This is a genomic window from Streptomyces sp. NPDC034049 (assembly GCF_055575575.1).
This window is the reverse complement of record NZ_JBVISJ010000006.1, coordinates 401,988-458,117: the sequence shown is the minus strand read 5'-3', so window position 1 is coordinate 458,117 and position 56,130 is coordinate 401,988. Positions and strand designations below refer to the sequence as shown.

The 56,130-nt window shown below is 72.5% G+C and carries 51 protein-coding genes (2 of these 51 running past the window's edge); 26 read left to right on the top strand and 25 right to left on the bottom strand.

Going from position 1 to position 56,130, the window contains the following annotated elements; translation table 11 throughout:
• Positions 1-2,481, top strand: the 3' portion of a protein-coding gene (locus tag ACZ52C_RS20800; protein ID WP_469076100.1) for a DNA polymerase III subunit alpha. 1,125 nt of this gene lie to the left of the window's left edge; 2,481 of the gene's 3,606 nt are visible here — the last part of the coding sequence; its start codon lies off the left edge, out of view; its stop codon occupies positions 2,479-2,481.
• Positions 2,478-3,446 (top strand): DNA polymerase Y family protein, encoded by a 969-nt coding sequence (locus ACZ52C_RS20795; protein WP_469076099.1) that lies wholly within the window; start codon positions 2,478-2,480, stop codon positions 3,444-3,446. Before ACZ52C_RS20800 ends, ACZ52C_RS20795 begins: the two co-directional genes overlap by 4 nt.
• A gap of 15 nt (positions 3,447-3,461) precedes the next feature.
• Here ACZ52C_RS20795 and ACZ52C_RS20790 read toward each other — a convergent pair whose 3' ends face one another.
• Positions 3,462-3,836: a cupin domain-containing protein gene (locus ACZ52C_RS20790; protein ID WP_469076098.1), complete on the bottom strand. Its 375-nt coding sequence runs from the start codon at positions 3,834-3,836 to the stop codon at positions 3,462-3,464.
• 167 nt (positions 3,837-4,003) lie between these two features.
• On the opposite strand from ACZ52C_RS20790, the gene ACZ52C_RS20785 reads away from it, so the two are divergent.
• Positions 4,004-4,450 carry a MarR family winged helix-turn-helix transcriptional regulator gene (locus tag ACZ52C_RS20785; RefSeq protein WP_469076097.1) on the top strand — a complete coding sequence of 149 codons (447 nt, stop codon included), beginning with the start codon at positions 4,004-4,006 and terminating at the stop codon, positions 4,448-4,450.
• A gap of 173 nt (positions 4,451-4,623) precedes the next feature.
• Complete coding sequence (locus ACZ52C_RS20780) at positions 4,624-5,502, top strand: esterase/lipase family protein (RefSeq protein ID WP_469076096.1); 879 nt, start codon at positions 4,624-4,626, stop codon at positions 5,500-5,502.
• Between the two features lie 64 nt (positions 5,503-5,566).
• Here the strand turns inward: ACZ52C_RS20780 and ACZ52C_RS20775 are convergent, their stop codons facing one another.
• Positions 5,567-5,764 carry a hypothetical protein gene (locus tag ACZ52C_RS20775; protein ID WP_469076095.1) on the bottom strand — a complete coding sequence of 66 codons (198 nt, stop codon included), beginning with the start codon at positions 5,762-5,764 and terminating at the stop codon, positions 5,567-5,569.
• A gap of 268 nt (positions 5,765-6,032) precedes the next feature.
• Here ACZ52C_RS20775 and ACZ52C_RS20770 point away from each other — a divergent pair, with 268 nt between their 5' ends.
• Positions 6,033-6,800 (top strand): dienelactone hydrolase family protein, encoded by a 768-nt coding sequence (locus ACZ52C_RS20770; protein WP_469076094.1) that lies wholly within the window; start codon positions 6,033-6,035, stop codon positions 6,798-6,800.
• 133 nt (positions 6,801-6,933) lie between these two features.
• On the opposite strand, the gene ACZ52C_RS20765 is transcribed toward ACZ52C_RS20770, so the two are convergent.
• A complete protein-coding gene (locus ACZ52C_RS20765; protein WP_086785113.1) occupies positions 6,934-7,068 on the bottom strand; it encodes a hypothetical protein in 135 nt (44 codons plus the stop codon).
• A gap of 137 nt (positions 7,069-7,205) precedes the next feature.
• On the opposite strand from ACZ52C_RS20765, the gene ACZ52C_RS20760 reads away from it, so the two are divergent.
• Entirely contained in the window at positions 7,206-7,865 is a 660-nt protein-coding gene (locus tag ACZ52C_RS20760; protein WP_469076093.1) for a class I SAM-dependent methyltransferase, read from the top strand.
• Between the two features lie 19 nt (positions 7,866-7,884).
• Here ACZ52C_RS20760 and ACZ52C_RS20755 read toward each other — a convergent pair whose 3' ends face one another.
• Both ACZ52C_RS20755 and ACZ52C_RS20750 read right to left on the bottom strand, forming a co-directional pair.
• On the bottom strand, positions 7,885-8,397 hold the full coding sequence (locus ACZ52C_RS20755) for a ribonuclease FAU-1 family protein (RefSeq protein ID WP_469076092.1): 513 nt from the start codon (positions 8,395-8,397) through the stop codon (positions 7,885-7,887).
• Positions 8,378-9,307 (bottom strand): GNAT family N-acetyltransferase, encoded by a 930-nt coding sequence (locus tag ACZ52C_RS20750; protein ID WP_469076091.1) that lies wholly within the window; start codon positions 9,305-9,307, stop codon positions 8,378-8,380. The genes ACZ52C_RS20755 and ACZ52C_RS20750 overlap by 20 nt, the downstream gene beginning before the upstream one ends.
• A 71-nt stretch (positions 9,308-9,378) precedes the next feature.
• On the opposite strand from ACZ52C_RS20750, the gene ACZ52C_RS20745 reads away from it, so the two are divergent.
• Entirely contained in the window at positions 9,379-9,747 is a 369-nt protein-coding gene (locus ACZ52C_RS20745; protein ID WP_469076090.1) for a GntR family transcriptional regulator, read from the top strand.
• 29 nt (positions 9,748-9,776) lie between these two features.
• On the opposite strand, the gene ACZ52C_RS20740 is transcribed toward ACZ52C_RS20745, so the two are convergent.
• Both ACZ52C_RS20740 and ACZ52C_RS20735 read right to left on the bottom strand, forming a co-directional pair.
• Positions 9,777-10,553, bottom strand: a complete 777-nt coding sequence (locus tag ACZ52C_RS20740) for a DUF72 domain-containing protein (RefSeq protein WP_469076089.1) — start codon at positions 10,551-10,553, stop codon at positions 9,777-9,779.
• Positions 10,554-10,583: 30 nt separating this feature from the next.
• Positions 10,584-11,678: a DUF5925 domain-containing protein gene (locus ACZ52C_RS20735; RefSeq protein ID WP_184895950.1), complete on the bottom strand. Its 1,095-nt coding sequence runs from the start codon at positions 11,676-11,678 to the stop codon at positions 10,584-10,586.
• Positions 11,679-11,823: 145 nt separating this feature from the next.
• On the opposite strand from ACZ52C_RS20735, the gene ACZ52C_RS20730 reads away from it, so the two are divergent.
• Positions 11,824-13,239, top strand: a complete 1,416-nt coding sequence (locus ACZ52C_RS20730) for a GH39 family glycosyl hydrolase (protein ID WP_469076162.1) — start codon at positions 11,824-11,826, stop codon at positions 13,237-13,239.
• Positions 13,240-13,300: 61 nt separating this feature from the next.
• Here ACZ52C_RS20730 and ACZ52C_RS20725 read toward each other — a convergent pair whose 3' ends face one another.
• The 7 genes from ACZ52C_RS20725 to ACZ52C_RS20695 form a co-directional block, all read right to left on the bottom strand.
• Positions 13,301-17,110, bottom strand: coding sequence for a lipopolysaccharide biosynthesis protein (locus ACZ52C_RS20725; protein WP_469076088.1), 3,810 nt, complete (start codon positions 17,108-17,110; stop codon positions 13,301-13,303).
• The gene (locus ACZ52C_RS20720) at positions 17,103-17,918 is read right to left on the bottom strand and encodes a polysaccharide deacetylase family protein (protein WP_469076087.1); all 816 of its coding nucleotides are present in this window, start codon (positions 17,916-17,918) and stop codon (positions 17,103-17,105) included. Before ACZ52C_RS20720 ends, ACZ52C_RS20725 begins: the two co-directional genes overlap by 8 nt.
• Positions 17,915-18,928, bottom strand: coding sequence for a glycosyltransferase family 2 protein (locus ACZ52C_RS20715; protein ID WP_469076086.1), 1,014 nt, complete (start codon positions 18,926-18,928; stop codon positions 17,915-17,917). Before ACZ52C_RS20715 ends, ACZ52C_RS20720 begins: the two co-directional genes overlap by 4 nt.
• Complete coding sequence (locus ACZ52C_RS20710) at positions 18,925-19,728, bottom strand: glycosyltransferase family 2 protein (protein ID WP_469076085.1); 804 nt, start codon at positions 19,726-19,728, stop codon at positions 18,925-18,927. The genes ACZ52C_RS20715 and ACZ52C_RS20710 overlap by 4 nt, the downstream gene beginning before the upstream one ends.
• 349 nt (positions 19,729-20,077) lie before the next feature.
• Complete coding sequence (locus tag ACZ52C_RS20705) at positions 20,078-21,199, bottom strand: GNAT family N-acetyltransferase (protein WP_469076084.1); 1,122 nt, start codon at positions 21,197-21,199, stop codon at positions 20,078-20,080.
• Positions 21,200-21,202: 3 nt separating this feature from the next.
• Positions 21,203-21,592 carry a hypothetical protein gene (locus ACZ52C_RS20700; protein WP_469076083.1) on the bottom strand — a complete coding sequence of 130 codons (390 nt, stop codon included), beginning with the start codon at positions 21,590-21,592 and terminating at the stop codon, positions 21,203-21,205.
• 206 nt (positions 21,593-21,798) lie between these two features.
• Positions 21,799-23,004, bottom strand: a complete 1,206-nt coding sequence (locus ACZ52C_RS20695; RefSeq protein ID WP_469076082.1) for a S8 family peptidase — start codon at positions 23,002-23,004, stop codon at positions 21,799-21,801.
• A 316-nt stretch (positions 23,005-23,320) separates the two neighbouring features.
• Between ACZ52C_RS20695 and ACZ52C_RS20690 the strand changes: the two genes are divergently transcribed.
• The gene (locus ACZ52C_RS20690; protein WP_469076081.1) at positions 23,321-24,127 is read left to right on the top strand and encodes an SGNH/GDSL hydrolase family protein; all 807 of its coding nucleotides are present in this window, start codon (positions 23,321-23,323) and stop codon (positions 24,125-24,127) included.
• Here ACZ52C_RS20690 and ACZ52C_RS20685 read toward each other — a convergent pair.
• From ACZ52C_RS20685 to ACZ52C_RS20670, 4 genes are all read right to left on the bottom strand, one after another.
• On the bottom strand, positions 24,111-25,871 hold the full coding sequence (locus ACZ52C_RS20685; RefSeq protein ID WP_469076080.1) for a serine/threonine-protein kinase: 1,761 nt from the start codon (positions 25,869-25,871) through the stop codon (positions 24,111-24,113). The two genes, ACZ52C_RS20690 and ACZ52C_RS20685, sit on opposite strands and share 17 nt — an antisense overlap.
• A 72-nt stretch (positions 25,872-25,943) precedes the next feature.
• Complete coding sequence (locus ACZ52C_RS20680) at positions 25,944-27,770, bottom strand: nickel transporter (protein WP_469076079.1); 1,827 nt, start codon at positions 27,768-27,770, stop codon at positions 25,944-25,946.
• Positions 27,767-29,272: a tetratricopeptide repeat protein gene (locus tag ACZ52C_RS20675; protein WP_469076078.1), complete on the bottom strand. Its 1,506-nt coding sequence runs from the start codon at positions 29,270-29,272 to the stop codon at positions 27,767-27,769. The genes ACZ52C_RS20680 and ACZ52C_RS20675 overlap by 4 nt, the downstream gene beginning before the upstream one ends.
• A 138-nt stretch (positions 29,273-29,410) precedes the next feature.
• On the bottom strand, positions 29,411-30,934 hold the full coding sequence (locus ACZ52C_RS20670; protein ID WP_469076077.1) for a DUF4331 domain-containing protein: 1,524 nt from the start codon (positions 30,932-30,934) through the stop codon (positions 29,411-29,413).
• 233 nt (positions 30,935-31,167) lie between these two features.
• On the opposite strand from ACZ52C_RS20670, the gene ACZ52C_RS20665 reads away from it, so the two are divergent.
• The 3 genes from ACZ52C_RS20665 to ACZ52C_RS20655 all read left to right on the top strand — a co-directional run bounded on the left by ACZ52C_RS20665 (position 31,168) and on the right by ACZ52C_RS20655 (position 32,939).
• Positions 31,168-31,710 (top strand): sigma-70 family RNA polymerase sigma factor, encoded by a 543-nt coding sequence (locus ACZ52C_RS20665; RefSeq protein ID WP_469076076.1) that lies wholly within the window; start codon positions 31,168-31,170, stop codon positions 31,708-31,710.
• Between the two features lie 34 nt (positions 31,711-31,744).
• Positions 31,745-32,557: an anti-sigma factor gene (locus ACZ52C_RS20660; RefSeq protein ID WP_469076075.1), complete on the top strand. Its 813-nt coding sequence runs from the start codon at positions 31,745-31,747 to the stop codon at positions 32,555-32,557.
• 115 nt (positions 32,558-32,672) lie between these two features.
• Entirely contained in the window at positions 32,673-32,939 is a 267-nt protein-coding gene (locus tag ACZ52C_RS20655; protein WP_033531581.1) for a hypothetical protein, read from the top strand.
• A 39-nt stretch (positions 32,940-32,978) separates the two neighbouring features.
• Here ACZ52C_RS20655 and ACZ52C_RS20650 read toward each other — a convergent pair whose 3' ends face one another.
• The 3 genes from ACZ52C_RS20650 to ACZ52C_RS20640 all read right to left on the bottom strand — a co-directional run bounded on the left by ACZ52C_RS20650 (position 32,979) and on the right by ACZ52C_RS20640 (position 36,066).
• The gene (locus tag ACZ52C_RS20650) at positions 32,979-34,202 is read right to left on the bottom strand and encodes a CaiB/BaiF CoA transferase family protein (RefSeq protein ID WP_469076074.1); all 1,224 of its coding nucleotides are present in this window, start codon (positions 34,200-34,202) and stop codon (positions 32,979-32,981) included.
• 107 nt (positions 34,203-34,309) lie between these two features.
• Positions 34,310-35,092, bottom strand: coding sequence for an ABC transporter permease (locus ACZ52C_RS20645; protein WP_469076073.1), 783 nt, complete (start codon positions 35,090-35,092; stop codon positions 34,310-34,312).
• Positions 35,089-36,066, bottom strand: a complete 978-nt coding sequence (locus ACZ52C_RS20640) for an ATP-binding cassette domain-containing protein (protein ID WP_469076072.1) — start codon at positions 36,064-36,066, stop codon at positions 35,089-35,091. Before ACZ52C_RS20640 ends, ACZ52C_RS20645 begins: the two co-directional genes overlap by 4 nt.
• Positions 36,067-36,129: 63 nt before the next feature.
• On the opposite strand from ACZ52C_RS20640, the gene ACZ52C_RS20635 reads away from it, so the two are divergent.
• A complete protein-coding gene (locus ACZ52C_RS20635) occupies positions 36,130-36,837 on the top strand; it encodes a TetR/AcrR family transcriptional regulator (RefSeq protein ID WP_469076071.1) in 708 nt (235 codons plus the stop codon).
• A gap of 6 nt (positions 36,838-36,843) precedes the next feature.
• On the opposite strand, the gene ACZ52C_RS20630 is transcribed toward ACZ52C_RS20635, so the two are convergent.
• Genes ACZ52C_RS20630 through hmgA form a run of 3 tightly spaced genes read right to left on the bottom strand, consistent with a single transcriptional unit; the run spans position 36,844 to position 40,153 of the window.
• Complete coding sequence (locus ACZ52C_RS20630; protein ID WP_469076070.1) at positions 36,844-38,037, bottom strand: type ISP restriction/modification enzyme; 1,194 nt, start codon at positions 38,035-38,037, stop codon at positions 36,844-36,846.
• A gap of 12 nt (positions 38,038-38,049) precedes the next feature.
• The gene (locus ACZ52C_RS20625; protein WP_469076069.1) at positions 38,050-38,799 is read right to left on the bottom strand and encodes a GntR family transcriptional regulator; all 750 of its coding nucleotides are present in this window, start codon (positions 38,797-38,799) and stop codon (positions 38,050-38,052) included.
• Positions 38,800-38,827: 28 nt separating this feature from the next.
• Positions 38,828-40,153 carry a homogentisate 1,2-dioxygenase gene (gene hmgA / locus ACZ52C_RS20620; RefSeq protein ID WP_469076068.1) on the bottom strand — a complete coding sequence of 442 codons (1,326 nt, stop codon included), beginning with the start codon at positions 40,151-40,153 and terminating at the stop codon, positions 38,828-38,830.
• 316 nt (positions 40,154-40,469) lie between these two features.
• On the opposite strand from hmgA, the gene ACZ52C_RS20615 reads away from it, so the two are divergent.
• The 10 genes from ACZ52C_RS20615 (at position 40,470) to ACZ52C_RS20570 (ending at position 53,464) form a co-directional block, all read left to right on the top strand.
• Positions 40,470-41,087, top strand: a complete 618-nt coding sequence (locus ACZ52C_RS20615; protein ID WP_469076067.1) for a TetR/AcrR family transcriptional regulator — start codon at positions 40,470-40,472, stop codon at positions 41,085-41,087.
• Between the two features lie 569 nt (positions 41,088-41,656).
• Entirely contained in the window at positions 41,657-43,912 is a 2,256-nt protein-coding gene (locus ACZ52C_RS20610) for a molybdopterin oxidoreductase family protein (RefSeq protein WP_469076066.1), read from the top strand.
• Between the two features lie 121 nt (positions 43,913-44,033).
• On the top strand, positions 44,034-45,512 hold the full coding sequence (locus ACZ52C_RS20605; RefSeq protein WP_469076065.1) for a CitMHS family transporter: 1,479 nt from the start codon (positions 44,034-44,036) through the stop codon (positions 45,510-45,512).
• A 90-nt stretch (positions 45,513-45,602) separates the two neighbouring features.
• Positions 45,603-46,862: an MFS transporter gene (locus ACZ52C_RS20600; protein WP_469076064.1), complete on the top strand. Its 1,260-nt coding sequence runs from the start codon at positions 45,603-45,605 to the stop codon at positions 46,860-46,862.
• Positions 46,863-46,962: 100 nt separating this feature from the next.
• A complete protein-coding gene (locus tag ACZ52C_RS20595) occupies positions 46,963-47,589 on the top strand; it encodes a hypothetical protein (RefSeq protein WP_469076063.1) in 627 nt (208 codons plus the stop codon).
• Positions 47,590-47,647: 58 nt separating this feature from the next.
• On the top strand, positions 47,648-48,568 hold the full coding sequence (locus ACZ52C_RS20590; RefSeq protein WP_469076062.1) for a class F sortase: 921 nt from the start codon (positions 47,648-47,650) through the stop codon (positions 48,566-48,568).
• 122 nt (positions 48,569-48,690) lie between these two features.
• Positions 48,691-49,179 (top strand): DUF3574 domain-containing protein, encoded by a 489-nt coding sequence (locus ACZ52C_RS20585; protein ID WP_469076061.1) that lies wholly within the window; start codon positions 48,691-48,693, stop codon positions 49,177-49,179.
• Between the two features lie 198 nt (positions 49,180-49,377).
• Entirely contained in the window at positions 49,378-50,766 is a 1,389-nt protein-coding gene (locus ACZ52C_RS20580; protein WP_469076060.1) for an aldehyde dehydrogenase family protein, read from the top strand.
• 36 nt (positions 50,767-50,802) lie between these two features.
• Positions 50,803-51,888, top strand: a complete 1,086-nt coding sequence (locus ACZ52C_RS20575) for a Zn-dependent alcohol dehydrogenase (RefSeq protein WP_469076059.1) — start codon at positions 50,803-50,805, stop codon at positions 51,886-51,888.
• Between the two features lie 250 nt (positions 51,889-52,138).
• Positions 52,139-53,464, top strand: a complete 1,326-nt coding sequence (locus ACZ52C_RS20570) for an MFS transporter (protein ID WP_469076058.1) — start codon at positions 52,139-52,141, stop codon at positions 53,462-53,464.
• Positions 53,465-53,597: 133 nt separating this feature from the next.
• On the opposite strand, the gene ACZ52C_RS20565 is transcribed toward ACZ52C_RS20570, so the two are convergent.
• Complete coding sequence (locus ACZ52C_RS20565) at positions 53,598-54,236, bottom strand: TetR/AcrR family transcriptional regulator (RefSeq protein WP_086801478.1); 639 nt, start codon at positions 54,234-54,236, stop codon at positions 53,598-53,600.
• A gap of 73 nt (positions 54,237-54,309) precedes the next feature.
• On the opposite strand from ACZ52C_RS20565, the gene ACZ52C_RS20560 reads away from it, so the two are divergent.
• The 3 genes from ACZ52C_RS20560 to ACZ52C_RS20550 form a co-directional block, all read left to right on the top strand.
• A complete protein-coding gene (locus ACZ52C_RS20560; RefSeq protein ID WP_469076057.1) occupies positions 54,310-55,461 on the top strand; it encodes an acyl-CoA dehydrogenase family protein in 1,152 nt (383 codons plus the stop codon).
• 100 nt (positions 55,462-55,561) lie between these two features.
• Positions 55,562-55,849, top strand: coding sequence for a YiaA/YiaB family inner membrane protein (locus ACZ52C_RS20555; RefSeq protein ID WP_045557025.1), 288 nt, complete (start codon positions 55,562-55,564; stop codon positions 55,847-55,849).
• A gap of 126 nt (positions 55,850-55,975) precedes the next feature.
• On the top strand, positions 55,976-56,130 hold the beginning of the coding sequence (locus ACZ52C_RS20550; RefSeq protein WP_045557026.1) for a TetR/AcrR family transcriptional regulator. It continues 472 nt past the right edge of the window; only the first 155 of its 627 coding nucleotides appear in the window; the start codon lies at positions 55,976-55,978; its stop codon lies beyond the right edge, outside the window.

The following is a 56,130-nucleotide window of genomic DNA, read 5'->3' as shown; positions in this document are numbered from 1 at the left end:
GTCGACGACGTACGGAAGATGGGGATCCGGGTCGCCGCGCGCGGTTCCGGCGCCGGTTCCCTGGTGAACCACCTCCTGGACATCGCGCACGCCGATCCCGTCGAACACGGGCTGCTGATGGAGCGGTTCCTGTCCAGGCGGCGGGTCGCGCTGCCCGACATCGACATCGACGTGGAGTCCGCGCGCCGGCTGGAGGTCTACCGCGCGATCATCGGACGCTTCGGCACCGAGCGGGTCGCGACCGTCGCGATGCCCGAGACCTACCGCGTCCGCCACGCCGTCCGGGACGTGGGCGCGGCCCTCTCCCTGGACCCCGCCGACATCGACCGGATCGCCAAGTCCTTCCCGCACATCCGGGCCCGCGACGCGCGCGCGGCGCTCGAAGAACTGCCCGAACTCAGGAAACTGGCGGGGGAGAAGGAAAAGTACGGCCGACTGTGGGAGCTGGTCGAGGCGCTGGACGCGCTCCCGCGCGGGGTCGCCATGCACCCGTGCGGGGTGCTCCTGTCCGACGCGTCCCTGCTGAGCCGTACGCCGGTGATGCCGACCAGCGGCGAGGGGCTGCCCATGTCCCAGTTCGACAAGGACGACGTCGAGGACCTCGGGCTGCTGAAGCTCGATGTACTGGGCGTGCGGATGCAGTCGGCGATGGCGCACGCGGTGGCGGAGGTGGCGCGGGCGACGGGGGAGCGGGTCGACCTGGACGCGCTCGACTTCGAACGGGGCGCGGGCGATCCGGCGACGTACGAACTCATCCGTTCCACCGAGACGCTGGGCTGCTTCCAGATCGAGTCGCCGGGCCAGCGGGACCTGGTGGGGCGGCTCCAGCCGGCCACCTTCCACGACCTCGTGGTGGACATCTCGCTGTTCCGGCCGGGGCCCGTCGCCGCCGACATGGTGCGGCCGTTCATCGAGGCCCGGCACGGGCGGGCGCCGGTCCGCTACCCGCACGAGGATCTGGCGGAGCCGCTGCGGGAGACGTACGGCGTGGTCGTCTTCCACGAGCAGGTCATCGACATCGTGCACCTCATGACCGGCTGCGGCCGGGACGAGGCCGACCGGGTGCGGCGCGGGCTGTCCGACCCCGAGTCGCAGGGGCGCATCCGGGTCTGGTTCGCGCAGCACGCGGCCGCGAAGGGGTACGACGCCGAGACGATCCGGCGGACCTGGGAGATCGTCGAGGCCTTCGGGTCGTACGGCTTCTGCAAGGCGCACGCGGTGGCCTTCGCGGTGCCGACGTACCAGTCGGCGTGGCTGAAGGCGCATCATCCGGCGGCCTTCTACGCCGGGCTGCTCACGCACGATCCCGGGATGTACCCCAAGCGGCTGCTGTTGGCGGACGCGCGGCGGCGTGGGGTGCCGATCCTGCCGGTGGACGTGAACCGGTCCGCGGTCGCCCACCGTATCGAACTGGTGTCTGAATCAAAGGGGTCGGGGAAGGCGAGGAAGGCAAGGGGACCGAGGGGGTCGGGGGAGGAGAAGGCATGGGGGATCCGGCTCGCGCTCTCCGATGTGCACGGCATCAGCGAGGCCGAGGCGGCGCGGATCGCGGACGGGCAGCCGTACGCCTCGCTGCTGGACTTCTGGGAGCGGGCGCGGCCGAGCCGGCCGCTGGCGCAGAGGCTCGCCCAGGTCGGCGCGTTGGACGCGTTCGGCGCCAACCGGCGTGATCTGCAACTGCACCTGACCGAGCTGCACCGGGCCGGCCGGGGCGCGGGCGGCGGTCAGCTCCCGTTGTCCGGCGGGCGGCGGACCGCCTCGGCGGGGCTGCCGGACCTGTCCTCCGCCGAACGGCTCAGCGCCGAGCTGGGCGTGCTGTCGATGGACGTCTCGCGCAATCTGATGGACGACCACCGGGCCTTCCTCGACGAGCTGGGCGTGGTGTCGGCCCGGCGGCTGCGCGAGGCGCGGCACGGGGAGACGGTGCTGGTCGCGGGGGCCAAGGCGGCGACCCAGACCCCGCCCATCCGCTCCGGCAAGCGGGTCGTCTTCACCACCCTCGACGACGGCACCGGCCTGGTCGACCTCGCCTTCTTCGACGACTCCCACGACACCTGCGCCCACACCGTCTTCCACTCCTGGCTGCTGCTGGTGCGCGGAGTGGTGCAGCGGCGGGGGCCCCGCAGCCTCAGCGTCGTGGGCGCCGCCGCCTGGAACCTCGCCGAGCTGGTGGAGCTGCGGCGCGAGGGCGGCCTCGACGCGGTGGCACCCCGGCTGGCGGAGGCGGTGGACACCGGCGGGGGCGGGGGCGTAAGGGGCGCCGGGGGCGAGTCGGACGGCGGGCGCGGCGACGGCGCGACAGGGGACGGCGCGACAGGCGACGGCGGAGGGCGGCGCGGTGACACCGGGCGGCGGATCCGGATGCCCACCGGATACGAGATGCATCCATGGGCCGATCTCAGGCCCGCGGGCGAAGAGCCCTCACAAGGTCCTTCTCAGATGCGGAAGTTGTGGCACCAGAGCCCAGGGAGTGCGGGATGACCATCCTCTGCGTACGTTTCCAGCTGCCGTCGGGGTACGAGGCCGCCCTGCCCGGTCTCCTCGGCCTGGTCGAGGACTTCACCCCGGTCGTGGAGGCGCTGCCGCCGGACGGCGCGCTGGCCGATCTGCGGGGCGCCGAACGGTACTTCGGCCGGGACGCCGAGGAACTGGCCCGGCTGATCCGGGTCCGCGCCCTCGCGCTCTACGGCGTCGACTGTGTGATCGGCGCCGGGCCCGGACCGCTGACGGCGCGGCTGGCGCTGGGGGCGGCGGCACCCGGCTCGCCCTGCGCGGTGCCCGAGGACCTCGTCGTGGACTTCCTCGCCGAACTGCCCGTCGGCGCGCTGCCCGGCGTCGGCACCGCGACCGCCCGCACCCTGCGCGAGTACGGCCTCGAAACCCTCGGCGGGGTCGCTTGCGCGCCCCTGTCCACACTCCAGCGCCTGGTCGGCGCGCGGACCGGTCGCGACCTGCACGAGAAGGCCAACGGCGTCGACCGGGGCCGGGTCGTACCGAACGCCGTCGCGCGCTCGCTCGCCACCGAACAGACCTTCTCCCGCGACGAGTTGAACCCCGACCGGCACCGCCGCGCGCTGCTCGCCGGCGCCGAGGAGCTGGGCTCCCGACTGCGCGCCCTGGAGAAGGTCTGCCGCACCCTGACCCTCACCGTCCGCTACGCCGACCGCTCTTCGACGACCCGCACCCGCACGCTCGCGGAGCCGACCGCCCACTCCCCGGCGCTGACCGCGACCGCCTACGCCCTGTACGACGCCCTCGGCCTCCAGCGCGCCCGGGTCCGCGCGATCGCCCTGCGCGCGGAGGGCCTCACCCCCGCCGACCAGTCCTCGCACCAGCTCGCCTTCGACCCCGTCGACGAGAAGCTCCGCCGTATCGAGGAGGTCGCCGACCGGGCCCGCGCCAAGTTCGGCCCGCACGCGGTGATCCCGGGGACGCTGGCCGCGTGACACCCCGGCGGGCGATCAGTTGGCCCACGGCGGCACGATCCGCGTGCCGTCGGCCAGCTCCGCCTCCAGGCCGACGGAGGTGGTGACCCAGGAGGTGGCGACCTCGGTCGTCGGGTTCTCCACGGTGACGGTCGTGCCGGCGTTGATGATCACCGTGTCGCCCGCCGTGACGCGGTGGGTGTGGGCGTCGAGGGTGATCAGCAGTTCCCCGCCGAGGAGGTGGAAGATCTCCTCCCGGTTGACGGTGTGCGCGGGTGCCTTGGTCCCGGCGGGTATCTCGCCCCGCCAGGCGGCCAGTTCCCTGCTGCCGGTGAGCGGGGTGGCGTACGAGACGAAACGGGCACCGTGGATCTCGTGGACGACGGCTTCGGACGAACGGACGACGGGCATGGGGGCCTCCTGGGGTCTTCGAAAAGTCTTCGGGACCTCTTCGGGACGTTTTCGGGACGTCTTCGGGGTGCCTCGGGGTGTCTTCGGACGGAATAGTCAAGCAGCTTGACCACTTGCCCTATGGTCAAGCTGCTTGACCGATCCGTCAAGGGTGTTTCAATGCAGGCGTGCAGAACTCCGAGGCCCTGGCCCTGTCCGCCGCCCTGCTCGCCGCCGCCGGTGAGCTGACGCGCCGTATCGACGAGGGGGTCGCCGCCCGCGGCTTCGAGGGGCGGCCCTCGTACGGGTTCGCGTTCGCCCGGCTCGCTCCGGACGGTGCCACGGTCACGGATCTCGCCGCCCATCTCGGGGTGACCAAGCAGGCGGCCAGTCAGCTGGCCGACGAACTCGTGCGCAAGGGGTACGTGGAGCGCCGGCCGCATCCGCGGGACGCCCGCGCCCGGCTGATCGTGCTGACCGAACGCGGCTGGGCCTGCACGCGGGCGGCGGAGGAGGCGGCGGCTGAGGTGGTCGCGGCGTGGGCCGAGGTGCTCGGCGGAGAGGGTGAGGTGCGGGCGTTGCGCGACCGATTGCTGCGTATCGCGCCCTACGGTCCCATCAAGCCCGCCTGGTGACGGTTCGACGTCACGTGTCAGTGGTCCCGATCATCACTTGAAGTTTTTACTGACGCGTAACTTCCCACCTTTCCTACTCGCCCGTAACTTGGCGAAGAAGAACAGCATCCTCGTGATCCGGATCACAGGGCGAACGTCGCCGCACGTCCCTTGAGCCGCAAGGAGATCACCCGATGCTGCCCTGGAAGCGCCTGATCAGACCGCTGACCGCCCTGAGTCTCGCCGCCGCGGCGACCCTCGTGCCCGGCACCGCCGCCCACGCCGCCCACGCCGCCGACGCGGCCGCCGCGCCGAGCCGTGGCTGGAACGACTACTCCTGCGAACCCTCCAGCGCCCACCCCCGCCCCGTCGTCCTCGTCCACGGCACGTTCGCGAACTCCGTCGACAACTGGCTGGGCCTCGCGCCGTACCTCGTGAACCGCGGCTACTGCGTCTACTCCCTCGACTACGGCCAACTCCCCGGCGTGGCCTTCTTCAACGGGCTCGGCCCCATCGACAAGTCGGCCCAGCAGCTCGACGCCTTCGTCGACCGGGTGCTCGCCGCGACCGGCGCCGCCGAGGCCGACCTCGTCGGCCACTCGCAGGGCGGCATGATGCCCCGCTACTACCTCAAGTTCCTCGGCGGAGCCGCCGAGGTGAACGCGCTCGTCGGCATCGCGCCCTCCAACCACGGCACCACCCTGAACGGCCTCACCCGGCTCCTCGACACCTTCCCCGGCGCCGGCGACCTGCTCTCCACCGCCACCCCGGCCCTCGCCGACCAGGTCGTCGGATCCCCCTTCCTCACCAAGCTCAACGCGGGCGGCGACACCGTCCCCGGCGTGACCTACACCGTCCTCGCCACCCGGTACGACGAGGTCGTCACGCCGTACCGGTCCCAGTTCCTCGACGGGCCGAACGTGCGCAACATCGTCATCCAGGACCTGTGCGCGCTCGACCTCTCCGAGCACGCGGCGATCGGACTCCTCGACCGGATCGCGTTCCACGAGGTCGTCAACGCCCTCGACCCGGCCCACGCCACCCCGACGACCTGTCTCTCGGTCACCGACTGACACGTGCCGGTACGTGCCGCCGGGGCCTGTCCGGCCTGAGCCGCCCGACAGGCCCCGGAAGTCGTCAGCGGCCGGGCCGCCCACCGGCCGTCGCACGGCGGCGGGCCGCCGCGAAGAGGGGGGAGGGACCGAGCGCCAGGACGGCCGCGCCGCCGAGGGTCAGATACGGGGTCGTCGTCGACGGGACGGCCCCGGCCGCACCCGTCGCACCGACGACCAGGGCGGCGGCGGGCACGGTGGTCTCGCGGCGGGCAGCGGGCATGGCGGGGCACTCCTCGAAACGGTCCTGAACGGTTACCGGGTGGGGCCGGGACGCCGGGGGCGATCAGCGAGCTAGCCCCAGAGAACCGCAAAATCGCCTGCTGAGGGCGGGTGCGGAGGATCCTTATGGTGGCGTTAAGGAGGGGCTAACCGAGGGCTCAGGAAAACCTTTCGAGGAGCGCTCGGAGCCTCCCGAAGATCCGGTTCTTACCTCGGTGCGTGACACTGGGCCCGTTCGCAACCGCCGTACGAGAGAAGGGAACCCGCGCATGACCGCCGTACGCGGAACATCCGTGGACATCGCCACCGAGGACGGCACCGTCGACGCCTACTTCGTCCACCCCGACGACGACGCCGCGCATCCGGCGGTCCTGTTCTACATGGACGCGTTCGGGCTCCGGCCGCACCTGCGGGCGATGGCCGACCGGCTGGCCGGTGCCGGGTACACGGTCCTCGTGCCCAACGTCTTCCACCGGTCGGGGCGGACACCGGTGTTCGACCTGCCCGAGTTCATCGATCCGGCCGCGCGCCCGGAGATATGGGAGCAGATCCTGCCGGCCATGACGGCACTGACGCCGGAACTCGCGCTGCGGGACGCGGCGGCGTATCTGGGATGGCTCGCCGACAGCCCGCGGGCCGCCCAGGGGCCCGTCGGGATCACCGGGTACTGCATGGGCGCCCGGCTGGCCCTGCACACCGCCGGTGCCTTCCCCGAACGCGTCGCCGCCGCGGCCGGCTTCCACGGGGGACGGCTGGCGACCGACGCCCCGGACAGCCCGCATCTGGCGGTGCCCCGGATCACCGGCGAGGTCTACCTCGGCCACGCAGACGAGGACCCGTCCCTGCCCCCGGAGCAGATCGACCTGCTCGACAAGACGCTCACCGAGGCCGGGGTCCGCCACCGCACCGAGGTCTACGAGGGCGCCCCGCACGGCTACACCCAGGCCGACACCGCCGCATACGACGCCGAGGCGACGGAACGCCACTGGACGGCCCTGCTGGACCTGCTCGCCCGCACCCTGCGGTCGGGGGTCTGACCGGGCCCGTCCGGGCCCACGGGCCGGTACGCCCCGACGCCCGCGGTCGGGGCGTCGGGGCGGCTGTCCGGAGATCGGTGGGGTTGCTGGAGTCGGTGGACGCGCGTACGCGCTCGCGGCAGGGCGCGGTGGCTCAGCCGTCCGGCCACCAGGTGCGCGCGATGTCCTTTCGCACTTCCCGGCGCTCGACGGGGCGTTCGTCGGCCTCGTCCCGCACCCGGCGGGACGAGGACTTCCTCAGGGGCTTCTGCACGGTCGTACGGCGCATGGCTGCCTCCTTGCGTCCACCGGGTTCCGCGTTTTCACGGAGGTAGACCTTTTCCGGGAGCGTTACTCATCGTTCGTGCTCTGTCAGTGGCGGCTGTCACCATCTGGACTGTCAGTGGCAGGTGTCACTCTGGCGGCATGACCAACATCGACGACGACGAAACCTCTCCGGCCCTGCGAACACCGGGGAACCCGGCGGCAGATGACTCCCCGGGAGCCGTCGACTGGGACGCGGAAGCCCCCTCCTTCGACGACGAACCCGATCACGGCCTGCGGGAACCCGCCGTCCGGGAGGCCTGGGCGGCCCGGCTGCGGGACTGGCTGCCGACCCGCCCCTCGGACGTGCTCGACCTCGGCTGCGGCACCGGCAGCCTGTCACTCCTCGCGACCGAGCAGGGGCACCGGGTGACCGGCGTGGACTCCTCCCGGGCCATGGTCGCCCTCGCCCGCGCCAAGCTCGCCGGGCGCCCCGCCGTGTTCCTCGTCGGCGACGCGGCGGCCCCGCCCGTGGGGGAGGAGCGGTTCGACGTGCTCCTCGTCCGCCATGTGCTGTGGACCCTGCCCGACCCGGCCCGTGTGCTGCGCCACTGGTGCGCACTGCTGCGGCCCGGCGGCCGACTGGTGCTGGTCGAGGGGGTGTGGGGCACGGTCAGCCCGGTCGGCATACCCGCCGAGCGGCTCTGCGGACTGGTCGCGCCCCTCGTGTCCGACACACGGCTGGTGCGGCTGGCGGACGACCCGCTGCTGTGGGGCAGGGAGGTCGAGGACGAGCGCTACGCGGTCGTGGCCCGCCTCTGACCCCCCGCACCGGCCCCGGCTAAACCAGCAGCGACTCCAGGCCCCCCTCGGTGGTGGCGAGTGCCTCCAGCGCGTCGAGGGCGGCGACGGCCGCCGCCGCGGCCTCCGGGTCGCTCCGCGCGAGCCCGCTCTCCTCGAACTCGTCCTCGTCCAGCCGCAGTACGGTCCCGCCGTCGGCGGACCGCCACAGATCCAGATCGAGGTCCTCGACGACGACCTCCCCACCGGAGAGGACTGCGGGCCTGGTGATGTCGCAGTACCAGCCCTTCAGCCCGCCTTGGGCGTCCCGGACCTCCTTCACCGCGTACCACCGGTCGCGCCAGTAGTACTCGGTGAACACGTCACCGGGCCCGAAGCGTACGAAGCCGAAGTCCCGCACGCCCTCGGTCGCCCAGTCGGCGTGGACCACGATCCGGGTGCCGTCGTCGCTCAACAGCCGCGCGGGGTAACGGATCTTCGTACGGCCCGCCTTGAGCAGGACGACGTCCACCGCGCGCCCCTCCTGCCGGGAGTCAGCCGAGTTCACGGACATACCGCACCTCCGTCGCGCACACTTCGTATCCGAACCACCTGTTGACCGCGAGCATCGGGCCGTTGCCGGCGTCGTTGCCCGTGAACGCCTCCGCGTACCCCGCGGCCCGGGCCCGGTGCAGGGAGTCGTTCTTGGCGAGCTTGGCCAGACCCCGGCCGCGGAAGGCGCGGGCGGTGCCCGTCATCGCGGTGAAGTAGCGGTCCCGGCCGTCCGTGCGGACCGCGGTGAAGGCGGCGGGGGTGCCGTCCACCACGACCACCGTGCTCAGGGCCCGGTCCAGCAGGGGGTGGCCGTAGGTCTGCGCGAGCCACTGCCCGTAGTCGCCCAACTCGGCCTCGACGTCGCCCGGTTCGTCGGCCGTGGTCTCCGCGTCCAGGTCGAACAGCGGACGCGGGTCGTCCGCGAAGTCGGCGGCCGTCCGCAGCTCCACGCCCTCGGGCGGGGAGCCGAGCGGGGGGAGCGTGCCATGGGCCAGGTCCAGGCGGAGGAAGTGCGCGGAGCGGCTCGGCGCGTAGCCGCGGCGCTCGGCGAACACGCGGTTCTCCGGGGTGTCCAGCACCCAGGACAGCAGCCGCCGCGCGCCCACCGCCGTCAGCCGCTCCTCGGCGGTGCGCGCCAGCAGGGCGCCCGCGCCCCGGCGCAGCCGCTCGGGATGGACGTACACGTTGACGTCGCCCTGGCCCGGTACGGGGCTGTCGTGGGCGAGGGACAGCTGCGCGGTGCCGATCACCTCGCCGTCCGCCTCGGCGACCAGCAGCCGGTGGTGCGCCTCGGCGGGCGCGAGCGTCACGTCGTGGAGCACGGACTCGGCTGTGCCGACCAGGAAGGGCAGAGCACGCCGTCGTACGTCGGCGAAGGCCTCGGCGTCCGCCGGGTCGGCGGCGCGCAGGTCGCGCACGATCAGTGTCATGTGGGGGCACGCTACGGGGGCGGCGCCGGCAGTCGCCTCCGATTTTCCGGTGGGTACGGGACAATCGCCGCGTGACCTTGAAGATTCGCATCGTGGAGGGGAGCGCGCCCTATGAGCAGGTGCGCGCCCAGATCTCGGAACAGGCCCGCTCCGGAGCGCTGCCCGTGGGGTACCGGCTGCCGACCGTACGGGGGCTCGCCGAGCAGCTCGGGCTCGCGGCCAACACCGTCGCCAAGGCGTACCGCGCGCTGGAGACCGACGGGGTGATCGAGACGCGGGGGCGCAACGGGACGTTCGTGGCCGCCGCCGGGTCGGCCGCGGAGCGCGAGGCGGCGGTGGCCGCGGGGGCGTACGCGGAGAGGGCGCGCCGACTCGGGCTGAGCGAGGCCGAGGCACTGGCGGCGGCCCGGGACGCGCTGCGGGCCGCGTACGCGCAGTAGCACCCCCGGGGCCGGGCACGCGCGACGGCTCAGGTCCGCGCCGGCCGTCGCGGCTGCGGCGTGCGGGTCGGCCGCAGGCCCGCGCTCCGGGCCGCGCCCGCGAACGTCGTCGCGTCCCTCACCGCCGCCGCGTGGGGGTCGTTGTTGAAGTAGACGTAGGCGTCGGCGGTGGCGGGCCAGGTGTCGGCGATGCGGTGGGCCCAGGTCGTCAGGGCCTGGCGGCCGTAGTGGGGCCACGGGCGGGCCCGGCCCTGGTGCAGCCGGAGGTAGGACCAGTCGGTGGTGCGCCACAGCGGAGTGGCCGGGCGGGAACGGCTGTCGGCCCAGCACAGGGCCGCGCCGCGGGACTCCAGGACCTCGCGGACCTCGGGGGTCCACCACGAGTCGTGGCGGGGCTCGACCGCGATCCGGGTGCCGGCGGGGAAGCAGGCCAGGCAGGTGTCCAGGAGACCGGCGTCGGCCCTCAGCGTCGGGGGCAGCTGGAGCAGGATGGGGCCCAGCCGGTCGCCCAGGCCCGCCGCGTGGCTCATCAGACGGTGCACCGGCTCCTCGGGGTCCCGCAGCCGCTTGATGTGGGTCAGATACCGGCTCGCCTTGACCGCGACCACGAAGTCCGCCGGCAGTCTCTCCCGCCACGCCTCGAAGTTCTCCTTCGTCGGCAGCCGGTAGAACGCGTTGTTGAGCTCGACCGTCGCGAACCGCGCCGCGTACTCCTCCAGCCACAGCCGGGTGGGGCAGCCCGCCGGGTAGAGGGCGCCCCGCCAGTCCTTGTACTGCCATCCCGACGTGCCGACGAACACGGTCATACATCCATGAAAGCACCGAAGCGGGAGCGCCTACAGGTACAGGCCCGCGTCCGCCCCGCCCCGCGGCTCCGGCAGCGACGTCGGTGACGTGCCGCGACGCAGCGCGTACAGCTCGGCCAGGGTCGCCCCCTCGCGGCCGACCCCCTCGTCCGTGCCGAGCCAGCCCACCGCTTCCGCGCGGGTCAGCGCGCCCACCTCGATCCGGGCGAGACAGCGGCCGGGGCGGACCACGGCCGGGTGGAGGCGCTCCAGGTCCTCGTTGGTGGTGACGCCCACCAGGACGTTGCGGCCCTGCCCGAGCAGGCCGTCCGTCAGGTTCAGCAGCCGGGAGAGCGCCTGGCCCGCCGTGTGCTTGGCCTCGCCCCGGATCAGTTCGTCGCAGTCCTCCAGCAGGAGCAGCCGCCAGCGGCCCTTGCCCGCCGCGTCCTCCTCGCCGATCGCGATGTCCATCAGATAGCCGACGTCGGAGAAGAGCCGCTCGGGGTCCAGCACGCAGTCGACCTGGCACCAGTCCCGCCAGGAACGCGCCAGCGTGCGCAGCGCGGAGGTCTTGCCGGTGCCGGGCGGCCCGTGCAGCAGCAGGAGACGGCCCGCGATGTCCTCCGGGGTCGTCTTCATCAGGCGGTCCATCGCGTCCGCCACCGGGGCCGTGTAGTTCGGCCGGACCTCTTCCCAGGTGCCCGCCGAGATCTGCCGGGTCGTGCGGTGCGGGCCCCGGCGCGGCGAGACGTACCAGAAGCCCATCGTCACGTTCTCCGGCTGCGGCTCGGGCTCGTCGGCCGCGCCGTCGGTGGCCTGGCCGAGCACCTTCTCCGCCAGCTCGGCGGTGGTCGCGGTCACGGTGACGTCGGCGCCGCGGTTCCAGCGGGAGATCAGCACCGTCCAGCCGTCGCCCTCGGCGAGGGTCGCGCTGCGGTCGTCGTCCCGCGCGGAACGCAGCACCCGGGCGCCCGGCGGCAGCAGGGTGGCCCCGGACCGCACCCGGTCGATGTTCGCCGCGTGCGCGTACGGCTGCTCGCCCGTCGCGAAACGGCCGAGGAACAGCGCGTCGACGACATCGGACGGGGAGTCGCTGTCGTCGACGTTGAGCCGGATCGGCAGTGCGTCGTGTGGGTTGGCAGACATGTCGCCATGATCCGTCACCAAGGGCTCCCCGTGCATCCGCTTTCCGCGGTGCGCCGGTGTGTCCTCCCGTGAGCCGTCCGATTGCCCGGGAGTTCACCGACGGAACCTCCCCGGGCGGGGGTCCGCGCGGTTACTGTTGCCCATGATGGGACGTCATGGGTGGATTGCGGGGGACCGGCGGTGGCGGCTCACCGCGCTTCTGGGCGTGGGGGTGGCCGCGCTGGCCCTCGTCGTGACCTTGCTCAACACACTTCCCGGGGACGGCAGCACCACCGGCACCACACGGGACGGCGACAAGGTGCACGGCACGCCCGCGACCCCGCCGGGCGCCACCGCACCCAGTGTGGGCTGGGGTTTCACCCACACCCAGTTCAGCGCGGACGAGGGCAGCGGCACGGCGGTCGAGCGCGTCGAGGAGCGGCTCGCCGAGCGGCCCCTGCCGCAGATCCAGCACATCATGGGCTGGGGCGCGGGCAACCCCGAGCCCGTCGAGGGGCGCTACGACTTCGAGGAGATGGACCGGCGCATCGACTTCGTCCGCGCCACCGGCGGCACCCCCGTCGTGACCCTGTGCTGCGCGCCCGACTGGATGAAGGGCGGCAGACCGGGCGCCGACCGGACCGACTGGAGCCAGGCCGCGCTGGAGACCGCGCCCGAGCCCGAGCACTTCGCGGACTACGCCGCCCTCGCCGCCACCGTCGCCAAGCGCTACCCGGACGTACGGCACTTCATCGTCTGGAACGAGTTCAAGGGCTTCTGGAACGACGCGGAGGCCCGCTGGGACTACGAGGGGTACACCGAGCTGTACAACCTCGTCTACAAGGCCCTGAAGAAGGTCGACGAGGACATCATGGTCGGCGGGCCCTACCTGGTCATGGACAGCGTCGACCCCCGCCAGAAGCAGGACGCGTCGACGTCGCTCAAGGGGCCGTGGGGCGCCATGGACCAGCGGATCCTCGACGCCTTCGACTACTGGAACAAGAACAGGGCCGGCGCCGACTTCGTGGTGGTCGACGGATCCAGCTACACCCGGGACGACGAGCTGGTCCCCGACGAGTTCGCGGCGACCGACAAGTTCACGGCCGTGAGCCGGTGGGTGCGGGAGCGGTCCGGCGGTCTGCCGCTGTGGTGGGCCGAGTACTACGTCGAGCCGGCCGACAAGGACGACAACCGGCACGGCTGGTCCGAGAACCGCCGGGTCGCCGTCCAGGCCTCCGGTCTTATGGCCATGGCCGAGGGCGGTGCCACCTCCGGGTTCTACTGGAACCCGGAGGAGAAGACCGGCGAGTGCCCCGGCTGCCTGTGGACGCCGACCGACAAGCGTGACGGCGGCCGCGAACTGCCCATGTACGGGTTGCTGTCCCGGTTCGGCGAGGAGTTCCCGCCGGGGACGACGTACGAGACGGTGTCCGTCGCGGCGGACGACAAGCCGAACGTGCGCGTGCTGGCCGACGACAAGGCCGTGCTCGTCGTCAACACCCTCGACCGCAGGATCAGTGCGGAGATCGACGGGAAGAGGTTCGACATGGGGGCGTACGAAACGAAGTGGCTCGACAGGTAGTCGGGTGACCGCGCGCCGGTGGTGGCCGGTCGCGCAGTCCCCCGCGCCCCTTTCAGGGGCGCTACGGCGCGCCCATCGTCAGGAACCTCTGCACCAGAGACGCCAGCAGCAGGGCCAGTAGCGGCAGGCTGAACCAGAAGCTGCCCTGCAGCCAGCGGAGTTGGCGGACGCCGGGGCGGACCGCCACGCGGACCGTCTCGCGGACGCTCAGCAGCACGATCAGGGCGATCGCGGCCAGGCCGCCCACCACCGACCAGGGCGTCCAGGTGACCTGGGGGCCGATCGGGCCGGGATCGGGCTCCGGCGCCTTCCCGGTCCGGTCGCGCAGGGCGAAGATCGTGGCGTCGTCGTTGGCGAGCACCCGCTCCAGGTCGGCGCGCCTGCCGAGGTTCTCGACGAGCCGGGAATCCCAGTCCGCGGGATAACCGGCGTCCATCTGGAGGTTGGTGACCTGGCTGCGGTTGACGATCAGGAAGGAATGGGCGCCCGCGTCCTTCAGCGCCTTGACCACACCGGAGACCAGGACCGGATCGCTCGGCGCGAGCGTCGGCACGTACTCGACCTTCTCCATGTCCCGGGCGCCCCACGGCATCGCGGGCGTCACGTTGTTCACCGGGTCGTCGCTGAGCCAGAGCAGCCGTACCGTCGGGTCGTCGTGGGCGTAGACGTACTCCATGGCGGCGACCTCGCCCGGCCGGACGCGCTCGAAGGGCTCGTTGCCCCAGCGGGCGACCAGGAAGCCGCCGATGAGGACGAGACCGGCCATGAGCGCGGCCAGTGGGGCGAGGCTCCTTCGGTCCTTGTCGCGTTCCCCGGCGGTGACGCCGGTGCGCGGGAAGAGGGCGAGCGCGCCCAGCAGCGCGGCACCCGGCAGCGCGAACATGAAGACCCGCAGGGCCATCTCACCGCCGTACGACTGCATGCCGAAGCCCAGGAACGGCACGAACGTCAGCACGAGCAGGGAGCGTTCGCGGTACTTGTTCGCGCGGCGGCGCCAGAAGCCGTAGCAGGCGAGGAGCATGACCGAGCCGGCCAGCGCCACGCGCGCGTACAGCACGAGCTTGTGGGTCGAACTGCCCTCGCCGATCCGGCCGGAGACCGAGGAGGTGACGTTCCCGCCGACCCCGCCGACCCCGCCGAAGAGTTCGTCGAAGTGGCCCGACCAGTACGGCTCGGCGAGGAAGCCCACCCAGACGGCGACCAGCACGGCGAACAGGATGGGCAGGCCGCGCAGTTCGGAGCGCCCGACCAGGACGAGGGCCGCGAGGACACCCAGCATCACGAACGGGGTGAGCTGGTGGGCGGGGACCGTCGCCGCGTACAGCGCGATCAGGACCGCCAGGAGGACCGCGCGCTGTCGGCGGTCCGTGGGCTCGACCTCCGCCTCGCCGGGGCGCACCGTGCCCCACAGCATGTGCGGGGCGCGGAACCAGACCAGGAGGATCGCGACGAAGACCAGGTAGAGGAGGTAGGTGAAGCCCTGGGGGGAGAAGTAGTCCTGGCCCACCCAGCCGCTCAGGACGAAGATCCAGACTCCCGTCCACCGGGCGCGCCAGCTCGCCCGCATATGGCGGGCGAGGAGGAACATCGGGGCCAGGTACAGGAGTTGGACGGCCGTCGGCCACCAGCGGATGATCTCGGTGAAGTCGGTGACCCCGCAGGCCTGCGCCACGAACGCCGCCGCCGCGAAGAACCCCGGCCAGCTCCACCGGGCGTCCAGGTCGGGTACGGCCGTGCCGGTGCGGTCGATGTAGTCGATGAAGCCCAGGTGCTGCCAGGCCGTGGCGAAGCGGGGCTCGGTCTCGATCACGGCGGGCAGCGCGTGCAGCGAGAAGACGGTGGCCAGCAGCGTGATCAGCAACAGCGCGCGGTGCTCCCGGGCCGGCCGAAGCAGCGCGGCGAACACGACCGCCAGCAGGGCAGCCCCGGCCAGGGTCGGCGTCGGCAGCACGGAGATCAGACCGAGGCCGCCCATGCGGTCCAGGTCGGAGTCGTCCAGCGCCAGCGCGGGCACCCAGTAGAGCAGCAGCGCGGAGAGCAGCAGGAAGCCGAGGACCAGCCCCGTGACGGTGGGGTGCGGAAGTCGCTCGCGGAGGGGCACCCGAGGCGTGTCCTCGGCGGACGGCTCCTCCTCGGCCGGGGGTGTCACCGGTTCCCGTACGGACTCCTCCGCGTTCTCGGCCTCTCGTACGGCGTCCGGTTCCCCCGTGGCCTCCTCGGACGGGGCGTCCGCCTCCGGGGCCGGCGGCCCGAGCGGACGGGTCGGCCGGTCCTGGGCCCAGGCCGGGCGGTGGTCCCTGCGCGGCATCGCGGTTCCGGTGGGCGGGGTGCCGGGGCCGGGCCGTACGTCCGGGCGGCGTTCCAGATGGTCGAAGTCGACGTGGACGCCGAGGGCGAGGGTGTCGGAGTCCGGGCGCCGGGACCAGGCCCCGTTCTGCTTCCTCGCGGCGGCGGCCACCCGGCCCAGGTCGGCCAGATCGCCGTCGGGTGCCGCGTCCGCGGGCGCCTCGGCGGGCCCGGCGGTGCGCAGGATCCGGTACAGCCGCGGCGCGGCGATCAGCACGATCACCGCGAGGCTGGAGATCTCGGCGACGCCCGCGCCGGTCAGGCCCATCCGGGGGAGCAGGAGCAGGGTCAGGCCGAGGACCAGCGCGCACAACAGGCCCTGCAACCAGGCGAGCCCGGCGGTACGGCTCTGGGCGCGCAGCACCGCGAAGTACGTCTCCATGACGACCCGCAGGACCGCGCCGACGGCGAACCAGCGCAGCAGCGGGGTCGCCGCGTCCGCGTACGCCTGCCCGAAGACCGCCAGGATCCAGGGCGCCCCGAAGAACAGCACCGCGCACACCGGCAGCATGATCCGGGCCATCCGCTTCAGCGCGGCCCGGGTGTTGGCGGCCAGGCGTGCCGGGTCGTGCGCGCCCTCGACGGTCAGCGAGGCGCCCATGTTGATGGCGAGCAGGTTGACGGTGCCGCCGATGGTGGTGGTGATGTAGAAGTACGCGTTGTCGGCGGAGCCGACCTGGGCGGCGACGATCACCGGGACCAGATAGACCACCGCGAGCGAGAACAGGGAGCCCGTGTAGTCACCGGCGAGGAAGCGGCCGATCTCCCTCAGCGACGGCGGGTGCGCGTGCTCCTCGGTGGCCCGCACATGGGTCGGGATCAGCCGTCGGAACACCAGCCAGCCCAGCGGCAGCACCGACATCGCGATCGCCGCGACCCAGGACACGAAGACGCCCATGGTCGGGACCGCGGCGGCGAACACCACGAGGAGCACCAGCTTCACCGCCGAGAACACGGTGTTGCCGACCGGCACCCACACCGCGCTGCGCAGCCCGGTGAGCACCCCGTCCTGGAGCGTCAGCGTCGACCAGGCGACCACCGCGAGCACGAAGAACACGGCGTAGAGCGGATCGTGCAGAAAGCTGTACGACGATCCCCACAGGCCCAGCGTCAGCAGGAACACGCCCGCCGCCAGCGCCACGATCACCGCACTGCCCGCGTAGGTGCGGAAGATCAGCCGTCCGGTGTCGCGCCCCGCGACCGGGATGAACCGGGCCAGGGCACCCGTCAGCGTCAGCGCGGTGAGCCCGGCCAGGAGCTTCATCGCGGCGATCGCGGCGGAGCCCTGACCGACCGAGGCCTCGGTGTAGTAGCGGGCGGCGGCCAGCCAGTAGCCGAGGCCGAGCACGGCCGAGATCCCGGTGTTCAGCATCAGGGCGTAGGCGTTGCGGAACAGCTGGTCGCCCCCCGCCCCCCGGCCCAGCCCGGGCAGGCGCAGCCGGCGTCCGGGGCCGGGCGCCGGCTCGGTCTCCCCGGTCGTGGCGCTCTCGGCCTCGTGAGCCGTGGTGGTCGTCGTGTCAGACACGGGAACGGATGGCCTTCCGGAGCTGTCGTGCTCTTCGGACCATGGCGTACCCCTTGGTGAGGGCACGGTCCCGGGCGAAGGTGCGGGCGATCGCGCGGCCCTCGACGAGCCGCTCGAACTCCGCGATGCCCGTGGAGCGGCGCACGGTCACCCGCCGCAACGCGTACGGGCCCTGCGCGCGCCGGGCCAGCGCGTTGCCGACGGCGAGCGACTGGGCGAAACCCGTCTCCCGTACCGCGACGCGCACCCGGCGGCTGGAATAGCCGTACGGGTAGGCGAAGGAGACGGGCCGGGCGCCCAGTTCGTCGGCGACGACGTGCCGGCAGCGCCGCAGCTCGAACCGGAGCCGGTCGTCGTCGAGCAGGTCGAGCTGCGGGTGGGTGTGGCTGTGCCCGCCGATCTCCACGCCGTTGTCGGCGAGTTCGCGGACCTGGTCCCAGCCGAGCATGGTGTCGAGGGCCTCGCCGTTGTCGTAGGGGCCCTCGATCCAGCCCGTGGTGACGAACAGCGTGGCCGCGAAGCCGTGCTTGGTGAGCACGGGCAGGGCGTGCCGGTGCACGCCCGCGTAGCCGTCGTCGAAGGTGATCAGCACGGGCCGGGCGGGGAGCGGGCGGCCGTTCCGCCAACTCGCCCCCAGGTCGGCGGTGTTCACCGGGGTGAGGCCCAGGTCGTCGATGAGCGCCAGCTGTTCCGCGAAGGCCTCCGGGGTCACCGACAGGTCCCTGGTGGCGTCGTTCGGCGCGGTGGACACCGCGTGGTACATCAGGATCGGCACGGCCGCGGCCGCCGTCCCCGTGGTCTCCGTCATGACGAGCCCCCCTCGCCCCCCTTGCGGACCGGGCCGCCCGGAATCTCGCCGACCGAGAACGTGACCTCGCCCCTGCGGGCCCGGACGCTCCCGACAACGTACCCCCCGGCCGCGGCCGCCACCCCCACAGCGATCGCACCCGCACGTCCCGCGCCCCCCCCGCGGCCGAGCAGCGCGTCCCGCAGCCCGCGCGCCACCCCGGCGGGCAGCACCCGGGTGGTGTACCGGCGTTCCGACTCCAGCCCCTTGCCCGCGCCCACGCTCCGGGCCACCAGTGCCTTCGACAGGCCCTCGGCGTAGGTGCGGGAGCGGAAGTACGCGAAGCGCTCCCGCGCGTCGGGCACCCGGTGGTGGATCACGGCCCGGTCGTCGAGCAGCAGCACCGCCTCCGGCCGGGCCCGGGAGAGCCGGATGCACAGCTCCGTCTCCTCGCAGCCCAGGGGGCGCTTGTCGCCGTCGCGGCCGATACCGGTGGCGAAGCCCCCGGCCGCGTCGAAGGCGCTGCGGCGGAACGAGGCGTTGCCGCCGAGGACGTTGCGGACCTCGGCGACACCGCCGGGCAGACCCTTGTAGGCGCAGCCCACGACCCAGTCGAACTCCTCGGGGAACCAGGCCGGGCGGCGGCCGGAGGCCCACACGGGCACCGTACGGCCGCCGACGGCCATGACCCGGGGGTCGGCGTACCCCTGGGCGAAGTGGCGCAGCCAGTCGCGCTCGGCCACGGCGTCGTCGTCGAGGAAGGCGATGATCTCCCCGTACGAGGCGGCGATGCCCGTGTTGCGGCCGGCGGACAGCCCGCGGGGGCCCGCGTTGGCGAGCACGCGAACCTCATGGACCTCTTTGTACTCCCCGGTCAGACGCTCCAGCAGGGACCGGTTGTGGTCCACCACCAGCAGCGTCTCCAGGGCCGGCCGGGACTGGGCGCGCACCGAGGAGACCGCCGCGAGGATGTCCTCCCAGCGGTCCTCGGTGTACACGCAGATCACGACCGAGACGGTCGGCTCGTTCAAGACACCTCTCCCCGCCCGGCGGTGAGCATCGTCGCGTGCGAACGGCGGCGCAGGGCACGCCGGTTGGAACGCTCCTTGAGGATCACCTTCAGCACCCGCAGTCCGTCGCGCACGGCCCGCAGATTGCTCGCGCCGTGGATGCGCAGGTACTCGTGGCTGGGGATCTCCTGCACCTTCAGGCCCGCCTTGACGACCCGGATGTTCATCAGGGTCTCCACCTCGAAGCCGGTGCAGTCGAGGTCGATCTTGTCGAGGCAGTGCCGCCAGAAGGCGTTGTAGCCGTAGCACAGGTCGGTGTAGCGGGCGCCGAACTTGCGGTTGACGGTGGTGCACAGCGCCCAGTTGCCGAGCTTGCGGATCAGGGTCATGTCGTCGGTGCCGCCGCCGTTGGCGAAGCGGGAGCCCTTGGCGAAGTCGGCGCCCGAGACGAGGGCGGAGACGTACGACACGATCTCGTGCCCGTCGGCCGAGCCGTCCGCGTCGACCATCACGATGATGTCACCGGTGCACGCCTCGAAGCCGGTGATCAGGGCGTCCCCCTTGCCCTTGCCCTGCTGCGGGACGACCTTGACGTCCGGCCACAGGGAGCGGGCCACCTCGACGGTGTCGTCGGTGGAGTTGCCGTCGACCAGGACCACCTCGTGGATCCAGCCCGGCAGTGTCTTGAAGACGTACGGAAGGTTCTCCGCCTCGTTCATGGCGGGGATCACCACGCTCACCGGCGGAGCGATGGCCAGATGGTTGGAGATGGGCCGGTACGTGACCGGCTCGGGTATCGCCGGGCGCAGAACTGAGCTCATGAGTCTGGTCCCTCTCGTCCGGTGAACCACCCGCCCCTGGGCGGTTCGGAGTGTTGTCCGGTTCGAAAGGGGGGTTCTCACGCACGGCACGGCGAAGTCGATCTCCGTGCATGCCGGGTGAGCTGGCAAAACCGGCCGACTGTCGCGACTCGGCAGTCGGTCGCGCGGCACGACTCGGTGAACGTGGTCACCGAGCACGGCACCCCCCTACCGCGCCCCGCTCCGGGACCGCCGCGCTCCTTGAGCCCTCCCCTAGGAGCATGTGCCGACGGACCGATGCGGGTGAATGTACGACGATGCAAGACGGTATTGATGATTGAGACCATATGGCAAGACCTCTTACGAGGTCTCACGTTTTTGTTGATGTGTCCGTTAGCTCACCCCTCGACCGGAATTTCCCCATCCGCTTCAGCAATTTATCGGCAGGTTCGAACAGTTCCGGTCGGGCCAGGACCGTGTTCCGCAAGGCCCGGACCGGCGCCCGTCGCGCCCGGTGCCCGAACGCCACCGGATGGCGCCGGGTGACCCACCCCTCCGACACGGAGATCTCCCGGGTCTTCAGGGAATCCTTGTACTGCTTCTGGCCCCGGCCCAGATCCAGGTAGGCGATGCCGTCGGCGGCGCCCTCCTCGGCCATGTGCAGATGCAGCAGCAGGCCCGGCGAGAACCGCGCGAACGCCGGGTCGTACGCCGGGAACCAGCAGGTCAGCACCCGCTCGGAGCGCAGTCCGAAATGAGCCGCGGCCGGTTCGCCGTCCGCGTACAGCACGGACAGCTGGCCGGCGAAGGACGCGGAGCGGGAGTGGAAGAGCCGGTGCACCAGCCGGGTGATCCACGGGTGCGCGAAGCGGTCGCTGCGGCCCGTCCTGCGGTACTGCGCCGACTTCCAGGCCATCAGCGTGCGCAGGACCCTCGGGTCGCGCTCGTCGTGCACATAGCGCACCTCGCTCACCGCGCGGGCGAGCCGGCGCTCCTTGGCGAACGTGGAGCGGAGGAACTTCGGTGAGCGGGCCCGCACCTGGTCCAGATAGGCCTCGTAGCCCTGCTCCAGGTCCATGACCGGTGACGGGAAGCTGTCGGTGACATGGGCGGCGAACGGGGTCTGCCCCTCGGCCAGGTGGTCGAACTCCCACACCGCGAGGCCGCAGGCCCGCAGCAGTTCCTGGGCGTCCCAGGTGAAACCGGGGCGGTGGACCACGCCCTGGCAGTCGGAGAGACCGAGACCGACGGCTCTGCCCACTCCGACGGTGGATCTCTGGTACGGGAAGAAGGCCGCCGGCTCGCCGCCCTCCCGCACGACCGCGATCCGCACCCCGCGTCGGCAGCGGCCCACCGCCAGGGCGAACTCCGGGGACAGGAACGGGTTCGCCAGCTCGGGAGCGCCGTGGAGGTGGGCCTTCGACTGCAGAGCGGTCCAGGCCGCCCGGTCTGCGGCGGTCAGCTCGCCGGGGCGGTACACACTGATGTCCACGTCTCAGGTCCGTCTTCTCTCCGTACGGGCACCGCGGCGCCGTACCAGACTCGGCAGGATGACGAGCGAGCTGATCACGGTCACCGCCGTGATCCCACCGGTCACCGACCACGAGTGGGTGGCGATCATGCCCTGGGCGACGAGGAGGTTCACCGCGATCGCGCCCGCGAGGGACGTCACGATCCGGCCGAACGGCTCCAGCCCGCGCAGCACGGCCCCGATGGCGGCTCCTGGCGCGACGAGGAGGAAGAACAGGGTGAACGGGCCGCGCAGCACCGAGTCGGCGTCGGCGAACGCGAGCAGCGCGCCGACCCCCGCCACGGCCGCGGCCACGCCCGCCAGCAGCGGCCCGCCGCTGTCCGACAGCGATGACTTGACACGCAAGGTCTGCATTGGCGACTTTGCCCCCTGAAGCGCCGGATGCCGGGCTTCAATGTCGCTCAGTCGGCGCGGGGGAGTCAATACGTCGAGACCGGCCACGGCCGACCGTACGCCTGATCGTCATACGGTGGCGAGGACATGCGCGGCCGCACACGAGTAATCCCCGGAGGCGACCCGCGCCTCCGGGGAAACTTCTGTTCACGGTGCCGCCGTCGTCCTTACGGGACGATCTGCAGCAGGCGGTTCGGGGAACCGGTGCCGGGGCTGGTCACCTTGCCGGTCACGGCGCCGGCGGTCAGGGCCGAGGCGACCTGGGCCGGGGTGGCCGAGGTGTGGCCGGCCAGGTAGACGGCGGCCGCGCCCGCGACGTGCGGCGTGGCCATCGAGGTGCCCGAGATGGTGTTGGTCGCGGTGTCGCTGGTGTACCAGCCGGCCGTGATCGACGAACCCGGGGCGAAGATGTCCAGGACCGTGCCGAAGTTCGAGTAGCTGGCCCTGGCGTCCGTGTTGGTGGTGGCGCCGACCGTGATCGCCTCGGTGACGCGGGCGGGGGAGTACGAGGAGGCGTTGGCGCTGCTGTTGCCGGCCGCGATGGCGTAGGTCACGCCGCTGGCTATGGAGTTGCGGACGGCCGTGTCGAGCGCGGTGGAGGCGCCGCCGCCGAGCGACATGTTGGCGACAGAGGGGCCGCTGTGGTTCGCGGTCACCCAGTCGATGCCCGCGACGACGCCCGCCGTGGTGCCCGAACCGGCGTTGTCCAGCACGCGGACGGCCACGATCTTGGCCTTCTTGGCGATGCCGTACGTCGAGCCCGCGATGGTGGACGCCACGTGCGTGCCGTGACCGTTGCCGTCCTGCGCGACGCTGTCGCCGTCGACGGCGTCGTAGCCGTTGACCGCCCGGCCGCCGAACTGGGAGTGCGAGATGCGCACGCCGGTGTCGATGACGTACGCCGTCACCCCGCTGCCCGCGCTGTCCGGGTAGGTGTACGTGCCGGAGAGCGGCAGCGACGCCTGGTCGGAGCGGTCCAGGCCCCACGGGGCGTTGGTCTGGGTGGCGTCCGCCGTGAAGACCTGGTTCTGCTCGACGGAGGCGACCGCCGGGTCGGCGGCGAGTCTCTTCGCCTCGGTGGCGGAGAGCTCGGCCGTGTAGCCGTTGAGCGCGGACTTGAAGGTCCGCTTCACCGTGCCGCCGTACTCCTTGACCAGGCCCTTGCCGGCGCTCGACGCGGCCTTGAGGCCCGCGCCCTTCTTGAGCGTGACGATGTAGCTGTCCTTGATGGCGGTGGGGGAGTTCGCCGCGAGCACCTTGCCCTCGGCCGGGGCGGCCTGGGCGGGGAGCGCGGTCAGGCCGCCGAGCAGGGCGGCGGTCGCCATGGTGGTGACGGCGGCGGCGCGGATGTTCTTGCTACGCAGGTGTGCCATTACGAGGGTTTCCTCCTCATAGGCGACGCGCGCCTGGGTGGGGCGCGCGTCCGTGGGGGGGGTGCGTGCGGGATCGCACTCACGGCCGGGAGCGTCGCGTTCCGCTCGCGGCTGTAAGCAGAGTGGGCGATCTACGGGCGTAGCTCAAGAGAGTTGAAGCGTTGTCATGTTTCTGTCACGCGCGTGAAATCGAACGCTGCTGGAACGCGGTGGGTACGGTCGCTTGCGGACGGGAAAGTATTGACATGAACACTTCCGATCAACACGCGTAGTTGCTACGACGGTTGAGGCAGAGATCCTGCTAAAGGGAGGTTCCATGAGACGTTCCCGACTTGCGGCATACATGACCTCACTCCTCCTCGCCGTCGGCGCAGGCCTCACCGGGGCCGCGACGGCGCAGGCGTCCGAACAGGCCGCCGCCACCGGCTATGTGGCGCTCGGCGACTCCTACTCCTCGGGTGTCGGCGCGGGGAGCTACCTCTCCTCCAGCGGCGACTGCAAGCGCAGCACGAAGGCCTACCCCTACCTCTGGGCGGCCGCCAACGCTCCCTCGACCTTCGACTTCACGGCCTGCTCGGGCGCCCGAACGGGTGATGTTCTGGCGAGTCAGCTCGGGCCGCTCGGCGCGGGCACGGGGCTGGTCTCCCTCTCCGTCGGCGGCAACGACGCCGGCTTCGCCGACGTCATGACGACCTGTGTCCTACAGTCGGACAGCGCCTGTCTCACCCGCATCAACACGGCCAAGGCGTACGTCGACTCCACGCTCCCCGGCCAACTCGACAAGGTCTACTCGGCGATCAGCGCGAAGGCACCGGCCGCCCATGTGGTGGTGCTCGGTTACCCCCGCTTCTACCAGTTGGGCGGCACCTGCCCCGGCCTCTCCCAGGCCAAGCGGTCCGCCATCAACAACGCCGCCGACTACCTGAACACCGCGATCGCCAAGCGCGCCGCCGACCACGGGTTCACCTTCGGCGACGTCCGCTCCGCGTTCACCGGGCACGAACTGTGCTCGGGCAGCGCGTGGCTGCACAGCCTCAACCTGCTGAACATCGGCGAGTCGTACCACCCGAAGGCCGCCGGCCAGTCGGGCGGGTATCTGCCGGTGTTCAGGAGCGCGGCCTGACGGCTCCGTCCAGGGCTCCGGCGTCGGCGGCCTCGTTCTCGTGGCCGGCGTCGGAGTCGCTGTAACCGTCCGGGTTCTCCGAGTCGTCGGAGGGGGAGGTCCCGCCCGTGGTCGGGGCCTCCGACTCGCACGTCACCGAGAACGCGACCTTGTTCGACTCCGTCTTCACCGGGCCGCGCACCTCGACGCCGATCTCGTCCGTGTGGCTCCCGTTGGTCGAGACGACGACCCGGTCCTGCTTGGTCTTCCCGCCGCCGGACGGGAACGACAGGGTCTTCCAGCCCTCGTCCTCGACCTGGCCGCTCCTCGCCACCCACCGGTAGTCGACGTCCACGGGGACGCTGCCCACGGTGAACGTCGCGGTGAAGGCGGGCGCGTCGGCGTCCTGCGGGGGGCAGGTGCCGGAGTAGTCGGTGTTCGCGCCTTCGACGGTCACCTCGACCGACTGCGTGGGCGGCTTGGAGGTCGGTTGCTCGTCGGGGGTGTTCGAGGGCGAGTCGCCGTCGTCGGTCGTCTCGTCGCCCCCGCCGGGCTCCTCGCCCGTACCGCCGTCGCCCGTCTGGTCGTTGGTGCCGCCCACCGTGCCCGCCCCGTTGGTCGGGCTGCCGTCCTTGCCGCCGTCGTCCTGGTTGACCAGGGCGTACGTCAGGCCGGCGATGGCGAAGGCGACCGCCGCGATCCCCGCGACCAGGAAGACGAGAGCCCGGCGGTTGCGGTCCTGCCCGCCCGCCGGCACCGGCGACGGGTGGGCCGCCGCCGGAGTGGCGTGCGGCGGGGTCGGCGGCCCGAACTCGTTGGTGCCCGGCCCCGGTCCGGTCCGCGCGCCCGGGCTCGGGAAGCCCGCCACCGTCGGGCTGTACGGGGAGGTGGGAGCCGTGTCGGAGTACGCCGCGCCTCCCCCGGAAGGGGTGCCCCCGGCGCCGATGACGCGCAGGTCCCGCTCGGCCTGCTCGGCGGAGATCCGTTCGGCCGGATCCTTGCGCAGCAGCCCCTCGATCACCGGGGTCAGCGGACCGGCCCGGTGCGGCGGCGGAAGCTCCTCGTCGACGACCGCGCGCAGGGTGCTCAGCGGAGTGTTCTGGCGGAACGGCGAGTTGCCCTCGACCGCCGCGTACAGCAGCACCCCGAGCGACCACAGGTCCGACTCGGGGCCGAACGCCCGGCCGAGCGCGCGCTCGGGGGCGAGGAACTCGGGGGAGCCGATGACCTCGCCCGTCATGGTCAGCGCGGAACTGCCCTCGACCGTGGCGATGCCGAAGTCGGTGAGCACGACCCGGCCGTCGTTGGAGATGAGCACATTGGCCGGTTTCACGTCCCGGTGCAGCACCCCGGCCTCGTGCGCGGCGCGCAGCGCGGACAGCACCTCGGCGCCGATGTGCGCGGCGCGCTGCGGCGGCAGGGGGCCCTCGCCGTCCAGGAGATCGGCGAGCGACAGACCGCGCACCAGCTCCATCACGATCCACGGGCGGCCGTCCTCCATGGCCACGTCGTACACCGTGACGACATTGCGGTTGGCGACCCGGGCCGCCGCCCACGCCTCCCGCTCCAGACGGGCGTACATCCGCTCGACGTCGGAGACCGCGATCCCGCCGGGCGCCCGTACCTCCTTGACGGCGACCTCGCGGTGCAGCACCTCGTCGCGGGCCCGCCACACGGTTCCCATACCGCCCTCGCCCAGCGGGGTCAGCAGCCGGTAGCGGCCCGCGATCACCCGTTCAGCGCCCGGTTCTTCGGACACGGCCATCCCCCGTCACTCGCATCCGCACACGCGTCGGCCCGGAATCTCCACTCCGTGCGTTTTCTCCCCAAAAGTAGCTCAGCCGAGTGCGGATGTTGCCCCCCTGAACACCAGAACGGCACCGAGCGCGACGACCAGCAGAGCCGACGCCAGCGGGACGGTCCTGCGCACCAGCGCGGCCGTCGGTCCGCCGAGCCGGCCCTCGCCCCGGTCCATCACCCGCGTCACCCAGCCGCCGGCCTTCACGACGGCGTACCCGGCGGCCGTCAGCGTGAGCGCCAGACCGATGCCGTACGCCAGCACGAGCAGCAGCCCGAACCACGCCTTCCCCAGCGCCGCCGCGCCGACCAGGACGACCACGGCCGACGGGCTCGGCACCATGCCGCCCGCGAAGCCGAGCAGGATCGTGCCGCGCAGGGTGGGCGCGGTGGGGTGCGTGTGGGTGAAGCCGCCGTGGGTGTGCGTGACACCGCCGCCGAAGAGGGAGCGCTTCTCCTGGGGGGCGTGGTCGTGGCTGTGGCTGTGGTCGTGCTGGTGGTTGCCGTGTTGGTGGTCGTGGGTGTGTGCGTGAGCGTGGTCGTGGTCGTGGGTGGCGACCGACGCGTGGGTGTGCGGGTGGGTTTCGCCGTGCGCGTGGGTGGGTGAAGGGGCGGCCTGGGCGAGTACGAGTTCCCGGCTGGGCTCGGGCTCGTGGTCATGGCCGGTGTCGTGCGAGTGGGTGTGCCCGTCTCCGTGGTCGTGGCCATGGTCGTGCTCATGGCTGTGGCTGTGACCATGGTCGTGGCCATCGGCGTGGTCGTGGTCGTGCGAGTGATCGTGGTGCCCGTGCCCGTGCCCGTGCCCGTGCCCGCCGTGGCCGTGGTTGAGCGCCAGTTTGCGGTTGAGCCAGGCGCGGCGGGCGAGGGTGCCGCCCGCTCCCATCACGAACAGGCCGCTCGCGATGCCGAGCCAGGTGATCACGGACGGGGCGGCGGCGGAGCCGGCCAGGACGAGGAGGCCCAGGGCGACGACGCCCAGGGTGTGGGTGACCGTCACGGACGCGGCCATGGGCAGGACGTCCCGCATCCGGGCCCGGTCGCGCGCGGCGGCCGTCGCGGCCATCAACGTCTTGCCGTGTCCCGGGCCGAGCGCGTGCATGGCGCCCAGGAACAGGGCGATGCCGAAGGCCAGGGCGCCGAAGCCGAAAGTGAGGTCCTGGCTGGAGACCAGGTCGTCGAGGGCCCTGGTCCAGCGGTCCGCGCCGCGCGGGAGGATCGAGGCGCCGGGCGCGTCGCCCTCCCGCTCGGCCAGCGCGGGGCCGCCCGGCCGCACCTGGAGCGAGGCCGTCGCGGTGTCCTCCGGCGACTGCAACAACTCCTCGGGGTAGCTGGTGAGTCGCTTCGACACCGACTCCTCGGGCACGTCCGACCCGGCGAGGGTCGTCCGGTCGCCCTGGGCGGTGACCTCGCGCCAGCCGGGCCCGGAGTCCACGGCGGCGTGGAAACGTACGTCGGCGGCCCGGTCCGGCAGCGGGGCCGTCAGTCGGCACTCCACACGCAGCGTCTTCAGGCCCGCCTGCCCCGGCCGCTCCTCGGCCCGGCTCGACGTCAGCGTCACCTCGGCGGCGCCGCCGTCGACGGTGACCTCGCTGCCCTCGGCGGCCTTCTCGCACCGCGCCCGGGCCCAGCTCTCCCTGCCCTGACGCTCGATGGCGGGCTCGGCCTGGGTCGCCGGGATCTCCGCCAGGTCCTCGACGTGGAGGATCCTCAGCTGCCCGGGGGCGGCGACCAGGCCGTCGTACCGGTTGACGGTGAAGTTGCCGAGGGGGTGGGCGCTCGCCGTCGTGGCGGGGCCGGCGAGGACGAGTGCGCAGGCGGCCAGGAGCACCGCCGTGCCGGAGGCGAACGCGCGCCGGGGAGCGATCACTTGGCGGTCTCCTGAGCCTGCAGTGCCTTCAGGGTCCTACGGGCCTCGGCCGCGCCCAGCGGCGAGAAACCGGCGTTGAGGTCGAGCGCCGCCTTCAACGAGGCGCGGGCGTCCTTCCTGTCGCCGGCCGCGTACTCGACCATGCCCCGGTGGTACAGGAACGTGGCGTCCCGGTAGCCGGTGGCGGTGGCGCGGCGGGCGTAGGGCAGGGCCTCCTCGTCGCGGCCGTTGACGTGCAGCGCCCAGGCGAGGGCGTCCGCCGTGTGCACGGTCTCGCGGCGCTTCCACTCGGCCTCGGCGGCCCGCAGCGCGGACTTGGTGTCGCCGTGGTCGGCGGCGGCGAGCGCGGTGTCGAGGTCGGCGTTGACGCCGTTGGAGCGGGCGATGGCGGTGTAGGCGTCCACCAGCGCGTACTGGTCGCGTGCCTTGGTCCTGTCGCCCTTGGCCTCGTACAGCTCGCCGAGCACGACGAGCGGCCCCGGCAGCGGGTAGGCGGACACCACCTGCTCCAGGCCGCGGACGGCCTGCGCGCTGTCACCGCTCGCGGCCTGGGCGCGGGCCCGGCCCTCCAGGGCGGGGAGATAGGTGTCGTCGGCGCCGAGCGCGCGGGCGTAGTGGTCGAGCGCCGTCCTGTAGTCGCCCTGTTTCCAAGCCAGTTGGCCGAGCTGGGTGGCCACGTAGGCGATGTCGCCGCGTGTGGTCGCGGAGTCCAGGGCCTGTTCCAGGACCCGGCGGGCGGTCTTCACGTCGCCGCGCAGCTCGTACACATAGGCGTAGCGGGTGAAGACGGGGATGCCGGGGCGGCGAGTGTCGGCGAGCCGCACCGCCTTCAACGCGTCGTCGTAGCGGCCGAGTTCGACGAGGGCGTCGACGCGGCTGCACAACGCCCGTTCGCTGTAAGGGTTCTCCTTCAGCGCCCGGTCCGCGTACCGCAGGGCGTCCTCGAACTCGTGGCGGGCGGCGGCGAGGGCGGCGAGGCCGGCGAGCGCCGGGTCGTTGTCCGGGCGCAGCTCCAGCGAGCGCTTGAGGGCCTTCTGGGCCTGCGGGTAGCGGGAGGGGTCGCCCTTGACCCGGGCCTGTTCGACGTAGGCGAGGCCCAGCGTGGACCAGGAGCCGAAGTCCTTGGGCTGCTGCTTGAGATGGGCCTGGAGCCGCTCGACCGCCGAGTCGAGGTCGCCGCCGGCGAGCTGGGCCGCCGAGACGCCCGGCGAGGAGGACATGGCCACCGTCCGGTCGTCGTCCCGGGCGCCGAGCGCCACCGCGAACCCGGTGAACGCGACGGCCAGCGCCGCCGCGCAGGCGGTCACCCGGGCCAGTCGCCGCCCCCCGGACTCGGGCACGTCCCTCCGTCCGTCCCCGGCACCGCGTCCGGCGGTGCGGCCCGAGTCGGTGTCCGGTGTCGGGGCGGGCCCCGTGTGCTCGTCCCGCGTGGGCTCGGGGGTCCCCTCGTCGGGACGCGGACGCCCGTGCTGCGGCGCGCTCTCGTTCGTACGCGGGGACATGCCCTCTCCTCAACGTCCTTGCCGACTGCGGTGATCGTGGTCGTGGGGCGCGGCCCGCACCGTGGGGGATGGATACGAGCGGGCCGCGCCGGTCACGGCGGCCGGGCCCCATGGGGAAGGGCCCGGACGCGGGGCCGGCTAGTAGTACGCGCGGTCGTTGCGACGGCGCCACCACAGCAGGCCCGAGCCGATCAGCAGGACACCGGCGGCGCCGGCACCCGCCGAGGCGGCGATCAGGGTGGTGTCGTCGGTGCCGCTCTCGACACCGCCGCCCAGCGCGCTGCGGACGTTGTTCGTGGTGTTGCCCTTGACCGTCTTGCCCCGCGAACCGGCCGTCGGCAGACCGACGTACGGGAAGTACTTGCCGAACTTCTTGTCGTTCTTGTCGACCGCGTCGCCCAGGTCGTTGGGCGCGTCGACCAGTTCGCCCTCGACGACCTGGAGCGCGATGTCGATCACGTCGTCGGTGAGCCGGCGTCCGTTCGGGAAGCCCTGGTTGTCACCGTCCAGCACACCCAGCCGCTTCGGCTTCGCCGTGGGCTCGATGGAGGTGTTGAGCCGCAGCTGCTCCGAAGGAGTCACGTGCGGCGGCTGGTTGAGGCCCTCGACGCCCTTGAGGAAGACGTCGACGAGGTCGTTGCGCGGCTCCTTGGGCGCCGGGATCTGGTAGATCGCCTCGATGAGCTTGGGCAGCTCGGGCTCGGTGACGTTCTTCAGGAACTGGGCGTCGTCCACCGGCGAGGACGCGTTGAACTTGTCCTTGTCGCCGATGGGGTTGACGACCTCGTTCACCAGCGGCATGCCGAGGCGCGACACCTGGTGGTACTGGCCGTCGGCGCCCTCGCGCTGCGTCGTGGACCAGATGCCGACGACCGGCTGGTCCTTGGACTGGACGAGCGCCTCGCTCGGGATCTGCAGGGCGATCGAGTTGACGTTGTAGCCCTTGAGCGTGTCCCGCCCGACCTCGGAGAGGTCACCGCCGTAGAGCAGGTCGAAGACGCGCAGGTCCAGGAAGAACGGGTCGTCGGCCTGACCCGCGTACGTGGTCACCCCGCTCGCCGTCTTGTAGACCGCGTCGTCGCGCAGCTTCTTGAAGTTCGGCATCGACGCCTTGCCGACGTTCGACGGCGCCACCCACACGTCGTCCGCGAGCTTGGTCTTGGAGACCGCGCGGCGGTCCTTCAGCTTGATCAGGTCGATGTCGTACGTCTGCGTGATGTTCAGGTCCGGGTCGTCGAGGCTCTCGACGACGCCCGTGTTGTACAGGAAGGTCTTGTCGTTCTTCGTCTTCGTCCTGAACGTGTACCGGAAGATGAGGTCTTCCTGGGCGTCGCCGTCCTGGTCGACGCGGATGTCGTACTCCGCGTCCTCGGAGAAGGTGAAGAAGTTCGGTCCGCCCGCCGGCTCCTCGAAGGGGATCCAGTTCGCGATCACCGTCGTCGTGTCCGGCTTGTCGGGGCTGACGAAGGCGTACACGTCGGTGTTGTCGAACTGGGGCTCCCCCGAGATCAGCGGGGCCTCCCGGTGGCTGGAGGCGGAGGCCGCCCCCGGCTGCAACACGGTGACGCCGGCGGCCGCGAGTCCTCCGGCGGCCAGCGAAGCACAGATGAGGGACGCGATGCTCCGCCGTCCCGCGCCGCTCCTGGAAGTAGGTGTCGTCATGCCGTCCGTCCTCTGTCCCAACTTGCCTGACGAACGCCATTCGGAGCGGTCGGCAGGGTGGATTGGTCGAATCCCAAACGTTCTTACGGCGCGTTTGAAAGGTTGTTTCAGCGGAGAGCGGGATTTGTTGATCCGGATGTCATCCGGATCCGTAACCCCATCCGGAGGTGGGTCGGTTGCGAATGCCTTACGCGCGAGGATGGCCGTGCTCGGCCGGAGGCGAGGGGGAGCGAGTGGAGGCGGACAGGCTTCTGGTCCGGGTGGCCGGAGGCGACCAACGGGCGTTCGAGGAGTTGTACGCGCTGGTGTCAGGCCCGGTGTTCGGGCTGGTGCGCAGGGTCGTGAGGGACCCCGCGCAGTCGGAGGAGGTGGCCCAGGAGGTGCTGCTCGAACTCTGGCGCTCCGCGGGCCGGTTCGATCCGGACCGGGGCAGCGCCCTGTCCTGGATACTCACCCTCGCGCACCGGCGCGCGGTGGACCGGGTGCGCAGCGCCCGCGCCGCCACCGAACGCGAGCAGCGCGAGGGCCGACGCAACCACCACCCCGCCTTCGACCACGTCGCCGAGGAGGTCGAGGCCGGACTCGAACGCCAATGGGTGCGCCACTGCCTGGAGAAGCTCACCACCCTCCAGCGCGAGTCCGTCACCCTCGCCTACTACGACGGCTACACCTACCGTGAAGTGGCCGAGCGGCTCTCACTGCCGCTCGGCACGGTCAAGACCCGTATGCGCGACGGACTCACACGGCTGCGCGAATGCCTGGGAGGAGTCGCATGAGCGCCCTGTACGGCCGGCCCGGGGGAGGTGCCGAGTGAGCCTGTTCCGCCGCGAGGACCTGCACTCGCTCGCCGCTCCCTACGCCCTGGACGCCCTGGAGCCCGACGAGCGGCGCCGCTTCGAGCAGCATCTGGAGCGCTGCGACCGCTGCCCGGCCGAGGTGCGTGCCCTGTCCGAGGACGCGGTCCGGCTCGCCTGGTCGACGGCCGCGCCCGCGCCGGCCGCGCTGCGCGACCGGGTCTTCGCCGCCGTACGCAACACCCCCCAGGAGAACCGGTCCTGGAGCGCCCAGCCGTCGCGGCCCCAGCATCTGCCGCGGCATGTGTGGGGGACCGAGCCGCCGCCGAGATCGCGCGCCCGTGCGCCCCGGTTGCGCTCTTTGCTCGTCCCGCTGGCCACCGTCACGGCGGCCGCCGCACTCGTGGTGGCCTCCCTCTTCGCCGTCCAGGCCGACCGCACCCGCGACGAGCTGGCCGCCGAGCGGGTGCGGGCGAGTGAGATCGCCCACGTTCTCGCGGCGCCGGACGCCCGCGCGACCAGTGACCGGGACGCGGAGGGCCACAGAATCGGAGTGATCGCTTCCGCGGAGGAGGGGAGCGCGATCGTGACCCTCAGCGGATTCGAGGACCTCCCGAAGAAGCGGGTGCACCAGCTCTGGCTCATGCGCCCCGACGTGCAACCACGCTCCCTGGGCCTCTTCGACGGCGACACGCCCTTGGTCACCAGCGGATTGGACGCCGACGCGACGTCACTCGCCGTGACCGTCGAACCCGACGGTGGATCACCGCAGCCCACCAGCCAGCCAGTTGTCCAACTCGCCCTGGAATCGGTCGGATTCGGAGAGTAGTCAGCAACACCGTTACGGGGTAGGTGAATACCAGGACCGTGATTCCCGAGTGCTCGGGAGGGGCGATATGGTTACGCTGCCCGGGCCGGGTGGACTCGTACGGGTGGGGAGTGACATGGAACAGATAACAGTGCGCAGGGCGCGAGTCCCTGCGATCACGTGCGGGAGCAGCGCGACCAGTTCGCGCCTCGATCGGCATCTCTCGGTGCTGAGCGGCCCCGCCGTGCCACAGCGCGAGGCGGCCGAGGCCACCTCGCTGATGCGCGAGATAACGTCACGTTCCCCGCAGGAGCGCAGCAGCCGCAAGGACACGCGCGTCGGCCGGGTCTCGCTGTTCGCCCCCCTGAAGAGGCTGCGCCGCTCGCTGTTCGGCAGCCGCTAGCACCACAGCACCAAGGGCTCTCCCGCAGGAGGCCCGCGCTCAGGCCACCACGCCGTCCCGGCGCAGCGCTGCGATCTCGTCGTCCGTCATCCCCGCGGCACGCAGCAGCGAACCGGTGTGCTCCCCGAGCGCGGGCACAGCCCCCATCCGCGCCTCGTCCCCGCCCGGCAGCGTGATGGGCGGCAGCAGTGCCCGCAGCGGGCCCACCGGTGACTCCACTTCCCGCCACCGGTCCCGGGCCGCCAGCTGCGGATGTTCGGCCACCTCCGTCACCTCCCGTAGCCGCGCACAGGCGATCCCCGCCGCCTCCAGTCGCGCCAGCGCCTCGTCGGTGTCCAGCAGCCCCAGTGCCCCGGCCACCAGTTCGTCGGTACGCGCCCGGCGCTCGACCCGCGCCGGATTCGTCGCGAACGCCGGATCGTCCGCCAACTCCGGCCGCCCCAGCACCTGTTCGGCCAGTCGCCGCCACTCCCGGTCGTTCTGCACCGACAGCAGCACCCGCCCGCCGTCCGCCGTCGGATAGGCGTCGTACGGTGCGATCACCGCGTGCCCGAGGCCCGTGCGGGCCGGGGCGCTCCCGCCGTGCATCGCGTGGTGCAGCGGATGCCCCATCCACTCGGCCAGCGCCTCCAGCATCGACACCTCCACCGGTCCGCCCCGCCCGGTGACGCCCCGGCGGACGAGCGCCGCGAGCACCCCCGAGAACGCGTACATCCCGGCGGCGATGTCCGCCGCCGGGATGCCCGCCTTGACCGGCCGCTCCGGGGTCCCCGTCACCGACACCAGCCCGGCCTCGCACTGCACGAGCATGTCGTAGGCCCGCTTGCCGGCGTACGGTCCCGACGCCCCGTACCCCGAGATGTCCACGGCGATCAGCCGGGGGTGCGCCGCGCACAGCGTGGCCGCGTCCAGGCCGAGCCGGGCCGCCGCGCCGTGCGCGAGGTTCTGCACGAACACGTCCGCGTCCGCCACCAGCCGGCGGACGACGGCCAGGCCGCGCGGGTCCTTCAGATCCAGCGCGAGGGACTCCTTGCCCCGGTTGCACCACACGAAGTGCGAGGCCAGGCCCCGGGCCGCGGTGTCGTAGCCCCGGGCGAAGTCACCGCCGTCCACCCGCTCGACCTTGATCACCCGTGCGCCGAGGTCGGCGAGCTGCCGGGTGGCGAAGGGCGCCGCGACGGCCTGCTCGACGGCGACGACGGTGATGCCGTCCAGGGGGAGGGGATCACCGGCGCGGGGGAGTGGACGCATGCCGTGGATCATGTCCCCGCCGGGGCGCCGTTGTCACCAGGGAGTGCCGCGTGTCACGTGCCCCCGCGCGGTGTCCCGGCGTCGGCGGCCTCCGGCCCGTCCCCCGAACGGGCCGGAGGTCACCTGGGGCCCGCCGCGTAGGTGCGCACCGCGAGCGGCACGAACACCGCGAGCAGGACCGCGCACCAGAGCAGCGACCCGGCGACGGGATGCGACACCGGCCACGCGGCTCCCTCCGGCACGGCCGCGTTCCCGAAGAGGTCGCGCAGGGCCGTGGCGACCGCGCTGATCGGGTTCCACTCGGCGGCCGTGCGCAGCCAGCCCGGCAGACCCTCGGTCGGGATGTACGCGCTGGAGAGCAGCGGCAGCAGGAAGGTCGCCCCGCCCAGCTGCCCGGACGCCTCCTCGTCGCGGGTGAGCATGCCGAGGAAGATGCCGATCCACACGCACGCGAACCGGAAGAGCAGCAGCAGGGCGAACGCGCCGGCCGCCGCGAGCGCGCCCCCCTCGATCCGCCAGCCCACGGCCAGCCCCACGAGCAGGAACAGCAGCGACCCCACGCCGGTGACCACCAGGTCCGCCAGCGCCTGGCCGAGGGGTACGGCGGCGCGGCTCATCGGCAGCGTCCGGAAGCGGTCCATCACGCCCCGGTGGGTGTCCTGGGCGGCCTGGAACATCCCGGTCATGATCGCGCCGGAGGCGGTCGCCACCAGCAGACCGGGCACCAGGAACCGCCGGTACTCCTCGCCCGGCACGGCGAGGGCACTGCCGAAGACGTATCCGAAGAACAGCAGCATCGAGACGGGCATGATCTGGGTGAGGATCAGCAGCCCCGGGTTGTTGCGGACCCGCCGCAGCTGCCGGCCCAGCATCGCCGTGCCGTCGTACGCCCACGCGTTCACGCCGCACGCTCCTCGAGGTCCCGTCGGTCGCGGAGGTCTGCCGGTGCGCCTGAGGTGAGACGGAGGAACACGTCGTCGAGGGTGGGTGGGCGCAGGCTCGCGTCGAGCAACGGCACGCCCGCCGCGTCGAGTTCGCGCACCAGCCGGGGGAGGGTGAGCGTCGGGTCCAGCGCGATCACGCCGACGGCGTGCCGGTCGTGGTCGAACGAGGGTTCCGCGCCCGTCAGTTGGTCGAGGACGCCGGCCGCGGCGGTCATCGCGTCCGCGTGGGCCACGACGACCTCCGCGTACGCGCCGATGAGCGCCTTGAGCCGGGGCGGCGAACCACTGTGCGCGATCCGGCCCCGGTCCATCAGCACGACGTGGTCGGCGAGTCGGTCGGCCTCCTCCAGGTACTGCGTGGTCAGCAGCACGGTCGTCCCCTCCTCCTTCAGGGCGCGCACGGCGTCCCACGTCCGGTTGCGGCTGACCGGGTCCAGGCCGGTGGTGGGCTCGTCGAGGAAGAGCACCGCCGGGCGGCGGACGAGGCTGGCCGCGAGGTCGAGCCGGCGGCGCATACCACCCGAGTAGGTGGAGGCCGGCCGGTCGGCGGCCTCGGTCAGGCCGAAGCGGTCCAGGAGTTCGGCGGCGCGGGCCGCCGTGTCGCGGACGCGGTGCAGCCGCGCGAACAGCCGGAGGTTCTGCCGTCCGGTGAGGTCGCCGTCGACCGACGCGTACTGCCCGGTCACCCCGATCACCCGCCGGACCGCCGCCGGCTCCCGCACGAGGTCGTGGCCCGCGATCCGCGCCGACCCCGCGTCCGGCCGCAGCAGTGTCGCCAGCAGCCGTACGGCCGTCGTCTTGCCCGCCCCGTTCGGGCCGAGCATCCCGACGACCGTGCCCTCCTCCACGGCGAGATCGAGGCCGCGCACGGCACGGACGTCGCCGAAGTGCTTCTCCAGACCCTCACTAAGTACAGCGTACGTAGTAGTCATGGGGTGACCATAGCGCATTACGTACGCTGTACGTAACTAGGATGGTGGCCGAGGTGATGACCGATGGCTGGCCGAGCGGCCCGACCCGAAGTGATCTGGGCGCGCCCCGAGCGCACCGGCCGGGGCCCGCGGCCCGCGTTCAGCCGCGCGGACATCGCGGCGGCCGCCGTGCGGCTCGCCGACGCGGGCGGCCTGGACGCCGTGTCCATGCGGCACGTGGCCGCGGAGCTGGGCTGCGGCACGATGTCGCTCTACAACTACGTGCCGCGCAAGGAGGACCTGTACGAGCTGATGGTCGACGTGGTCGCCGGCGAGCACGAGCTGTGGGAGCCGGGCGGGGACTGGCGCGCGGATCTGCGGCGGGTGGCCCACCAGACGCGTGACCTGCTGCGCCGTCACCCCTGGATGCCCCGGCTGATGTCCCCGGTCTACGGCTTCAGCCCCAACGGGCTGCGGTATCTGGAGCACTGCATGGCCTGCATGGACTCGCTCGAAGCGCCGTACGGGGCGAAGATGCAGCTCCTCGGGATGCTGAACGGGTGCGTGACGACCTACGTCGCGAACGAGCTGGCGACCGCCGAGCGGGTGCGGTCGCTGCCGTGGTCGGAGGAGCGGGAGAACGAGGTCCGGATCGCCTACCTCGGCGGGCAGATCGCGAGCGGGGCGTACCCGCGGCTGGCCGCGGCGTTCATGGAGGACTCCGGGCCGATCGACCTGGCGGAGGTGTTCGAGTGGATGCTGGACAGGGTGCTGGACTCGTTCGCGCCCTAGCGGGCCCTACAGCAGGGTGAACTGGCCCTCCGGGCCCTCCTCGCGGTGGTCCAGGACCGAGGCGGGCCGACGGGAGGAGTCCGGGACGGGGAGCACTCCCGCCCGGCGCAGGTCCGTCGTCGTGATCGGGTCCCCGACCGTCAACTCCTCCTGGCTCGGCCGCAGTTCGGCCAGCAGCGCCAGCACGGTGATCAGTTCGAGCAGCTCCGACGTCCAGGACTGCGGCCAGGTCGCCGGGCGGATCGCCTCCAGGGTGCCTGACTCCGCCGGTTCCGTCCGGCGGGTGAACCACTCCTCCAGCACACGCAGACCGCCGACTTCGAAGTCCCAGGCCTCGGACGGGACGGGGGAGATACGGCCCTCGTCGACGACGAGGGTCTCCTCGTCGCGGTCGTAGCGGAACTCGACGGGACGGGAGGGGAGCGGGGCGCGCACATAGGGCCGGCGGCCGCCGGGGAGCTTCGGGCGTTCGCCGTCGCGGCGCATCAGCCACAGGACACGGCGGCCCAGCTCGACGCCCCGCGACCAGAGGCCGGGGTCGGCCGGGAGGGGCACCGCGACACGGCCGGGGCCGGGGCGCGCGGCCACCAGGATCCAGGCGAGGACGTCGACGGGATCGACGCCGCCGGTGCCGAGGCGCTCGCCCAGGTACTCCGTCAGACCCGGTGCCAGGTTCGGCTCGACGGCCCCCGGGCGGCGGTACAGCGGGTGGACGCGGCCGATGCGGGGGCCGTGCGGCGGGGCGAGCGGGAGCACGGACGACGCGGTGAGCAGGGGGCCCACGGAGTCCTGGGCGACTGTCTGTTCGACCACGAAGACCTGGCGTTCGTCCGCCACCCGCCACAGCTCGGGACGGGCGGCGTCGATGAGCCGGTGGTCGGGGACGAGCCACTGCTCGTCGAAGGGGGCGGCCAGCACCCGGACCGGCTCCGGGCAGGGGCCCGACTCCCGGGCCAGCCGGCCGGTGCCGGTGGTCCGGCCCGGCAGCTGCGCCACCGCCGAGGTGAGCGTGCGGGAGCGGGTGGGGGCGAACAGGGTCTCGCGGTCCGGGCCCTCCGCCTTCATCAGGGCGTCCCAGCGGGCCTTCAGGGACACGGCGTCGGGGGCCGTCGGCCACCCCCGGCCCAGCCGTGGCGGTGCGACGGACCACGGCATGAGGTCCGCGAGCGGCGGAGCGTCGTCGGGCGTCACGCTGGGCATCGTACGGCCTCGTCAGTGGGCGTCGAGGGACACGGTGAACGAGAAGCGGTCGCCCCGGTAGTGGATGACCGCGACGTCGAGGACACGGCCGGACTCGTCGTGGGTGACGCCCGTGTAGTGCAGGATCGGGCTGAGCAGCGGCACCTGGAGGAGGCGTGCGGTCTCCGGGTCGGCGATCCGGGCCTCGACGGTGTCGGTGATCCGGCCGATGCGCACGCCCACGACGTCGCGCAGCACCTTGGTCATCGGCCAGCGCAGCAGATCGTCGCGGTCGATGCGCTCGGCCAGCTCGGGGCGGACGTAGTTGCGGGCGTGGTTGGTGGGCTCGCCCGTCCGCTCGTCGCCGCGCAGCCGGTGGTAGAGGGCCACCTCGGTCAAGTCCGGGAAGTACTGCGAGAGTTCACCCGACAGGGGGGTGCTGCCCTGCTCCAGCAGCTCGGTCGTCATCCCCGACTGCTGGGCCACGATCGCGTCCACGGAGCCGAGCAGCCGGACCGGTGAGCCCCGCCGGGCGCTCGGCTCGATGAACGTGCCGCGCCGGCGGTGCCGGCTGATCAGCCCCTCGCCCTCCAGCTCCTTCAGCGCCTGCCGCATGGTCAGCACGCTCACGCCGTAGTGCCCGGCCAGCTGCTCCTCGGTCGGCAGCCGCAGGGGCTCCTGTGGCGACCGGCCCAGTATCGAGGCGCGCAGGGACTGCGACACCTGGTACCAGAGCGGCAGCTTGCGGTTCAGGACGATCGAGTCCGGAGCGAAGGAGGTCACGTCGGTATCCGTACCCGGCCCGGCGGGTTCAGCGCAACGGGCCGAAGTGGCGCCGCAGCCCGGACCACACGTCGTCGTACCCCTGCTGCAGTTGTTCCGAGCGGGCCGCCTGCGCGGTGGTCAGGACGGGCCAGCGCGTCTCGAACATGAACGCGAGTCCGTCGTCCACCCGTTGCGGCTCCAGCTCCGCCGCGCTCGCCCGGTCGAAGGTCTCCCGGTCCGGACCGTGCGCCGACATCATGGTGTGCAGCGAGCCGCCCCCGGGCACGAAGCCCCCTTCTCCGGCCGTCTTCGCGTCGTACGCGCCCTCGATCAGGCCCATGTACTCGCTCATCACGTTCCGGTGGAAGTAGGGCGGCCGGAACGTGTCCTCCCCCACCAGCCAGCGCGGCGCGAACACCACGAAGTCCACCGCCGCGAGGCCCGGGGTGTCGCTCGGCGAGGTCAGCACGGTGAAGATCGACGGGTCCGGGTGGTCGTACGAGATCGTCCCGATGACGTTGAAACGGCGCAGGTCGTAGACGTACGGGGTGTGGTTGCCGTGCCAGGCGACCACATCGAGCGGGGAGTGGTCGTAGCCGGCCGTCCAGAGGTTGCCGCAGAACTTGTTCACCACTTCCACCAGGCCCTCGACGTCCTCGTACGCGGCCACCGGCGCCCGGAAGTCACGGGCGTTCGCGAGGCCGTTGGCGCCGATGGGGCCGAGGTCGGGGAGGCGGAAGGGGGCGCCGTAGTTCTCGCAGACGTAGCCGCGGGCGGAGCCGTCGAGGAGGTCGACGCGGAAGCGGACACCCCGGGGGATCAGGGCGATTTCGCCGGGCTCGGCGCGCAGCAGGCCGAACTCCGTGCGCAGCAGGAGGCCGCCCCGCTCGGGGACGATCAGGAGTTCGCCGTCCGCGTCGCCGAAGACCCGCTCCATGGCGGAATTGGCGTGATACAGGTGCACCGCCATGCCCGTGCGCAGGGTCGCGTCGCCGTTGCCGCCGACGGTCCACAGCCCGTCGAGGAAGTCGGTGCCCTCCGCCGGCTCCGGCAGGGGGTTCCAGCGCAGCCGGTTGGGGTCGGGGACGGTCTCGGTGAAGGGGGCCGTGTGCAGCGCGCCGTTGTCCGTGCGCGTGAACGGGGGGTGCGCGGCCGAGGGGCGGATCCGGTAGAGCCAGGAGCGGCGGTTGTGCGACCTCGGCTCGGTGAACGCGGTGCCGCTGAGCTGCTCGGCGTACAGGCCGAGCGGGGCGCGCTGCGGGGAGTTGCGGCCATGCGGCAGCGCGCCCGGGACCGCCTCCGAGGCGTGCTCGTTGCCGAAGCCGGAGAGGTACTCCAGCCCTTCGGCCGTCTTCCTCGCGTCCCCGCTCATGCCCGCTCCCTCACGCTCCCGATTCCTGTGCTTCACCGTAGGATTCGGCCGGGGCGCGTGCAAGGGGAGGAAGCGGCGGCGGGGGCCCGACGGACGACAACCGGACGCCGCCGGGGCGTCCACAGATCGGGTGCATCGGGCGGAGGGGGAGAACCGGACCGCGGGGGGATCCGTCCTGTCAGTGCGGTGCTCTAGTCTCCCGGCAGGCTGTGGGCGTGCGGATGTCCGTGTCCGCGCGGTCCCGCGCTGAGCGGGAGCGGCGGTACCGGCCGTACTGATATTCGGACAGCTCATCGGACCTAGGCGGAAAGGCATCATGAAGCCCATGTCCCAGGCGACCTCCCTGCGCCGCGCCCCCGTGCAGCGGCGCAGTGCCGAACGACTGACCAGGATCCTCGACGCCTGCGCCGACCTCCTCGACGAGGTCGGCTACGACGCGCTGAGCACCCGTGCCGTGGCGCTGCGCGCGGGTGTGCCCATCGGCTCCGTCTACCGCTTCTTCGGCAACAAGCGCGCGATGGCCGACGCGCTGGCCGAGCGCAACCTGGACCGGTTCACCGACCGGGTCACCCGCCGCCTGAAGGCGACGGGCCGGCGGGACTGGCGCACCGCGATGGACGCCGTCCTCGACGAGTACCTCGACATGAAGCGCAACACCCCGGGCTTCGCCCTCATCGACTTCGGCAACCAGATCCCGGTCGGCGGCAGCCGCCAGGAACCCAATCACCGCGTCGCCGACCGCCTGTCGCAACTGCTCTCCGCGTTCATCGACCGCACCCCCGACGAGGATCTGCGCCGCACCTTCCTGATCGCCGTCGAGACCGCCGACACCCTGGTCCACCTCGCCTTCCGGGTCTCCCCGGAGGGCGACGAGCGGATCATCCTGGAGATGCGGGAGCTGCTGCGGGCCTATCTCGCGCGCGTACTGGACTGAGGCCGGCCCCTCGCGTGCGTGTGCGGGACTGAGGCCGGCCTCTCGCGCGGGCGTGCGGGACTGAGGCCGGCCTCTCGTGCGTGTGCGGAACGCGAGGTCCGCCTCTCGCGCAGGCCGGGCTGAGGCCCCGCCCCGGGCCCGGCGATCCTGGCGGGTCCCCGGCCTCTGGGTCCCCGGCCTCTGGGCCCCCGGCCCCCGGGTCCCTGACCCGCCGGCCCCCCGGCCCCCGGCCCCTGGGTCCCTGACCCGTCGGGCCGCCGGGCCCCCGGCCCCCGGGCCCCCGGCCCCCGGGTCCCCGGCCCCCCGGCTTCGGAGCGCGGCCTCGGCCCTGCCGTCTCCGTGGGGCCGCGCCCCGAGGGTGCCGCTGATCCCGGCAATCCCCGCCTCGCAGGCGCCCCCCTTCCCGGCAAGCGCCTCCCCGTCGTTCTCGCCGTTTCCCGACAAGACCCCCGGCAGCCCCTCCCCGTAGTGCATACCGGTCGGTATGCTCGGCCTCGGTGTCGCGTGCTCTGTGCGCGCGGCCCGCCGTCCGAGCGTCACCGTCGCCGCCGCCCCCTCCGGGAGGACCCGTGTCCACCACCACCGACTCCCGCACCGCCCTGCGTGTCTGCCCGCTCTGCGAGGCGACCTGCGGACTCACCCTCACCATCGAGGGCACCCGGGTGACCGGGGCCCGCGGCGACCGGGACGACGTGTTCAGCAAGGGGTTCATCTGCCCCAAGGGCGCCTCGTTCGGGGCGGCCGACGGCGACCCCGACCGGCTGCGCACCCCACTGCTCCGCAAGGACGGGGAGCTACGGGAAGCCACCTGGGCGGAGGCCTTCGACGCGGTCGCCGCCGGACTGCGACCGGTCGTCGAGGCGGACGGCCCGAACGCCGTCGGCGTCGTCCTCGGCAACCCGAACGTGCACACCATGGCCGGCGCCCTCTACCCGCCCGTCCTGCTCGCCGGACTCGGCACCCGCAGCCTCTTCACCGCCTCCACCGTGGACCAGATGCCCAAGCACGTCTCCAGCGGACTGCTCTACGGCGACGCCCACGCCATCCCCGTCCCCGACCTGGACCGCACCGACCACCTGCTGCTCCTCGGCGCCAACCCGCTGGAGTCCAACGGCAGTCTGTGCACCGCCCCCGACTTCCCCGGCAAGCTCAGGGCCCTCAAGGCGCGCGGCGGCACCCTCACCGTCGTCGACCCCCGCCTGACCCGCACGGCCAAGCTCGCCGACCGGCACATCGCCATCCGGCCGGGCACGGACGCCCTGCTGCTGGCGGCGATGACCCAGGTGCTGTTCGAGGAGGCGCTCACCGACCTCGGAAACCTCGCCCCGCATGTGCAGGGCGTCGACGAACTCGCCGTCGCCATGGGGGAGTTCACCCCCGAGGCCGTCGCCGGCGCCTGTGACGTCGACGCCGGCACCATCCGGGCGCTCGCCCGCGAGCTGGCCGCCGCGCCCACCGCCGCCGTCTACGGCCGCATCGGCAGCTGCACCGTCCCGCACGGCACCCTCGCCAGCTGGCTGGTCGACGTCCTCAACATCCTCACCGGCAACCTCGACCGGCCCGGCGGCGCGCTGTTCCCGCACTCCGCGACGGACAAGACCCCCCGCCCCGCCGGGCCCGGTCGCGGCTTCGGCCTCGGGCGCTGGCACAGCCGGGTCGGCGGCCACCCCGAGGCCAAGGGCGAACTGCCGCTCTCCGCGCTCGCCGAGGAGATCGACACCGCCACCCCCGAGGGCAGCCCGATCCGCGCCCTCATCACCGTCGCCGCCAACCCCGTGCTCTCCGCACCCGACGGCGACCGCCTCGACAAGGCGCTCGGCTCGCTGGACTTCATGGTCAGCGTCGACCCCTACCTCGGCGAGACCGCGCGCCACGCCGACGTGGTCCTGCCGCCGCCCCCGCCCTCGCAGGCCCCGCACTTCGACTTCGCGTTCAACGCCTTCGCAGTGCGCAACCAGGTCCGCTACAACCGCGCCGCCGTCCCCCTGGAGGACGGCCGCATGGCCGAGACCGAGATCCTCGCCCGCCTCACCCTCGCCGCCACCGGCATGCACGGCGCCGACCCGTCCGCCGTGGACGACCTGGTGATCGGCCAGACTCTGGGCAAGGCCGTGCAGGAGGCCCACTCGCCCGTCCACGGCCGCGACCCGCGCGAACTCGCGGGCCTGCTCACCGGTGACACCGGCCCCGAGCGCCGGCTCGACATGATGCTGCGCCTCGGCCCGTACGGCGAGGGCTTCGGCGCGAACCCGGACGGACTGACGCTGGACAAGCTCCTCGCCCACCCGCACGGCATCGACCTCGGACCGCTCAAGCCCCGACTGCCGCAGCCGCTGAAGACGGTCAGCGGCCGCATCGAGCTGCTCCCGGGGCCGATCGTCGACGATCTGCCGAGGCTCCGCACCGCCCTGCGCGAGCGCCCGGACGGCTTGGTCCTCATCGGCCGCCGCCATCTCCGCTCCAACAACAGCTGGCTGCACAACATCCCCGCCCTCACCGGCGGCACCAACCGCTGCACCCTCCACATCCACCCCGACGACGCCGACCGCCTCGGCCTCGCCGATGGGGACGCCGTACGGATCAAGGGCGCCGGGGGAGAGGTCACGGCTCCCGCCGAGGTCACCGACGTCGTACGACAGGGTGTCGTGAGCCTTCCGCACGGCTGGGGACACGACCGTCCGGGCACCCGTATGAGCCACGCGGCGATCGACCCCGGGGCCAACGTCAACCAGCTCCTCGACGGCTCGCTGCTCGACCCGCTGTCGGGCAACGCGGTCCTCAACGGCATCCCCGTCGAGCTGTCCCGAGCAGGCGCAACGCTGTGACCTGGAGTTCTGCGCTTATTGCTCGCATGTCAACGTCTTGTTAAGACTTGTCGGGCCGCCCTAACGTCGTCGCACCGCCGGTGCCCTGGTGGGAGTTCAAGGGCGAACGTTAGGTATCCACATGTTGACCATCCTCGGCTTCGCCATGATCGCGACCTTCCTGGTCCTGATCATGATGAAGAAGATGTCGCCGATCGCGGCGCTCGTGCTGATCCCGGCACTCTTCTGCGTGTTCGTCGGAAAGGGAGCCCATCTCGGCGACTACGTCATCGAGGGGGTGGGCAATCTCGCGCCCACCGCCGCGATGCTGATGTTCGCCATCGTCTACTTCGGCCTCATGATCGACGTCGGCCTCTTCGACCCGATCGTCCGAGGCATCCTGAAGTTCTGCAAGGCCGACCCGCTGCGCATCGTCATCGGCACGGCCCTGCTCGCCGCGATCGTCTCGCTGGACGGTGACGGCTCGACCACCTTCATGATCACCGTCTCGGCGATGTACCCGCTGTACAAGCGCCTGAAGATGAGCCTGGTCGTGATGACCGGTGTCGCCGCCACCGCCAACGGCGTGATGAACACGCTGCCCTGGGGCGGCCCGACCGCCCGTGCCGCCACCGCGCTCAAGCTCGACGCCGGCGACATCTTCGTCCCGATGATCCCGGCGCTCGCCGTCGGTCTGCTCTTCGTCTTCGTCCTCGCCTACTTCCTCGGTCTGCGCGAGCGCAAGCGCCTCGGTGTGCTGAGCCTCGACGAGGTCCTGGAGCAGGAGAAGATCGTCAAGGACGAGGAGACGTCCGGCTCCGAGGAGACCGTGCTCGTCGGCGCGGGCGCCTCGTCGGCCGCCGGATCCGGTTCGGGTTCCGGCTCCGCCTCCGGTGACGACAAGGTCCGTACGACGAAGAGCACCGGCGGGGCGGGCTCCGGCACCGACGCCGAGGACGACGACGCGGACGACGTCCGCCTCCAGGGCCTGGACCCCAACCGCCCGACGCTGCGCCCCAAGCTGTACTGGTTCAACGCGCTGCTCACGGTCTCGCTGCTGACCGCCATGATCATGGAGTGGCTGCCGATCCCGGTGCTGTTCATCCTCGGCGCCGCGCTCGCGCTGACGGTCAACTTCCCCCACATCCCCGACCAGAAGGACCGGCTCGCCGCCCACGCGGACAACGTCCTCAACGTCTCCGGGATGGTCTTCGCCGCCGCCGTCTTCACCGGCGTCCTCCAGGGCACCGGCATGGTCGACTCGATGGCCAAGTGGATCGTCGACGGCATCCCGGCCGGCATGGGCCCGCACATGGCCCTGGTCACCGGCTTCCTGAGCCTGCCGCTCACCTACTTCATGTCCAACGACGGCTTCTACTTCGGTGTCCTCCCGGTCCTCGCCGAGGCCGGTGCCGCCCACGGGGTCTCCCCGCTGGAGATCGCCCGCGCCTCCCTCGTCGGCCAGCCGCTGCACATGTCCAGCCCGCTGGTCCCCGCCGTGTACGTGCTCGTGGGCATGGCCAAGGTCGAGTTCGGCGACCACACCAAGTTCGTGGTCAAGTGGGCGGCGGCGACCTCGCTGATCATCCTCGGCGCGGGCGTGCTGTTCGGCATCATCTGAGGCACCGACCGAACCGTCGGACCCGACTCCCGCGTCATGGAGCGAAGTTCGCTCGGACCGGCGTGAACTTCCCCCAGGAGGACCCGCATCGTGAGGCCCGGTAGGAACCGCGGCTGGCTGCTCCGCCTCGTCATCGCCTTCAGCTTCGCGCAGGGGGCGGTGTCGATGGCGCGGCCCGCCGTGTCCTACCGGGCCCTCGCGTTGGGCGCCGACGAACGGGCCGTCGGTGTGATCGCGGGGGTCTACGCCCTGCTCCCGCTGTTCGCCGCCGTCCCGCTCGGCCGCAGGACCGACCAGGGCCGGTGCGCACCCCTGCTGCCGGTCGGCGTCGTCCTCATCTCCGGCGGGTGCGCCATGAGCGGTCGGGCCGACTCCCTGGTGGCGATGGCCGTCTGGAGCGGTGTGATGGGCCTCGGGCACCTCTCCTTCGTCATCGGCGCCCAGTCCCTGGTGGCCCGCCAGTCCGCGCCGCACGAACACGACCGCAACTTCGGCCACTTCACCATCGGCGCCTCCCTCGGCCAGTTGGTCGGCCCGATCGCCGCGGGCGCCCTGATCGGCGGCCCGGACATGGCCCGTACGAGCGCCCTGGCGCTGGTGGTCGCGGGGGCCGGGGCGGCGGTCGCGTTCACCTCGCTGTGGCGGATAGAGCGCCCGGTCGAGCCCAAGTCCCGTACGGCACCGGGCGAACGCGTGCCCGTGCACCGCATCCTGCGCACCCGCGGCGTGCCGGGCGGCATCTTCGTCAGCCTCGCCGTGCTGTCGGCGACGGACATCCTCACCGCGTATCTTCCGGTGGTCGGTGAACACCGGGGCATCGCGCCGTCGGTGATCGGCCTCCTGCTCAGCCTGCGGGCGGCGGCGACCATCGCGTGCCGTCTGGTGATGACGCCCATGCTGCGGCTGCTCGGCAGGACCGCACTGCTCACGGTCACCTGTGTGCTGGCGGCCGTGCTGTGCGCCGGGATCGCGCTGCCGGTGCCGGTGTGGGCGCTCGCCCTGATCCTCGCCGTCCTCGGGTTCTGCCTCGGGGTCGGGCAGCCGCTGTCCATGACGACGGTGGTGCAGGCCGCGCCGGACGAGGCCCGCTCCACCGCCCTCGCGCTGCGCCTGACGGGGAACCGGCTGGGACAGGCCGGGGCACCGGCCGCCGCGGGTCTGATCGCCGGCGTCGCGGGCGTGGCCGCGCCGTTCGTGATGCTGGGGGCGCTGCTGCTGGTGTCGTCGGTCATCGCCCTGCGCTCGCCGGCGGAGCCTGGGCGGGGGAGCGGCACCTCGGGGAAGCGCACGGGCAAGGACGCGCGGTCGGGTGCGTCGGACGCGTCCCTGAGCCGTAAGGGGGACATCTGAGGGGTCGTCGGGCGCGGCTCCCCCCGTGTCCGGTGTGATGTGACAGAGAGTCAGGCGAAAGAGCGATTTGTGTGAAAATCGTCCGACTCGGAGGTTCTGCATGTCCGCCTCGTCCCGCCCGCGCCCCGCCGGAGTGCGCGCGAGTGCCGCCGCCGTCCTCGCGGCACTCACCGTCACGGGAGCCAGCCTGATCACGGCACCGGCCGCCGTCGCCGCCCCGGGCGACCCCGACGTCGTGATCCACAAGGTGGGCTTCCCGTTCGACAACCAGCGCAACCAGCCGCTGGTCTGCGACTTCTACCTCTCCGCCTTCAACTTCCCCGAGGACCCGACGCCGTCGCAGCGCATCAGCTGGACCATCGACCGCCAGCCCCCCGCGCCGCGCACCGACCCCGTCGCCACGGGCGAGATCACCCTCGCGGCCGACGGCACCGGACACAGCACGCCCGTGGCGCCCCCGAACGCGGCGCGCCTGCCCGACGGCAACTACGTGCTGACCTGGAGGACCATCGGCGGGACGCTGGAGGAGGGGCGCCGGGACATCAACGTCGACTGCCCGCTCAACGGCCTCGCCGGGCCCGAAGGCGCGGTGCCGGCCGGTGGCGGCGGTCTCGCCCTCACCCAGAACTTCTCGCCGGTCGCCGGCGCGGCCACCGTGGGTCTCGCCGCGGTCGGCGGTGTGGCCTATCTGCGGCTGCGCCGTCGCCGCGCCGATGGCGCCGCGTAGACGCCGGCGCAGGCCCTGGCACCGGACGCGCGCCTACCGCCTGACGCGGACGGCCGTCATGGCCACCGCGCTGGTGGTGGGCGGCGTCCACCTGGCGGAGGGCAGGGAGCGGACCGGGACCGCCGAGGCCGGCTCCGCCTGGGTCGACTCCGGGGCGCGCGGTGCGGCCGAGCCACGCGCCCGGGCGTCCCTGTACTTCACGCCCCCGCCACCCGACGAGCCCGCGTCCCCGCCGCCCTCGACGGCGACGCCCGACCAGCGGGCCGAACCGGCCGCGTCGGCCGCCCCGGTGACCACGCAGGAGACCGGGCCGTCGTCCGGGTGGGAGGCCCGGCCGCCCACCCCACCGACGGTGCCCACCCCTGCGACCGTGCCGACGGGCCGGACGCCCGCCGGATCCACGAGTCCGACGCCTGCCGCGCCCACCCCCGCCCAGCCGGTGCGGCCCGCGCCGCCCGCCCCCGGGCCGGCCGGGCCGGGGAAACCCGCCCACCCCCGTACGCTGCCGCCGTCCCCGGCCAGGACCGTCAGCATCCCCTACCTCGGTATCGAGGCGCCGGTGACCGGTCTGCGCCTCGACGCCCGGCGGCGGCTCCCCGCGCCGCCGGACGACAAGCCGAAGCTGGTCGGCTGGTACGCGGACGGGCCCGCGCCCGGCGGACCCGGCACGGCGGTCGTCGTCGGTCACCGGGACACCCGCACGGGCCCGGCCGTGTTCGCCGCGCTCGACGTGATCAAGCCCGGCCGCCTGGTGGAGGTCCTGCGGGCCGACGGCCGCACCGCCGTCTACACGGTGGACGCCGTGAAGTCGTACGAGAAGGACCGCTTCCCCAGCAGGAAGGTGTACGGCCATCGCGGGCGCCCCGAACTGCGCCTGATCACCTGCGGCGGGACGTACGACCGGAGGAAGGGGTACGGGAGCAACGTCGTCGTCTTCGCCCACCTCACCACGACCAAGGAACCGGCGCGTAAGCCGTGAACCGGCGTGCGGGGCGCGCGCCGCACTCCTTGCCGAGCCCCGGGGGCGTACGGACGCACACGGGAACCGGCCCCGGCGCGGCCGCCGCAACCGGAAGCGGCGGTACCGCTAGAGGTGGACGCATGAACGCGCTCCCCGCCTCCCCCCGAGCCCACCGCCGTACCCGCGCCCGGGTCGCCCTCGCGGCCACCGCCTGTCTGCTGGTGGTGGGCGCCCCGACCGCGTACGCCACCCTCGCCGAGGACGCCCCCGCCGGGTCCGTGATCGCCCCGGCGCGCGGGACGCCGTACCTCGAGACCCGGCTCCTCTTCGGCACCGAGCGGCCCGACGGCGGTCCGGCCGTCACCGACGAGCAGTTCATGACCTTCGTCGACCGCGAGGTCACCCCCGGTTTTCCGGACGGGCTGACCGTGCAGGAGGGGCACGGGCAGTGGCGGGACGCGGGCGGGACGATCGAGAAGGAGCGGTCGTACGAGCTGATCCTGCTGTATCCGCCGGCGTCGGCCGCCGAGAGCGACCGGCGGATCGAGGAGATCCGCGGCGACTACCGCGAGGAGTTCGCCCAGGAGGCGGTGGCGCGGGTCGACGACAGGAAGCGGGTCGACTTCTGAGCCGGTCGGCTCCCCGCCACCTCTCGACCCATCGCCCGCCCCCTCGACCCGTCACCCGCCCCGTCAGCCGCCTCTCCGGCGACGCGCCGCCGACACGTCGCCGACGAGTCCTGCCTCACTCCCCGAAGGCCTGGTGCCGGAAAACTATCAGGGCTAGTTTTTGGGGCGGACGACCACGCCCGCCCGGGAGGCAGCACGATGAAGGCACACGACGGCATGTACATCGGCGGTACCTGGCGCCCCGCCGCCGGGACCGACACGATCGAGGTCGTGAACCCGGCCGACGAGCAGGTGATCGGCCGCGTCCCGGCGGGCACCGCCGAGGACGTCGACGCCGCCGTGCGGGCCGCCCGCGCCGCTCTCCCCGGCTGGGCCGCCACCACGCCCGCCGAGCGGGGAGCGATCATCGGCGCGCTGCGCGACGTGCTCGCCGCGCGCCGGGAGGAGATCGCCGAGACGGTCACGGCGGAGCTCGGCTCGCCGCTGCCGTTCTCGCAGAGGGTGCACGCGGACCTGCCGGTCGCGGTCGCCGGCTCGTACGCCGAACTGGCCGCCGGGCACGCCTTCGAGGAGAAGGTCGGCAACTCCACCGTGCACCACGAGCCCGTCGGCGTCGTCGGCGCGATCACCCCCTGGAACTACCCGCTGCACCAGATCGTCGCCAAGGTCGCCCCGGCCCTCGCCGCCGGCTGCACCGTGGTCCTCAAACCCGCCGAGGACACCCCGCTGGTCGCCCAGCTCTTCGCCGAGGCCGTCCACGACGCGGGCGTGCCCGCCGGAGTGTTCAACCTGGTCACCGGCCTGGGCCCGGTCGCCGGACAGGCGCTCGCCGAGCACGACGGCGTCGACCTGGTCTCCTTCACCGGCTCCACGGCGGTGGGCCGGTGGATCGCCGCGACCGCCGGGGCCGCGATCAAGAAGGTCGCCCTCGAACTCGGCGGCAAGTCCGCCAACGTCATCCTCCCGAGCGCCGACCTCGCCAAGGCGGTGAGCGTCGGAGTCGCCAACGTGATGTCCAACTCCGGCCAGACGTGCAGCGCCTGGACCCGGATGCTCGTCCACACCTCCCGGTACGACGAGGCCGTCGAGCTGGCCGCGCAGGCCGCCGCGAAGTACGGAGACCGCATCGGCCCGCTCGTCAACGCCAAGCAGCAGGCGCGGGTGCGGGGTTACATCGAGAAGGGTGTGGCCGAGGGCGCCCGCCTGGTCGCCGGCGGCGCCGAATCCCCGCGTGAGCTGGGCTACTTCGTCAGCCCCACCGTCTTCGCCGACGTCACCCCCGAGATGACGATCGCGCAGGAGGAGATCTTCGGCCCGGTCCTGTCGATCCTCCGCTACGAGGACGAGGCCGACGCCCTGCGGATCGCCAACGGCACGGTCTACGGGCTGGCCGGCGCGGTCTGGGCCGGCGACGAGGACGAGGCCGTGGCCTTCGCCCGCCGGATGGACACCGGCCAGGTCGACATCAACGGCGGCCGCTTCAACCCGCGGGCCCCGTTCGGGGGCTACAAGCAGTCGGGCGTGGGGCGCGAACTGGGCGCGCACGGCCTGGCCGAGTACCTCCAGACCAAGTCCCTGCAGTTCTGACCGGGTTCCAGGCGAACCAGTAGGAGAGTCGTCCCCATGGCCGTTCGAGCCGCCGTACTGCCCGCCGTCGGTGCCCCGTTGGAGATCACCGAGATCGAGCTGCCGGACCCCGGGCCCGGCCAGGTCCGGGTGCGGCTCGCCGCCGCCGGCGTCTGCCACTCCGACCTGTCGCTGTCCGACGGCACCATGCGGGTGCCGGTGCCCGCCGTGCTCGGCCACGAGGGCGCGGGCACCGTCCTGGCGGTCGGCGACGGGGTCACCCATGTCGCGCCCGGCGACGGAGTCGTCCTCAACTGGGCCCCGTCCTGCGGGAGTTGCCACGCCTGCTCGCTCGGCGAGGTCTGGCTGTGCGCGAACGCGCTGCTCGGCTCCCAGAACGTGTACGCCCGCCGCGCCCGGGACGGCGCCGATCTCCACCCGGGACTGAACGTGGCCGCCTTCGCGGAGGAGACCGTCGTGACCGCCGGCTGCGTGCTCCCCGCGCCGGACGGGGTACCGCTCACCGACGCGGCCCTCCTCGGCTGCGCGGTCCTCACCGGGTACGGCGCGGTCCACCACTCGGCGCGGGTCCGGGAGGGCGAGACGGTCGCCGTGTTCGGGGCGGGCGGCGTCGGGCTGGCCGCGCTCCAGGCCGCGCGGATCGCCGGCGCGTCCCGGATCGTCGCCGTGGACGTCTCCCCGGCGAAGGAGGAGCTGGCCCGGGCGATGGGGGCCACGGAGTACGTGGTGGCCTCCGAGAACACCGCCCGCGAGATCCGCGCGCGCACCGGCAAGCAGGGCGTGGACGTCGCCGTGGAGTGCGTGGGCCGCGCGGTCACCATCCGGACGGCCTGGGAGTCGACCCGGCGCGGCGGCCGCACCACGGTCGTCGGCATCGGCGGCAAGGACCAGCAGGTCACCTTCAACGCGCTGGAGATCTTCCACTGGGGTCGCACGCTCTCCGGGTGCGTCTACGGCAACTCCGACCCGGCCCGCGACGTGCCGGTCCTCGCCGACCACATCCGCGCCGGCCGCCTGGACCTCGCCGCCCTGGTGACCGACCGCATCTCCCTGGACGACATCCCGGTGGCCTTCGACAACATGCGAGCGGGCAAGGGCGGCCGGGCGCTGGTGACGTTCTGATCCGCCTGCGGCCGAGCGGGGGCCGGTCGCGCACTTCCCCGAGCCTCGAAAGAGCATGGGCAGCGCCCGGAGTCTTCTAGGGGCGCGGGGAACTGCGTGACCGGCCCCCACCCGCCCGCACCCGAAGAAACTCCCCGACCCGAAGACCTCTCCCTCCAACCCAAAGCAACCCACGCACGACCGTTGACCTGCATACCGTCCGGTCAGTACGTTCCCGGGAACGTCCCCGCACCCACCGGAGTGTGCTCGCATGGACACCGCTCCCGTTTCCGCCCCCGTCACCACCTCCCGCCCCCAGAGCCACCGCAAGGTGGCCACCGCCGCGGCGCTCGCCTCGGCGGTGGAGTGGTACGACTACTTCGTCTTCGGCATAGCCGCCGCCCTCGTCCTGGGCGACCTCTACTTCCCCGCCGGCAGCTCCTCCGCGGGAGTCCTCGCCGCGTTCGCCACCTTCGCCGTCGGCTTCCTCGCCCGCCCCCTCGGCGGCGTCGTCGCCGGTCACCTCGGCGACAGACGGGGCCGTAAGCCGATGCTGGTCCTGGCGCTCACCCTGATGGGCCTCGCCACCACCGGCATCGGCCTCCTCCCCACGTACGAGACGATCGGGATCGCCGCTCCGGTCCTGCTCGTCCTCCTCCGCGTCGCCCAGGGCGTGGCCGTCGGCGCCCAGTGGGGCGGCGCGATGCTGCTGGCCACCGAGTACGCCCCCGAGGGCAAGCGCGGCGTGTACGGCAGCTTCGTCCAACTCGGCGTCCCCATCGGCGTGGTGAGCGCCAACACGATGTTCCTGGTCGTGGGCGCGGCGACCAGCGACTCGGCGTTCTCCGCCTGGGGCTGGCGCGTGCCCTTCCTGGTCGGCCTGTTCGTCCTCGGCCTCGCCTGGTACATCCACCGCCATGTCGAGGAGACCCCCGAGTTCCGGGCGGCCGAAAGGGAGCTGGCGGAGCAGGAGAAGGGCGAGAAGAGCTCCCCGCTCAGGACGATCCTGCGCGGCCATCTCGGCACGGTCTTCCTGGCCGGCGGCTCCTTCGCCGTGAACACCGCGACGTTCTACATCCTCATCACCGGTGTCCTCGACTACACCACCCGCGAACTCGACATGAAACGCAGTGCCGTTCTCGCGGTCTCCCTGTGCGTCAGCCTCACCCAGCTGGTGCTGATCCCGGCCGCGGCGGCCCTCTCCGACCGCCTCGGCAGGATCCGGATCTACGCGTTCGGCGCGGCCGGCATCGCCCTGTGGGCCGTCCCGCTGTTCCTGCTCGTCGACACCGGCTCCCTGCTGTGGCTCGCCGTCGGCACCTTCGTCGCCAGCTGCTTCCTCAGCATCATGTACGGGCCCCAGGCCGCCCTGTTCGCCGAGCTGTTCACCCCCGAGATGCGCTACACGGGCGCCTCCCTCGGCTACCAGATCGCCGCGGTGTTCGGCGGCGGCCTCGCCCCGTTCCTGATGGTCCTCCTCCTGGAGGCCACCGGCACGTCCATGGCGGTGTCCGCGTACATCATCGGGCTCTCGGTGATCGCCCTCGTCTCGATCAAGATCCTCGCGGGAAGGGCGAGTTCACGAGCCGAGAGCTAGCCCGCTCCGGCTCCCCCCTCGCGCCGACGGCCCCGGCCGCGGCTCCGGACTCCGGTCCGGGGTCGCGGCCCGGTCCGTTCGCGGCGCGGCGCGAGGTGCCCCGCACCTCCGGCGGAGCCCTGTCGGCACCGCCCTACCGGGGCCCGACCTGCTCGTACTGCTGCTCCAAGCCGTCCAGCAGCGCCCGCAGTCCCACCTCGAACGCCCGCTCGTCGACCTTCTGCTGCTGCTCGGCCAGCAGGTGGGCCTGGCCGAGATGCGGATAGTCGGCGGGGTCGTAGGCGCTCTCGTCGTCCACGAACCCGCCCGCGAACGACCCGATGGCGGACCCCATGATGAAGTACCGCATCAGCGCCCCGATGGACGTGGCCTGGGCCGCCGGCCACCCCGCCTCGACCATCGCCCCGAACACGACGTCGGCGACCCGCAGTCCCGCCGGCCGCCGCCCGGGCCCCCGCGCGAGGATCGGCACGATGTTGGGGTGGTCGCGCAGTGCCGCCCGGTACGACACCGCCCAGTCGTGCAGCGCGGTCCGCCAGTCCCGCCCGTCCCGGAACATCGACAGGTCGACCTGCGCGCTCACCGAGTCGGCGACCGCCTCCAGGATCTGGTCCATGGTGCGGAAGTGGTTGTAGAGGGAGGGCCCGCTCACCCCGAGTTCGGCGGCGAGCCGTCGCGTGGAGACCGCCGCCAGTCCCTCCGCGTCGACCAGTGCCCGCGCCGTCTCCACGATGCGGTCGGTGCTCAACAGGGGCTTGCGCGGTCGGGCCATGGCGCACATAGTAGGGCTGCGGCATAAAACTAGCAGTGGTAATTTAACGGGGAACGGACGAGAGGCGGGCCGCGTGAACCTGGAGCTCAGCGAGGAACAGACCGCCGCGCGCCGGCTCGCGAACGACTTCGTGGAGCGCGAGATCGCCCCGCACGTCATCGAGTGGGACCGCGCCGAGAACGTCGACCGGGCGATCGTGAAGAAGCTCGGCGAGGTCGGCTTCCTGGGGCTCACCGTCGACGAGGAGTACGGCGGCTCCGGCGGCGACCACCTCACGTACTGCCTGGTCACCGAGGAGCTGGGGCGCGGCGACTCCTCCGTGCGCGGCATCGTCTCCGTCTCCCTCGGCCTGGTCGCGAAGACGATCGCGGCCTGGGGCGACGAGGAGCAGAAGCGCCGCTGGCTGCCGGGGCTCACGGCGGGGGAGTACGTGGGCTGCTTCGGTCTCACCGAACCCGGCACCGGCTCCGACGCGGGCAACCTCGCCACCCGGGCCGTCCGGGACGGCGACGACTACGTCATCAGCGGCACCAAGATGTTCATCACCAACGGCACCTGGGCCGACGTCGTCCTGCTCTTCGCCCGCTCCACCGACGCCCCCGGTCACAAGGGCGTCTCCGCCTTCCTCGTCCCCACCGACACCCCGGGCCTGACCCGGCGCACCATCCACGGCAAGCTCGGTCTGCGCGGCCAGGCCACCGCCGAACTGGTCCTGGAGGACGTCCGCGTGCCCGCCTCCGCCCTGCTCGGCCCCGAGGGCAAGGGCTTCACCGTCGCCATGTCCGCGCTCGCCAAGGGCCGGATGTCGGTCGCCGCCGGCTGCGTCGGCATCGCCCAGGCCGCGCTGGACGCGGCGGTCCGGTACGCCGGTGAGCGCGAGCAGTTCGGCAGGCCCATCGCCCACCACCAGCTCGTCCAGGAACTCATCAGCGACATCGCGGTGGACGTCGACGCGGCCCGGCTGCTGACCTGGCGCGTCGCCGATCTCGTCGACCGGGGGCAGCCCTTCGCGACCGAGGCGAGCAAGGCCAAGCTCTTCGCCTCCGAGGCCGCCGTCCGCGCCGCGAACAACGCCCTCCAGGTCTACGGCGGTTACGGCTACATCGACGAGTACCCGGCCGGAAAACTCCTGCGCGACGCCCGGGTGATGACGCTCTACGAGGGCACCAGCCAGATACAGAAGCTGCTCATCGGGCGGGCGCTGACAGGCGTCTCCGCGTTCTGATTTCTGATCCCGGCCCGCGTGGGGCCCCTGAGTACGTGGGGGCGCCGCCTGAGTATCCCGACGGATGTGGTTCGGGCCACATCCGTCGAATCATGTCCCCATGAGTGAGACACCGGTCAAGCAGCAGAACACGGCGGCCTTCTACGGCCAGGCCGTCGCCTCCTTCGCCGTCGCCATGGCGGCCACCACGGTCGGCATCTACCAGCTCGACGCCGACACCTGGGTCCGCGCCTTCCTGGCCATCGCGGTCCTCTACCTCGTGACCTCGTCCTTCACCCTGGCCAAGGTGATCCGCGACCGCCAGGAGGCCGGGCGGATCGTCAGCCGGGTCGACCAGGCCCGGCTGGAGAAGCTCCTCGCCGAGCACGACCCCTTCGAGAAGCTCTGAGGCCGGGCGCGCGGCCCCGGCGTGCGACCCCGCTCCCGTACGGCACGGCTCTGAGCGGGCCTTCTAAGCGCTCGCTCACCTTCGGCGGTATGGTGGTGCCGAGCCATCGGAAGGGGCGAACGAGCGATGAGTACGGCGGAGGAGACGGCGGGCGGCGAGCCGCAGCCGTGGGGCGAGGTCAACCCGGACGCGGCCCGGCGGCTGCTGGTGGCCGCCGTGGAGGCCTTCGCCGAGCGTGGCTACCACGCGACGACGACCCGGGACATCGCGGGCCGCGCGGG

Excerpts from the sequence above, each read along its gene's own strand:
- ACZ52C_RS20795 (WP_469076099.1), top strand. The coding sequence starts at position 2,478 with ATGACCATCCTCTGCGTACGTTTCCAGCTGCCGTCGGGGTACGAGGCC.
- ACZ52C_RS20790 (WP_469076098.1), bottom strand. The coding sequence starts at position 3,836 with ATGCCCGTCGTCCGTTCGTCCGAAGCCGTCGTCCACGAGATCCACGGT.
- ACZ52C_RS20780 (WP_469076096.1), top strand. The coding sequence starts at position 4,624 with ATGCTGCCCTGGAAGCGCCTGATCAGACCGCTGACCGCCCTGAGTCTC.
- ACZ52C_RS20775 (WP_469076095.1), bottom strand. The coding sequence starts at position 5,764 with ATGCCCGCTGCCCGCCGCGAGACCACCGTGCCCGCCGCCGCCCTGGTC.
- ACZ52C_RS20770 (WP_469076094.1), top strand. The coding sequence starts at position 6,033 with ATGACCGCCGTACGCGGAACATCCGTGGACATCGCCACCGAGGACGGC.
- ACZ52C_RS20765 (WP_086785113.1), bottom strand. The coding sequence starts at position 7,068 with ATGCGCCGTACGACCGTGCAGAAGCCCCTGAGGAAGTCCTCGTCCCGC.
- ACZ52C_RS20760 (WP_469076093.1), top strand. The coding sequence starts at position 7,206 with ATGACCAACATCGACGACGACGAAACCTCTCCGGCCCTGCGAACACCG.
- ACZ52C_RS20755 (WP_469076092.1), bottom strand. The coding sequence starts at position 8,397 with ATGTCCGTGAACTCGGCTGACTCCCGGCAGGAGGGGCGCGCGGTGGAC.
- ACZ52C_RS20750 (WP_469076091.1), bottom strand. The coding sequence starts at position 9,307 with ATGACACTGATCGTGCGCGACCTGCGCGCCGCCGACCCGGCGGACGCC.
- ACZ52C_RS20740 (WP_469076089.1), bottom strand. The coding sequence starts at position 10,553 with ATGACCGTGTTCGTCGGCACGTCGGGATGGCAGTACAAGGACTGGCGG.
- ACZ52C_RS20735 (WP_184895950.1), bottom strand. The coding sequence starts at position 11,678 with ATGTCTGCCAACCCACACGACGCACTGCCGATCCGGCTCAACGTCGAC.
- ACZ52C_RS20730 (WP_469076162.1), top strand. The coding sequence starts at position 11,824 with ATGGGACGTCATGGGTGGATTGCGGGGGACCGGCGGTGGCGGCTCACC.
- ACZ52C_RS20720 (WP_469076087.1), bottom strand. The coding sequence starts at position 17,918 with ATGACGGAGACCACGGGGACGGCGGCCGCGGCCGTGCCGATCCTGATG.
- ACZ52C_RS20710 (WP_469076085.1), bottom strand. The coding sequence starts at position 19,728 with ATGAGCTCAGTTCTGCGCCCGGCGATACCCGAGCCGGTCACGTACCGG.
- ACZ52C_RS20700 (WP_469076083.1), bottom strand. The coding sequence starts at position 21,592 with ATGCAGACCTTGCGTGTCAAGTCATCGCTGTCGGACAGCGGCGGGCCG.
- ACZ52C_RS20695 (WP_469076082.1), bottom strand. The coding sequence starts at position 23,004 with ATGGCACACCTGCGTAGCAAGAACATCCGCGCCGCCGCCGTCACCACC.
- ACZ52C_RS20690 (WP_469076081.1), top strand. The coding sequence starts at position 23,321 with ATGAGACGTTCCCGACTTGCGGCATACATGACCTCACTCCTCCTCGCC.
- ACZ52C_RS20685 (WP_469076080.1), bottom strand. The coding sequence starts at position 25,871 with ATGGCCGTGTCCGAAGAACCGGGCGCTGAACGGGTGATCGCGGGCCGC.
- ACZ52C_RS20675 (WP_469076078.1), bottom strand. The coding sequence starts at position 29,272 with ATGTCCCCGCGTACGAACGAGAGCGCGCCGCAGCACGGGCGTCCGCGT.
- ACZ52C_RS20670 (WP_469076077.1), bottom strand. The coding sequence starts at position 30,934 with ATGACGACACCTACTTCCAGGAGCGGCGCGGGACGGCGGAGCATCGCG.
- ACZ52C_RS20655 (WP_033531581.1), top strand. The coding sequence starts at position 32,673 with ATGGAACAGATAACAGTGCGCAGGGCGCGAGTCCCTGCGATCACGTGC.
- ACZ52C_RS20650 (WP_469076074.1), bottom strand. The coding sequence starts at position 34,202 with ATGATCCACGGCATGCGTCCACTCCCCCGCGCCGGTGATCCCCTCCCC.
- ACZ52C_RS20640 (WP_469076072.1), bottom strand. The coding sequence starts at position 36,066 with ATGACTACTACGTACGCTGTACTTAGTGAGGGTCTGGAGAAGCACTTC.
- ACZ52C_RS20635 (WP_469076071.1), top strand. The coding sequence starts at position 36,130 with ATGGCTGGCCGAGCGGCCCGACCCGAAGTGATCTGGGCGCGCCCCGAG.
- ACZ52C_RS20630 (WP_469076070.1), bottom strand. The coding sequence starts at position 38,037 with ATGCCCAGCGTGACGCCCGACGACGCTCCGCCGCTCGCGGACCTCATG.
- hmgA (WP_469076068.1), bottom strand. The coding sequence starts at position 40,153 with ATGAGCGGGGACGCGAGGAAGACGGCCGAAGGGCTGGAGTACCTCTCC.
- ACZ52C_RS20615 (WP_469076067.1), top strand. The coding sequence starts at position 40,470 with ATGAAGCCCATGTCCCAGGCGACCTCCCTGCGCCGCGCCCCCGTGCAG.
- ACZ52C_RS20605 (WP_469076065.1), top strand. The coding sequence starts at position 44,034 with ATGTTGACCATCCTCGGCTTCGCCATGATCGCGACCTTCCTGGTCCTG.
- ACZ52C_RS20595 (WP_469076063.1), top strand. The coding sequence starts at position 46,963 with ATGTCCGCCTCGTCCCGCCCGCGCCCCGCCGGAGTGCGCGCGAGTGCC.
- ACZ52C_RS20590 (WP_469076062.1), top strand. The coding sequence starts at position 47,648 with ATGGCCACCGCGCTGGTGGTGGGCGGCGTCCACCTGGCGGAGGGCAGG.
- ACZ52C_RS20585 (WP_469076061.1), top strand. The coding sequence starts at position 48,691 with ATGAACGCGCTCCCCGCCTCCCCCCGAGCCCACCGCCGTACCCGCGCC.
- ACZ52C_RS20580 (WP_469076060.1), top strand. The coding sequence starts at position 49,378 with ATGAAGGCACACGACGGCATGTACATCGGCGGTACCTGGCGCCCCGCC.
- ACZ52C_RS20575 (WP_469076059.1), top strand. The coding sequence starts at position 50,803 with ATGGCCGTTCGAGCCGCCGTACTGCCCGCCGTCGGTGCCCCGTTGGAG.
- ACZ52C_RS20570 (WP_469076058.1), top strand. The coding sequence starts at position 52,139 with ATGGACACCGCTCCCGTTTCCGCCCCCGTCACCACCTCCCGCCCCCAG.
- ACZ52C_RS20565 (WP_086801478.1), bottom strand. The coding sequence starts at position 54,236 with ATGGCCCGACCGCGCAAGCCCCTGTTGAGCACCGACCGCATCGTGGAG.
- ACZ52C_RS20555 (WP_045557025.1), top strand. The coding sequence starts at position 55,562 with ATGAGTGAGACACCGGTCAAGCAGCAGAACACGGCGGCCTTCTACGGC.